The sequence below is a fragment of the Brevundimonas sp. genome (genome assembly GCF_016742135.1).
Taxonomy (GTDB): Bacteria; Pseudomonadota; Alphaproteobacteria; order Caulobacterales; family Caulobacteraceae; genus Brevundimonas.
The window spans coordinates 162,086-218,161 of sequence record NZ_JACVCG010000005.1 but is presented as its reverse complement, the minus strand read 5'-3'; the positions used below and the strand labels follow the sequence as shown (position 1 = coordinate 218,161).

The 56,076-nt window shown below is 69.0% G+C and carries 54 protein-coding genes (2 of these 54 only partly in view); 34 read left to right on the top strand and 20 right to left on the bottom strand.

Annotated elements, in window-relative coordinates:
• The 3 genes from IBJ06_RS12070 to gyrB all read left to right on the top strand — a co-directional run.
• A protein-coding gene (locus tag IBJ06_RS12070) for a hypothetical protein (RefSeq protein ID WP_292160656.1) crosses the window boundary here: on the top strand, positions 1–201 show its final stretch. The gene continues 267 nt to the left of window position 1, outside the view; 201 of the gene's 468 nt are visible here — the last part of the coding sequence; its start codon lies beyond the left edge, outside the window; the stop codon is at positions 199–201.
• 46 nt (positions 202–247) lie between these two features.
• Positions 248–1,381 carry a DNA replication/repair protein RecF gene (gene recF / locus IBJ06_RS12065; protein WP_292160654.1) on the top strand — a complete coding sequence of 378 codons (1,134 nt, stop codon included), beginning with the start codon at positions 248–250 and terminating at the stop codon, positions 1,379–1,381.
• A gap of 156 nt (positions 1,382–1,537) precedes the next feature.
• Positions 1,538–3,967 carry a DNA topoisomerase (ATP-hydrolyzing) subunit B gene (gene gyrB, locus IBJ06_RS12060; protein ID WP_292160652.1) on the top strand — a complete coding sequence of 810 codons (2,430 nt, stop codon included), beginning with the start codon at positions 1,538–1,540 and terminating at the stop codon, positions 3,965–3,967.
• On the opposite strand, the gene IBJ06_RS13325 is transcribed toward gyrB, so the two are convergent.
• On the bottom strand, positions 3,964–4,158 hold the full coding sequence (locus IBJ06_RS13325; protein WP_365812665.1) for a hypothetical protein: 195 nt from the start codon (positions 4,156–4,158) through the stop codon (positions 3,964–3,966). The genes gyrB and IBJ06_RS13325 overlap by 4 nt on opposite strands.
• Before the next feature lie 99 nt (positions 4,159–4,257).
• On the opposite strand from IBJ06_RS13325, the gene IBJ06_RS12055 reads away from it, so the two are divergent.
• Entirely contained in the window at positions 4,258–4,728 is a 471-nt protein-coding gene (locus IBJ06_RS12055) for a hypothetical protein (RefSeq protein WP_292160650.1), read from the top strand.
• Positions 4,729–4,731: 3 nt separating this feature from the next.
• Here IBJ06_RS12055 and IBJ06_RS12050 read toward each other — a convergent pair whose 3' ends face one another.
• Complete coding sequence (locus IBJ06_RS12050; protein ID WP_292160648.1) at positions 4,732–5,181, bottom strand: surface-adhesin E family protein; 450 nt, start codon at positions 5,179–5,181, stop codon at positions 4,732–4,734.
• Between the two features lie 110 nt (positions 5,182–5,291).
• On the opposite strand from IBJ06_RS12050, the gene IBJ06_RS12045 reads away from it, so the two are divergent.
• On the top strand, positions 5,292–6,278 hold the full coding sequence (locus tag IBJ06_RS12045) for an alpha/beta hydrolase (protein WP_292160645.1): 987 nt from the start codon (positions 5,292–5,294) through the stop codon (positions 6,276–6,278).
• Between the two features lie 24 nt (positions 6,279–6,302).
• Here IBJ06_RS12045 and recQ read toward each other — a convergent pair whose 3' ends face one another.
• Positions 6,303–8,168, bottom strand: a complete 1,866-nt coding sequence (recQ, locus tag IBJ06_RS12040) for a DNA helicase RecQ (protein ID WP_292160643.1) — start codon at positions 8,166–8,168, stop codon at positions 6,303–6,305.
• Positions 8,169–8,240: 72 nt separating this feature from the next.
• Between recQ and IBJ06_RS12035 the strand changes: the two genes are divergently transcribed.
• From IBJ06_RS12035 to IBJ06_RS12000, 8 genes are all read left to right on the top strand, one after another.
• Positions 8,241–9,140, top strand: a complete 900-nt coding sequence (locus IBJ06_RS12035; protein WP_292160641.1) for a class I SAM-dependent methyltransferase — start codon at positions 8,241–8,243, stop codon at positions 9,138–9,140.
• Positions 9,137–9,868 carry a 16S rRNA pseudouridine(516) synthase gene (locus IBJ06_RS12030; protein WP_292160639.1) on the top strand — a complete coding sequence of 244 codons (732 nt, stop codon included), beginning with the start codon at positions 9,137–9,139 and terminating at the stop codon, positions 9,866–9,868. Before IBJ06_RS12035 ends, IBJ06_RS12030 begins: the two co-directional genes overlap by 4 nt.
• A 57-nt stretch (positions 9,869–9,925) precedes the next feature.
• The gene (locus IBJ06_RS12025; protein ID WP_292160637.1) at positions 9,926–11,140 is read left to right on the top strand and encodes an FAD-dependent oxidoreductase; all 1,215 of its coding nucleotides are present in this window, start codon (positions 9,926–9,928) and stop codon (positions 11,138–11,140) included.
• Between the two features lie 31 nt (positions 11,141–11,171).
• Entirely contained in the window at positions 11,172–11,840 is a 669-nt protein-coding gene (locus IBJ06_RS12020) for a phosphoribosylanthranilate isomerase (protein WP_292160636.1), read from the top strand.
• Positions 11,837–13,051 carry a tryptophan synthase subunit beta gene (gene trpB / locus IBJ06_RS12015; RefSeq protein WP_292160634.1) on the top strand — a complete coding sequence of 405 codons (1,215 nt, stop codon included), beginning with the start codon at positions 11,837–11,839 and terminating at the stop codon, positions 13,049–13,051. The genes IBJ06_RS12020 and trpB overlap by 4 nt, the downstream gene beginning before the upstream one ends.
• Before the next feature lie 157 nt (positions 13,052–13,208).
• Positions 13,209–14,039: a tryptophan synthase subunit alpha gene (gene trpA, locus IBJ06_RS12010; protein ID WP_292160632.1), complete on the top strand. Its 831-nt coding sequence runs from the start codon at positions 13,209–13,211 to the stop codon at positions 14,037–14,039.
• A gap of 10 nt (positions 14,040–14,049) precedes the next feature.
• Positions 14,050–14,949, top strand: coding sequence for an acetyl-CoA carboxylase carboxyltransferase subunit beta (locus tag IBJ06_RS12005; protein ID WP_292160630.1), 900 nt, complete (start codon positions 14,050–14,052; stop codon positions 14,947–14,949).
• A 5-nt stretch (positions 14,950–14,954) separates the two neighbouring features.
• Complete coding sequence (locus IBJ06_RS12000; protein WP_292160628.1) at positions 14,955–16,229, top strand: folylpolyglutamate synthase/dihydrofolate synthase family protein; 1,275 nt, start codon at positions 14,955–14,957, stop codon at positions 16,227–16,229.
• 3 nt (positions 16,230–16,232) lie between these two features.
• Here the strand turns inward: IBJ06_RS12000 and trxA are convergent, their stop codons facing one another.
• From trxA to IBJ06_RS11965, 7 genes are all read right to left on the bottom strand, one after another.
• Entirely contained in the window at positions 16,233–16,571 is a 339-nt protein-coding gene (gene trxA, locus IBJ06_RS11995) for a thioredoxin TrxA (protein ID WP_292160626.1), read from the bottom strand.
• A gap of 82 nt (positions 16,572–16,653) precedes the next feature.
• The gene (gene addA / locus IBJ06_RS11990; RefSeq protein ID WP_292160624.1) at positions 16,654–20,109 is read right to left on the bottom strand and encodes a double-strand break repair helicase AddA; all 3,456 of its coding nucleotides are present in this window, start codon (positions 20,107–20,109) and stop codon (positions 16,654–16,656) included.
• On the bottom strand, positions 20,106–23,180 hold the full coding sequence (gene addB / locus IBJ06_RS11985) for a double-strand break repair protein AddB (protein ID WP_292160622.1): 3,075 nt from the start codon (positions 23,178–23,180) through the stop codon (positions 20,106–20,108). Before addB ends, addA begins: the two co-directional genes overlap by 4 nt.
• Complete coding sequence (murU, locus tag IBJ06_RS11980) at positions 23,177–23,896, bottom strand: N-acetylmuramate alpha-1-phosphate uridylyltransferase MurU (RefSeq protein WP_292160620.1); 720 nt, start codon at positions 23,894–23,896, stop codon at positions 23,177–23,179. The genes addB and murU overlap by 4 nt, the downstream gene beginning before the upstream one ends.
• Complete coding sequence (amgK, locus tag IBJ06_RS11975) at positions 23,893–24,981, bottom strand: N-acetylmuramate/N-acetylglucosamine kinase AmgK (RefSeq protein ID WP_292160617.1); 1,089 nt, start codon at positions 24,979–24,981, stop codon at positions 23,893–23,895. The genes murU and amgK overlap by 4 nt, the downstream gene beginning before the upstream one ends.
• Positions 24,974–25,453 carry a tRNA (adenosine(37)-N6)-threonylcarbamoyltransferase complex ATPase subunit type 1 TsaE gene (tsaE, locus tag IBJ06_RS11970; protein ID WP_292160615.1) on the bottom strand — a complete coding sequence of 160 codons (480 nt, stop codon included), beginning with the start codon at positions 25,451–25,453 and terminating at the stop codon, positions 24,974–24,976. Before tsaE ends, amgK begins: the two co-directional genes overlap by 8 nt.
• On the bottom strand, positions 25,437–26,282 hold the full coding sequence (locus IBJ06_RS11965; protein WP_292160613.1) for a 1-acyl-sn-glycerol-3-phosphate acyltransferase: 846 nt from the start codon (positions 26,280–26,282) through the stop codon (positions 25,437–25,439). The genes tsaE and IBJ06_RS11965 overlap by 17 nt, the downstream gene beginning before the upstream one ends.
• 121 nt (positions 26,283–26,403) lie before the next feature.
• Between IBJ06_RS11965 and IBJ06_RS11960 the strand changes: the two genes are divergently transcribed.
• Positions 26,404–28,509 (top strand): S9 family peptidase, encoded by a 2,106-nt coding sequence (locus tag IBJ06_RS11960; protein WP_292160611.1) that lies wholly within the window; start codon positions 26,404–26,406, stop codon positions 28,507–28,509.
• A 149-nt stretch (positions 28,510–28,658) separates the two neighbouring features.
• Here the strand turns inward: IBJ06_RS11960 and IBJ06_RS11955 are convergent, their stop codons facing one another.
• Positions 28,659–28,970 (bottom strand): hypothetical protein, encoded by a 312-nt coding sequence (locus IBJ06_RS11955; RefSeq protein ID WP_292160610.1) that lies wholly within the window; start codon positions 28,968–28,970, stop codon positions 28,659–28,661.
• A gap of 797 nt (positions 28,971–29,767) precedes the next feature.
• Between IBJ06_RS11955 and IBJ06_RS11950 the strand changes: the two genes are divergently transcribed.
• Together IBJ06_RS11950 and IBJ06_RS11945 are read left to right on the top strand one after the other, a co-directional pair.
• Positions 29,768–30,628, top strand: a complete 861-nt coding sequence (locus IBJ06_RS11950; protein WP_292160608.1) for an alpha/beta hydrolase — start codon at positions 29,768–29,770, stop codon at positions 30,626–30,628.
• A 57-nt stretch (positions 30,629–30,685) separates the two neighbouring features.
• Positions 30,686–32,131: an AMP nucleosidase gene (locus IBJ06_RS11945; protein ID WP_292160606.1), complete on the top strand. Its 1,446-nt coding sequence runs from the start codon at positions 30,686–30,688 to the stop codon at positions 32,129–32,131.
• A gap of 6 nt (positions 32,132–32,137) precedes the next feature.
• Here the strand turns inward: IBJ06_RS11945 and IBJ06_RS11940 are convergent, their stop codons facing one another.
• Positions 32,138–32,890 (bottom strand): class I SAM-dependent methyltransferase, encoded by a 753-nt coding sequence (locus IBJ06_RS11940; RefSeq protein WP_292160604.1) that lies wholly within the window; start codon positions 32,888–32,890, stop codon positions 32,138–32,140.
• A gap of 122 nt (positions 32,891–33,012) precedes the next feature.
• On the opposite strand from IBJ06_RS11940, the gene IBJ06_RS11935 reads away from it, so the two are divergent.
• Genes IBJ06_RS11935 through IBJ06_RS11920 form a run of 4 tightly spaced genes read left to right on the top strand, consistent with a single transcriptional unit; the run spans position 33,013 to position 36,087 of the window.
• Entirely contained in the window at positions 33,013–33,639 is a 627-nt protein-coding gene (locus IBJ06_RS11935; protein ID WP_292160602.1) for a hypothetical protein, read from the top strand.
• A 2-nt stretch (positions 33,640–33,641) separates the two neighbouring features.
• Positions 33,642–33,956: a transcriptional regulator gene (locus tag IBJ06_RS11930; protein WP_292160600.1), complete on the top strand. Its 315-nt coding sequence runs from the start codon at positions 33,642–33,644 to the stop codon at positions 33,954–33,956.
• A gap of 56 nt (positions 33,957–34,012) precedes the next feature.
• Entirely contained in the window at positions 34,013–34,792 is a 780-nt protein-coding gene (locus tag IBJ06_RS11925) for a tyrosine-protein phosphatase (protein WP_292160598.1), read from the top strand.
• Positions 34,789–36,087 carry an anthranilate synthase component I family protein gene (locus IBJ06_RS11920; RefSeq protein WP_292160595.1) on the top strand — a complete coding sequence of 433 codons (1,299 nt, stop codon included), beginning with the start codon at positions 34,789–34,791 and terminating at the stop codon, positions 36,085–36,087. The genes IBJ06_RS11925 and IBJ06_RS11920 overlap by 4 nt, the downstream gene beginning before the upstream one ends.
• On the opposite strand, the gene IBJ06_RS11915 is transcribed toward IBJ06_RS11920, so the two are convergent.
• Genes IBJ06_RS11915 through IBJ06_RS11905 form a run of 3 tightly spaced genes read right to left on the bottom strand, consistent with a single transcriptional unit; the run spans position 36,084 to position 37,568 of the window.
• Entirely contained in the window at positions 36,084–36,632 is a 549-nt protein-coding gene (locus IBJ06_RS11915; protein WP_292160592.1) for a TadE/TadG family type IV pilus assembly protein, read from the bottom strand. The genes IBJ06_RS11920 and IBJ06_RS11915 overlap by 4 nt on opposite strands.
• Positions 36,629–37,168 carry a TadE/TadG family type IV pilus assembly protein gene (locus IBJ06_RS11910; protein ID WP_292160590.1) on the bottom strand — a complete coding sequence of 180 codons (540 nt, stop codon included), beginning with the start codon at positions 37,166–37,168 and terminating at the stop codon, positions 36,629–36,631. Before IBJ06_RS11910 ends, IBJ06_RS11915 begins: the two co-directional genes overlap by 4 nt.
• Position 37,169: 1 nt before the next feature.
• Positions 37,170–37,568, bottom strand: a complete 399-nt coding sequence (locus IBJ06_RS11905) for a pilus assembly protein N-terminal domain-containing protein (protein WP_292160588.1) — start codon at positions 37,566–37,568, stop codon at positions 37,170–37,172.
• A gap of 272 nt (positions 37,569–37,840) precedes the next feature.
• Between IBJ06_RS11905 and IBJ06_RS11900 the strand changes: the two genes are divergently transcribed.
• The 10 genes from IBJ06_RS11900 (at position 37,841) to IBJ06_RS11855 (ending at position 48,054) form a co-directional block, all read left to right on the top strand.
• Positions 37,841–38,020, top strand: a complete 180-nt coding sequence (locus IBJ06_RS11900) for a Flp family type IVb pilin (RefSeq protein WP_292160586.1) — start codon at positions 37,841–37,843, stop codon at positions 38,018–38,020.
• Between the two features lie 886 nt (positions 38,021–38,906).
• A complete protein-coding gene (locus IBJ06_RS11895) occupies positions 38,907–39,086 on the top strand; it encodes a Flp family type IVb pilin (RefSeq protein WP_292160586.1) in 180 nt (59 codons plus the stop codon).
• 125 nt (positions 39,087–39,211) lie between these two features.
• Positions 39,212–39,727: a prepilin peptidase gene (locus IBJ06_RS11890; protein WP_292160584.1), complete on the top strand. Its 516-nt coding sequence runs from the start codon at positions 39,212–39,214 to the stop codon at positions 39,725–39,727.
• Between the two features lie 119 nt (positions 39,728–39,846).
• A complete protein-coding gene (gene cpaB, locus IBJ06_RS11885) occupies positions 39,847–40,767 on the top strand; it encodes a Flp pilus assembly protein CpaB (protein WP_292160582.1) in 921 nt (306 codons plus the stop codon).
• Positions 40,764–42,197, top strand: coding sequence for a type II and III secretion system protein family protein (locus tag IBJ06_RS11880; RefSeq protein ID WP_292160580.1), 1,434 nt, complete (start codon positions 40,764–40,766; stop codon positions 42,195–42,197). Before cpaB ends, IBJ06_RS11880 begins: the two co-directional genes overlap by 4 nt.
• 8 nt (positions 42,198–42,205) lie before the next feature.
• Complete coding sequence (locus IBJ06_RS11875) at positions 42,206–42,886, top strand: CpaD family pilus assembly protein (RefSeq protein ID WP_292160578.1); 681 nt, start codon at positions 42,206–42,208, stop codon at positions 42,884–42,886.
• A gap of 6 nt (positions 42,887–42,892) precedes the next feature.
• Positions 42,893–44,422, top strand: coding sequence for a CpaE family protein (locus tag IBJ06_RS11870; protein ID WP_292160576.1), 1,530 nt, complete (start codon positions 42,893–42,895; stop codon positions 44,420–44,422).
• 164 nt (positions 44,423–44,586) lie between these two features.
• Positions 44,587–46,071: a CpaF family protein gene (locus tag IBJ06_RS11865; protein WP_292160770.1), complete on the top strand. Its 1,485-nt coding sequence runs from the start codon at positions 44,587–44,589 to the stop codon at positions 46,069–46,071.
• 5 nt (positions 46,072–46,076) lie between these two features.
• Positions 46,077–47,054, top strand: coding sequence for a type II secretion system F family protein (locus tag IBJ06_RS11860; RefSeq protein WP_292160574.1), 978 nt, complete (start codon positions 46,077–46,079; stop codon positions 47,052–47,054).
• A gap of 28 nt (positions 47,055–47,082) precedes the next feature.
• Positions 47,083–48,054, top strand: a complete 972-nt coding sequence (locus IBJ06_RS11855) for a type II secretion system F family protein (protein WP_292160573.1) — start codon at positions 47,083–47,085, stop codon at positions 48,052–48,054.
• A 3-nt stretch (positions 48,055–48,057) separates the two neighbouring features.
• Here IBJ06_RS11855 and IBJ06_RS11850 read toward each other — a convergent pair whose 3' ends face one another.
• The 3 genes from IBJ06_RS11850 to dapE form a co-directional block, all read right to left on the bottom strand.
• Entirely contained in the window at positions 48,058–48,489 is a 432-nt protein-coding gene (locus IBJ06_RS11850) for an SRPBCC domain-containing protein (RefSeq protein WP_292160572.1), read from the bottom strand.
• Positions 48,490–48,541: 52 nt separating this feature from the next.
• A complete protein-coding gene (locus tag IBJ06_RS11845) occupies positions 48,542–49,837 on the bottom strand; it encodes an MFS transporter (RefSeq protein WP_292160571.1) in 1,296 nt (431 codons plus the stop codon).
• A 90-nt stretch (positions 49,838–49,927) separates the two neighbouring features.
• On the bottom strand, positions 49,928–51,088 hold the full coding sequence (gene dapE, locus IBJ06_RS11840; protein WP_292160570.1) for a succinyl-diaminopimelate desuccinylase: 1,161 nt from the start codon (positions 51,086–51,088) through the stop codon (positions 49,928–49,930).
• Positions 51,089–51,131: 43 nt separating this feature from the next.
• On the opposite strand from dapE, the gene IBJ06_RS11835 reads away from it, so the two are divergent.
• Together IBJ06_RS11835 and IBJ06_RS11830 are read left to right on the top strand one after the other, a co-directional pair.
• Entirely contained in the window at positions 51,132–51,602 is a 471-nt protein-coding gene (locus IBJ06_RS11835; protein ID WP_292160568.1) for a cupin domain-containing protein, read from the top strand.
• On the top strand, positions 51,599–52,867 hold the full coding sequence (locus IBJ06_RS11830) for an MFS transporter (RefSeq protein ID WP_292160566.1): 1,269 nt from the start codon (positions 51,599–51,601) through the stop codon (positions 52,865–52,867). The genes IBJ06_RS11835 and IBJ06_RS11830 overlap by 4 nt, the downstream gene beginning before the upstream one ends.
• A 135-nt stretch (positions 52,868–53,002) precedes the next feature.
• Here IBJ06_RS11830 and IBJ06_RS11825 read toward each other — a convergent pair whose 3' ends face one another.
• Entirely contained in the window at positions 53,003–54,028 is a 1,026-nt protein-coding gene (locus IBJ06_RS11825) for a 2'-deoxycytidine 5'-triphosphate deaminase (protein ID WP_292160564.1), read from the bottom strand.
• A gap of 84 nt (positions 54,029–54,112) precedes the next feature.
• On the opposite strand from IBJ06_RS11825, the gene apaG reads away from it, so the two are divergent.
• Positions 54,113–54,517, top strand: a complete 405-nt coding sequence (apaG, locus tag IBJ06_RS11820) for a Co2+/Mg2+ efflux protein ApaG (protein WP_292160562.1) — start codon at positions 54,113–54,115, stop codon at positions 54,515–54,517.
• A 199-nt stretch (positions 54,518–54,716) separates the two neighbouring features.
• Here apaG and IBJ06_RS11815 read toward each other — a convergent pair whose 3' ends face one another.
• Positions 54,717–55,235: a GcrA family cell cycle regulator gene (locus IBJ06_RS11815; protein WP_292160560.1), complete on the bottom strand. Its 519-nt coding sequence runs from the start codon at positions 55,233–55,235 to the stop codon at positions 54,717–54,719.
• A 210-nt stretch (positions 55,236–55,445) separates the two neighbouring features.
• On the opposite strand from IBJ06_RS11815, the gene IBJ06_RS11810 reads away from it, so the two are divergent.
• Positions 55,446–56,076, top strand: partial view of an ABC transporter permease gene (locus tag IBJ06_RS11810; RefSeq protein WP_292160558.1) — the 5' portion only. It continues 218 nt past the right edge of the window; only the first 631 of its 849 coding nucleotides appear in the window; its start codon is at positions 55,446–55,448; the stop codon falls past the right edge of the window.

Genomic DNA, 56,076 nt, shown 5'->3' with positions numbered 1-56,076 from the left:
GTACCTGGCGGCCCCGACTATCTGTTGGTCGACCGGGTCATCCTCACGCGCCCGGGCCACCCGCCGGTCGTTTGGCGCGGCGAGGGCAGCTGCGGGCGCTCGGGCGGCCCGGGACCGCAGACGGTCCGATGCGTCATTCTCGGCGGCGGAACGGCCGAGTTCACCACAGCCGGAACCGCCCCGCGCCGGATGCCATCCTGACCCTGTCGCGATGGCGTCGGGGTCCGCGGCTCGCTAAACTGCGCCCTTGATCACCACCCTCACCCTCACTGATTTCCGTTCGTACGGGACCGCGCGGCTGGAGCCGGGGGCGGGGCCTGTGGTGCTGTATGGGCCGAACGGGGCGGGCAAGACCAATCTGCTGGAGGCGCTGAGCCTGCTGACGCCCGGCAAGGGCCTTCGCGGGGCGACGGCGGCCGAGATGGGGCGGCGAGAGCCGGGCGAGGCCTCGGGGCGGCCCTGGGCCGTGGCGGTCGAGCTGGACGACGAAACCCGGCTGGGCACCGGCGTGCCGGGGGCGGGTGCTGTGCGGCGCATCGTGCGGATCAATGGCGAGACGGCCCAGCCCGGGCGGCTGCTGGAGTATCTCAGGCCCGTGTGGGCGACGCCGGAGCAGGACCGGCTGTTTTCCGACGCGCGGGCCGACCGGCTGCGGTTTTTTGACCGGCTGGTGTTTGCCGCCGTGCCCGACCATGCAGCTGCGGTCGCCGCCTATGACAAGGCCCTGCGCGAGCGGCTGCGCCTGTTGCTGCAGGCCGCCGAGGGGGGTGAGGCCGACCCCCTGTGGCTGGACGCGCTGGAGGCCCGGCTGGCCGAGGCGGGCGCGCGTATGGCCGGGGCCCGGGTGGCGGCCCTGTCGGAGCTGCAGGAGGCGATCGACGCCCGGGCGGGAAGGCCCTTCCCGCAAGCCGATCTGGGTCTGGCCGGCGAGGCCGAGCGGCGCAGTGGGGCTGGCGAGGCGGCTGAGGCAGTCGAGGGCTTCCTGCGCGACGGTTTCCGCGCCGCCCGGTCGCGGGATGGCGCCGCGGGACGCTCGCTGTTCGGCCCCCACCGGACCGACCTGACGGCGCTGCACCGCGAGAAGAACCGCCCGGCCGCCGAGGGCTCTTCGGGCGAGCAGAAGGCGCTGGTGCTGAACCTGATCCTCGCCCAGATCACCCGGCTGGCGGATCAGACGGCGCGGCCTCTATTGCTGCTGGACGAGGCCCCGGCCCACCTCGACGCCGACCGGCGCGCCGCCCTGTTCGACGAGATCGAGGCCCTGGGGCGGGAGCGGGGCCTGCAGGCCTTCCTGACCGGCACGGAACGCGTCCTGTTCGAGGGTCTGGAGGGGCGTGGCCTGTTCGTACGCGTGTCCGGAGGCGCCTTGGTCGCAGAGTGAATTCAGGGGTGGGCTCCAGCCCCCTTTTCCTCGCAATTCCCGCCGAATTTCCTATATATTTAGCCGGTTCGATACGGGGCAGATTCGTCTGGCCGACCGTCCGTGTCCGCTCCTGTTTTCCAGGCCCGCCAGACGGGCGTCTTACCGACTGACTTCATGACCGACCCGACTGCCGACATGCCCGAATACGGCGCCGATTCCATCAAGGTTCTCAAAGGGCTGGACGCTGTTCGCAAGCGCCCCGGCATGTATATCGGTGACACCGATGACGGCTCGGGCCTGCACCACATGGTCTATGAAGTAGTGGACAATGCCATCGACGAGGCCCTGGCCGGGCACGCCGATCTGGTCCAGGTCATCCTGAACGCCGACGGATCGGTCACGGTGACCGACAACGGTCGGGGCATTCCGACCGACATCCACGAGGGCGAGGGCGTTTCGGCGGCCGAGGTCATCATGACCCAGCTGCACGCCGGCGGTAAGTTCGACCAGAACTCCTACAAGGTCTCGGGCGGCCTTCACGGCGTGGGCGTGTCGGTGGTCAACGCCCTGTCAGACTGGCTGCAGCTCAAAATCTATCGCAACGGCAAGGCGCATGAGATGCGCTTCGAGCGCGGCGATACGGTCAGGCCGCTGGTGGTCACCGGTGACGCCCCGATCCGCGAGGATACGGGCAAACCCCTGACCGGCACCGAGGTGACCTTCTATCCGTCGGTCACGACCTTTTCGCACATCGATTTCGACCTGAAGACGCTGGAGCATCGGCTGCGCGAGCTGGCCTTCCTCAACTCGGGCGTGGTCATCAAGCTGGCCGACCGACGCCACGCCGAGCCGATCGAGATCCTGCTGCACTATGAGGGCGGGGTCGAGGCCTTCGTCCGCCATCTGGACAAGTCGAAATCGCCCCTGCTCAACGATGTGATCGTCATCCGGGGCCGGAAGGAGGGCATCGAGCTGGACCTCGCCCTGTGGTGGAACGACAGCTACCACGAGACCATGCTGTGCTTCACCAACAACATCCCCCAGCGGGATGGAGGTACCCACCTGTCGGCCTTCCGCGCCAGCCTGACCCGCGTCATGGGCGCCTATATCGAAAGCTCGGGCCTGGCGAAGAAGGAAAAGGTCTCGGTCTCGGGTGAGGATGCCCGCGAGGGCCTGACCTGCGTCTTGTCGGTCAAGGTGCCCGATCCGAAATTCTCGAGCCAGACCAAGGACAAGCTGGTCTCGTCCGAGGTGCGTCCGGCCGTCGAGGGGCTTTGTTCCGAAGGGCTTTCGACCTGGTTCGAGGAACACCCGGTCGAGGCCAGGCTGATCGTCGCCAAGATCGTCGAGGCGGCGGCGGCCCGTGAAGCGGCGCGGAAGGCCCGCGACCTGACCCGGCGCAAGTCGGCGCTGGAAATCTCCAGCCTGCCCGGCAAGCTGGCCGACTGTCAGGAACGCGACCCGGCCAAGTCCGAACTGTTCATCGTCGAGGGGGATTCCGCCGGCGGCTCGGCCAAACAGGCGCGCAACCGCGAGAACCAGGCCGTCCTGCCCCTGCGCGGCAAGATCCTGAACGTCGAGCGCGCCCGCTTTGACCGCATGCTGTCGTCGGACCTGATCGGCACGCTGATCCTGGCGCTGGGCACGGGCATCGGGCGCGACGACTTCAACGCCGACAAGCTGCGCTATCACAAGATCATCCTGATGGCCGACGCCGACGTGGACGGCGCCCACATCCGGACCCTGCTGCTGACCTTCTTCTATCGCCAGATGCCCGAGTTGATCGAGCGCGGCCACGTCTTCATCGCCCAGCCGCCGCTATACAAGGTGACCAAGGGCAAGCAGAGCCGCTATCTGAAGGATCAGTCCGAAATGGACGCCTATCTGATCGAGGAGGGCGTCAGCGAGGCCACGCTCGATCTGGCCGACGGCGAACGTCGCGCCGGCATGGATCTGCAGGGGCTGACGCGCGAGGCCAAGGCCTTCAAGGCGGGGGTCGATCGGCTCGCGCAACGCGCCCCCGCCTTCGCCATCGAACAGGCGGCGCTGGCCGGACTGTTCGATGAGAATGCGACGGTGGATCAGGCTCTGCTGGACCGGGTTTCGGCCGGGCTGGACCGCTATGCCGAGGAAGGCGACGGACCCTGGAGCGGTACGCCGGGGGATCAGGGGGCCGTGGTCTTCAACCGCGTGCGTCGCGCCGTGGCCGAGACCATTGTGCTGGAGGAGGCGCTGATCCGCTCGCTGGACGCGCGCCGTCTGGGCGACCGCACCCATGCCTTTGACGGGGTCTTCGACGTGCCCGCCACCTTCCGCAGGAAGGAGCGCTCGGCGACCGTCCGGGGCCCGCTGGACCTGCTGTCGATCGTGCTGGAATCGGGCCGCAAGGGTCTGGCGATCCAACGCTACAAGGGCCTCGGCGAAATGAACCCGGACCAGCTGTGGGAGACCACTCTGGACGCCAATGCCCGCACCTTGCTGAAGGTTCAGGTCAACCAGGCCGACGAGGCCGATGATCTGTTCGCCAAGCTGATGGGCGATGTGGTCGAACCGCGCCGCGAGTTCATCCAGGAAAACGCCCTGGACGCCGCCGTCGACGTCTAGATCGGCGCTGCTCCGGCGTCCGAGGCTGCCACCGCCCTGATCTGGTCCGCGAGGGCTTCGATCAGGGGTTGCAAGGTGCCAGGCCCAACCCCGGCCCGGGCCGTTTCAGCGAGATGGGCGGCGGCCTCGGATACGCCGGTGAAGCCGAGGCTGCCTGCGGTGCCGGCTATCCGGTGCGTCAGGGCCGCCAATGACGGCGCGCTCGGCCGCGTCCGATCCGGCCGAACCGCGGACCTTAATCAGGACCAGATCAACAGCGTCCTGAAACCCCAGAAAGTAGCCCTGTGAGTATGACCAAGTTTCGAATCGTCGAAACCCGCTTCGAGCAAGAGGCGCGTCGACCGGGTGGGAAGAAGGCGTCGGAGGCGCTGCTGGAGGCCCATGCCAACCTGACGACCCTGGCTTCGAAGACCCTGCCCCGCTTTCACGAAGGGCTTCAGACCCTTCGGAGCCTTGCCGGTAACGGGGCGGACCGTCCGTCCGACGACGCCCTGCGCCAGATCTATGACGTCGCGGACCGGCTCATCGGGTATTGCCTGAAGGTGAACCGGCCCGGTCTGGACCAGGTGCTCCTCCGCACGGCCGGCCTCAGCGACGCCGTGCGGCAGAGCGATCTGTGGCTACCCGGCACCTTCGCGCCGCTGATCGAGACCTTTCAGCTGACGCTGGACGGCTCGCTGGACCTGGCCCAGGTGTCGACCCTGATCGCCAATATCGATCTGTGCATCGAGCGCTATCAACGGGCCGCAGTCCCGGCTTGAGCCTTAACGAGTCTGGCCGATGAAGGCGGTTACGCTCGGATAGGACCCCTGGGCGGAGCGCTTCTCGTTGCAGACGACTTCGTAGAGGAAGCCATAGTTGGTGCCCTCATTGACCGTGTCCCACTCCTCGACGGTTTCCTCATAGCGGTCGGTCAGCTGGCCGGTGCCGTCATAGGTGTCGGTGGACAGGAAGCGGATTTCGCGGCTGCCACAGCGGAAGGTGAAGGTGTCGATCTCGTGACTGAAATCGCTGCCGGTCAGCGGCACGCGGGCCACCCGGACCCGGGTGCCTGCCTCGGTCGGCACGATCTGGGCGGCGTCGGCCAGATAGGCCGTGGTGGCGCTGCGCGAAAAAGGGTGCCAGTCGCTGACCGGCGCCGTTGAAATCGGAGGGTCCTGGTCGAAAGCGGGTATCAGGCCCATGGCCAGGGCAGTCAGGATCGAAGTCAGCATCGGTGTCTCCCCCAAGAAGATCCGGTGACAGAAGAGGCCGATCACGCAAATTTGGCAAGAGCCGCCCGATCCGCCTCATCCGGGCCGCGTTCCTGATGAGGATGACCCTCATGATCTCCCTGCTTGCCCTGACTGGTCTGATGTTCGCGCTGGCGACGCCTTCGTCGTCCGAGCCCGCTCCACCCTCGACACCCGCATCGGTGCCCGCGCGGGTCGGACCTGCCGCCGAGACGCCCGGTCGGTCGGCGGCGATGCCCGCCCCCCAGGCGCGCTTCACCTCGAACCGCATCGTGGTCGAGGTTCGGGATCCGCCGGGTGCAGCCGGACGGTCCGCCCCCGATGTCATCCTGATTCCGGGCCTGGCTTCGACCGCCCTTGTCTGGGAGCCCGTGGCCGAGCAGCTCAGCCGGACCCACCGCGTGCATCTGGTGTCGGTGCGCGGCTTTGGCGAGCTGGCGGCGGGCGGTAATGGACAGGGTCTGGTCGCGGGTCCGGTGGCGGAAGAGGTCGGCCGCTACATCCGTACCCGGGGCCTGCGCGATCCTGCCGTCATCGGCCACTCCATGGGAGGCCAGATCGCGCTTCGGCTGGCCTCGACGCCCGGCGTCACCCTCGGTAGGGTGATGATCGTCGACGCGGCCCCCTTCTTTCCGTCGTTGCTCGATGATCGGGCCACGGGGCGGGATCTGGAGCCGATCGCCGCCGTCGCCTATCAGGCCGTGCTGTTCCTCGGAGACGAAGCCCTCGCCCGCCAGCCCTGGGCACAGGGTATGGGATCGACGGCCGGCGCGCTCGACTCCTGGGTTGGCTGGCAGGGCGGTGACTCCCGCGTGCTGGCGCAGAGCCTCTATGAGGTCATGACCGTCGACCTGCGCCCCAATCTGGCGCGCATCGATGTGCCGGTGACCGTGGTCTATGGCTGGAGCCGCCGCGAGGACTCCCCCCGCTACAGGCTGCAGTCTTCCTGGCAACAGGCGTATCGCGGCGCGCGGAACCCCGTGCGTCTGGTGCCGATCGAGGGTGCCGAGCATATGGTGATGATGGATCAGCCCGCGCGCTTCATGGCGGCGGTCGATGAGTTTCTGGGCAACCGCTAGGGGTCCAACACGGGTCAGCCGGGCTCAGGCCGCCTCGGCATCCCGCGTCCGGGCCAGAACCTCCAGCACGGCCCGGCCATAGGTAGTGAGCTTCGACTTGCCGATCCCCGGCACGGCCGACAGGGCGGCCAGACTGGCGGGGTGCGCCTCGGCCAGGACCAGCAGGGTGCGGTCCTGAAAGATGACATAGGGCGGCACGCCCTGGGCATGGGCCACCTCGCGTCGCCAGGCACGCAGGGCTTCGAACCGCTCGCGCGCCCCGGCGGGCAGGCGCGCCAGAAGGTCGGTAGCCGGGGCCCGCTTGCCGGCGGATCGCGCCGCCTGGGGGGCTTCCCGCCGCAGCCGCACCTCATGCGCACCGCGATAGACGGCCCGCACAGCCTCCAGGTCGCCCAGCCCGATCAGGGGGCGCCCGTCGTTCGGGTCCTCGATCAGCAGGCCCTCGAACACCAGATGATCCAGCACGCGTCGCCATTCGCTGACGGGCAGGTCGCGCCCGATGCCCCAGGTCGACAGGCCCTGACCCGGTCCCTCGCCATCCTTCTGGCGTCCGGTCAGGTGGTCGATCACCCGGCCCCGACCATAGCGGCCTTCCAGCCGGTGCACGGCGGCCAGCGCCTTCTGCGCCTCGGTGGTCATGGCCACCTGCTCGGGCGGGCTGCGGCACAGGTCGCAGACACCGCAGGGCTCTGCGCCCTCTTCCCCGAAATAGTGGCGCACCGCCTGCGGCCGACAGGTCGCGCCGTCCAGCATGGCATACAGCTGCCAGACCTTGCGGCGCTGGGCGGCCATGACCTCGGGGTCCAGCACGCCGCCGTCCAGCCGCTTCAGCGACCAGGCCACATCGGCCGAGCCGTAAAGGGTGATGCCCTCGGCCGGATCGCCGTCGCGGCCCGCGCGTCCGACCTTCTGCCAATAGGCCTCGAGCGAGCCGGGCGGGTCGGCGAGCAGGACATAGCGGACGTCCGGCTTGTCGACCCCCATGCCGAAGGCGATGGTCGCCACCATCACCCCCTGATCGGCCTCGAGGAAGCGGGTCAGCCGCTCGTGGCGCTCGCGCGTCTCAAGGCCGGCGTGGTAGGCAACCGCATCATGGCCTGCCGCCGAAAGCGCTTCGGCCAGCCGCTCGCAGCCCTTCCTCGACCCGCAATAGACGACGCCCGAAACGCCCCGCCGGGCCTCGACCAGTTCGACCACCTGGACCTCGGTCTTCGCCTGCCCGCCTGCCTTGGGCAGGGCCGACAGGCGCAGGTTCGGCCGGGCGAAGCTGTCGACGAACACCTCGGCCGCGCCGATGTTCAGGGACTGCAGGATGTCGGCGCGGGTCCGGGCATCGGCGGTGGCCGTCAGGGCCACGGTCGGCACACGGGGAAAGCGCGCCTTCAGCCGCCCCAGATTGCGATAATCGGGGCGGAAGTCATGGCCCCATTGCGAGACGCAGTGCGCCTCGTCGACGGCGATCAGCGAGAGGTCCAGCTCGGCCAGCCGGTCCAGCAGCCAGGCCGAGGCCAGGCCCTCCGGTGAGACGTAGAGCAGCTTGATCTCGCCCGCCCGGATGCGCGTCCAGAGGGCGGCACGCGCCTCGGAATCGAGCGAGGAATCCAGTCGCGCGGCGGGCACGCCCAGCTGGTCCAGTGCGGCGACCTGATCGCTCATCAGGGCGATGAGGGGCGAGACCACCAGCGTCAGGCCGGGCCGCATCAGGGCGGGGATCTGGTAGCACAGGCTCTTGCCGCCGCCGGTCGGCAGCACCGCCAGAACGTCACGCCCCTCCAGCACGGCCGTGATCACTGGCGCCTGAAGACCGCGAAAGTCGTCATGGCCCCAGATACGCTGCAGCAGGGCGCGGGCGTCCGGAAGGCTCCGGCTGGCGGACGAATCACAGGCCATGCCCGCTTCTGCCGGATGGGGCCGGATGTGTCACCCGTGCCCGCCGCGACAATTGTCGCTATAGGCCGCCTTATGAACAGCCTGATCTATGGTCGCCCGCCCCTCATCTTTGATCCGCCCACCGATGCCGTACAGGTCTCGCCGCGCCATCCGGGCGCCGAGGTGCTGGAAGACCTGACACCCGAGAGTTTCGATCACGCCGTGGTCCATGCGCCGGCCGGGGCCGTCGAGCGGCGCTATACGTTGGCCCTGGTTCTGCGCGCGCTGAAGCCGGGCGGCCGGATCGATGCCATGGCGCTCAAGACCCGGGGCGGCACCCGCCTGGCGAAGGAGCTGGAGGGCTTCGGCATCGCCAGCGAGGTCGTATCCAAGGCCCATTTCAAACGCTGTCTTGGCGTCCGCCCCGCCACCCTGACCGGCTTCGAGGCCGCGATCGCCGAGGGCGCCCTGCGTCAGGACCCGGAGTCCGGCATCTGGACCCAGCCAGGCCTGTTCGCCTGGGACCGGGTCGATCCGGGCACGGCCCTGCTGATCCGTCATCTGGGCACGCTGAAGGGCCGGGGGGCCGACTTCGGCTGTGGCTTTGGCGCGCTGGGGCAGGCCGTGCTGGCGCAGGAAGCGGTCACCGACCTCGCCCTGATCGATCTGGACCGCCGCGCGGTCGAGGCGGCACGGCGCAACCTCACCGACCCGCGCGCCCGGCATATGTGGGCGGATGTGCGCACGCTCGACAGCCTGACCGATCTGGACTTTGTCGTCGCCAACCCGCCCTTCCACGACGGCGGGGCCGAGGACCGGGCGCTGGGTCAGGCCTTCATCGACCGGGCCGCGAAGTCGCTGCGGACCGGCGGCACCCTGTGGATGGTCGCCAACCGGCACCTGCCCTATGAGGCCGGGCTGAAGTCGGCCTTCAAGGCCGTCCGCGCGGTCGTCGAGGGCGACGGCTACAAGATCATCGAGGCGAAGAAGTGAAAACCCCGACCGCCCGCGTCGACCGCCTGCTGTCCTCGCTGGGCTATGGCTCGCGCACCGAAATGGCGCGGATGGCCAGGGCAGGCGGCATTGTGCTGGACGGTGCGGACGTGACCGATGTGTCGAAACGCATTGCCCTCGCGCCCGACCTGCCGTCGCGGATGGAGATCGACGGCGAACCGCTCGACCCCCTGCCGGGGCTGGTGATGATGATGCACAAGCCGCTGGGCATGACCTGTTCGCACAAGGAGGACGGCGCCCTGGTGTTCGACCTGCTGCCCGGACGCTGGCGCAGGCGCGACCCGGCCATCTCGACCGTCGGCCGGCTGGACAAGGCGACCACCGGCCTGCTGCTGCTCACTGACGACGGGGTCCTGCTGCACCGGATCATCAGCCCCAAACGCCATGTGGCCAAGGTTTACCGCGCCACCCTGGCCCGGCCTCTGGAGGGAGGTGAGGCTGCCCTGTTCGCTTCGGGCGAACTGGTGCTGGAGGGCGAGGACAAGCCCCTGTCGCCCGCCATCCTCGAGGTCATCACCCCGACCGAGGCGACCCTGACGGTCACCGAAGGCCGCTATCATCAGGTGCGGCGCATGTTCGCCGCCGTCGGCAATCACGTTGAGGCCCTGCATCGCGAGCGGGTCGGGGCCCTGACCCTGCCCGACGACCTGCCACCCGGCGAATGGCGGCTTCTGTCGCCGGAAGAGGTCGATCTGATATTTCGGTGACGCCGCCGGAACCGCGAGGCCTCTGGGGCTCTATCGCTCCGCCACGGGGGACAGTCGATGAGCGGTGCCACACAGAAGCGGGATCTCAGGACCGGCCGATCGGTCTGGGCCGACAGCCATGGCCTCGGCGTGCCGGTACGCCCGCTGACCGAGGCGATCTCGGTCGATATCGCCATCATCGGCGCGGGCATCAGCGGTGCCTTCATGGCCCGCGAGTTCGGCCGCGATCATTCGGTGGCCGTGCTGGATCGACGCCCTCCGCTGATGGGATCGACCATCGCCTCGACGGCCTTGCTGCAATGGGAGATCGACCTGCCGCTGACGGCGCTGGCGGACCGGATCGGCATGCCGGATGCGCGACGGGCCTGGCTGCGGTCCCGCGCGGCGGTCGACGCCCTGAAACAGATCGTGGCGGACGAGGGCATCCGCTGCGGCCTCGAGGACAGGGACACCCTCTATCTGGCGGGCGATGAATACGGCCGCCGGGCGCTGGAGGCCGAGGCCGAGGCCCGGGCGGCCATCGGGCTGGACAGCACCTTCCTCGGCCCGGCCGACCTGCGCGAGCGGTTCGGCATCGAGCGGACGGGCGCCATCCTGTCGACCGGTTCGGCCAGCGCCGATCCTGCGCAACTGGCGGCCAGCCTGTTGCGGCGCGCGCAGGCGGACGGGGCGGTCGTGTATTCTCCGGTCGAAGTTCTGCAGGTCGCCTCCGACCCCGATGGCGTGACCCTGCTGACCGAAGGGGGCCACGCCGTGCGCGCCCGCCATGTCGTGTTCTGCTGTGGCTATGAGTTTCCGGACGGAGTGCCGACCCCGGGGGCCAAGGTCATCTCGACCTGGGCGCTGGCAACGAAGGAGCGCACGCCCTGTCCCGTCTGGCTGCGCGACATGCTGGTCTGGGAAGCGTCCGACCCCTACCTCTATTTCCGCATGGCCAGCGACGGGCGGCTGATCGTCGGCGGTGAGGACGAGGACGCGCCCGGCGCGCATGAGGACCCGGACAAGCTGAAGCGCAAATGCGAAATGATCCGCGAGAAGCTTTTGCGCCTGCTGCCCGATCTGGAATTCGAGGTCGACTACAGCTGGGCCGGGGCGTTCGGCGAGAGCGCCACCGGCCTGCCCTCCATCGGCCCCGTGCCCGACATGGCGCACGCCTGGGCCGTCATGGGCTTTGGCGGCAATGGCATCACCTATTCGGTGATCGCCAGCCAGGTGGTGTCGGCCGCGATCCGGGGCCGTGCCGATCCCGACGCCGACCTCTATCAGGCTTGACCGTCCGCTCCGGCGGGTTCACCTGACCGCCATGACCCTGGCCAAGATCTGCGGGCTGACGACGCCTGAAACCCTGATCGTCGCTGTCGAGGCCGGCGCGGCCTTCGTCGGTCTGGTGGCGTTTGAGAAGAGCCCGCGCCACCTCGCGCCCGAGGCCGCCCGCGGCCTGCTGGAGCAGACCGAAATGGTCGAGACCCGCCGGGCGAAGGTGGTGGTGGTGACGGTCGATCCGGACGACGCCCTGCTGGACGCTCTGACCCGCCATGTGGCGCCCGATTTCATCCAGCTGCACGGCCATGAGACGCGCGAGCGAGCCGCGGCGGTCCGGGCGCGAACCGGGGCGGGGATCATCAAATGCCTGCCGGTTTCCGGTCCGGATGACCTGACGTCCGTGGCCGACTGGGCCGGGGTGGCCGATCATCTGATGTTCGACGCCCGCACCCCGGCCGACGCCACCCTGCCCGGCGGCATGGGGCTGAGCTTTGACTGGGCCCTGCTGCAGGGGCTGGACCTGCCACGCCCGTGGTTCCTCGCGGGGGGGCTCAACCCCGCCAATGTGGCCCAGGCGGTGCGGCTGTCGGGCGCACACATGGTCGATGTGTCCTCTGGCGTCGAGCGCGCGCCGGGTGTTAAGGAACCGGCCCTCATGCGCGCCTTCCTTGAGGCCGTAGGTACCCTCCCCGGGAAACAGTCATCGTGAACGCTTCGCTTTCCAACGCCTATGCCTGGCCCGACGCCGAGGGCCGGTTCGGTCCGTTCGGCGGCCGGTTCGTCGCCGAGACCCTGATGCCCGCCATCCACGAGCTGGAGGCGGCCTGGGATGCCGCGCGCGCCGACCCGTCGTTCCAGGCCGAGCTGGATGACTTCCTGACCCACTATGTCGGGCGACCCAGCCCCCTCTATTTCGCCGAGCGGCTGACCGAGCACCACGGCGGCGCCAACATCTGGTTCAAGCGCGACGAGCTGAATCACACCGGCGCGCACAAGATCAACAACTGCATGGGCCAGATCCTGCTGGCCCGCCGCATGGGCAAGACCCGCATCATCGCCGAGACCGGCGCCGGCCAGCATGGCGTGGCGACCGCCACCGTCTGTGCCCGCTTCGGCCTGCCCTGCGTCGTCTATATGGGGGCTGCCGACATCGAGCGTCAGGCGCCGAACGTCTTCCGCATGAAGCTGCTGGGGGCCGAGGTGCGGCCCGTCACCAATGGCCGCGCGACGCTGAAGGAGGCCATGAACGAGGCCATGCGCGACTGGGTCTCGAACGTCGGTGACACCTTCTACATCATCGGCACGGCGGCGGGTCCGCACCCCTATCCGGCCATGGTTCGCGACTTCCAGAGCGTGATCGGCCGCGAGGCGAGGGAACAGATGCTGGCCCGCACCGGTCGCCTGCCCGACGCCTGTGTGGCGGCCATCGGCGGCGGCTCCAATGCGATTGGCCTGTTCCACCCCTTCATCGACGACGAGGGCGTGCGTTTGATCGGGATCGAGGCCGCCGGTCTGGGGCTGGAGGGGAATTCCCACGCCGCCAGTCTGCAGGGCGGCCGCCCGGGCGTGCTGCACGGCAACCGCACCTATCTGTTGCAGGACGACGACGGCCAGATCCTCGAGGGCCACTCCATCTCGGCGGGCCTCGACTATCCGGGCATCGGGCCCGAGCACGCCTGGTTGCATCAGACCGGCCGCGCCGAATACCGCGCCACCACCGACGCCGAGGCACTGGACGCCTTCCAGCTGTGCTCGAAGCTGGAGGGCATCATCCCGGCCTTGGAGCCCAGCCACGCGCTCGCCCGCGTCGGCGAGATCGCGAACGAGGTCGGCAAGGGCGGCAATGTCGTGCTCAACCTGTGCGGTCGCGGCGACAAGGACATCTTCTCGGTCGCGAAGCATCTGGGGGTGGAGCTGTGACCGGCCTTCGATCCTCCCCTGCGCAGCGGGGGAGGGGGACCACGGAGTGGTGGAGGGGGCAAGCCCCGAACGCCGCGCTTGAAGTCGCCCCCTCCACCATGCTGCGCATGGTCCCCCTCCCCCATTCCGCTGCGCTCCTCAGGGGAGGATCTGACGCATGACCACCGCCCGTATTGACGCCCGCTTTGCTGTGCTGAAGGCCGAAGGCCGGGCCGGTTTCGTCGCCTATGTGATGGCGGGCGATCCGTCGCCGGAGGCCACGCTCGACATCCTGAGCGGTCTGGTCGAGGCCGGGGCCGATGTGCTGGAGCTGGGCTTTCCCTTTTCCGATCCCATGGCCGAAGGGCCGACCATCCAGCGCGCCGCCCTGCGCGGGCTGAAGTCGGGCCTGACGCTGAAGGGCACGCTGGAGCTGGCGCGGCGTTTCCGGGCCGGGAATGCCGACACCCCCCTGATCCTGATGGGGTATCTGAACCCGGTCGAACAGATGGGCTACCGGGCCTTCGCCGAGGCTGCCGATGCGGCGGGCGTGGATGGCGTCATCATCGTCGACTGCCCGCCCGAGGAATCCGCCGATCTGGTCGAAGCGCTGGATGCAGCCCGCCTGTCGCTGATCCGGCTGGCCACGCCGACCTCGGACGATGAGCGACTGAAGGTCATTGCGCGCGGCACCTCGGGCTTTGTCTATTATGTCTCGGTCGCCGGCGTGACCGGGGTCAAGGAAGCCGTGGCCGGCGATGTCGCCCCTGCGGTAGCGCTGGTGCGCAACGCCACCGGCCTGCCCGTGGCGGTCGGCTTTGGCGTCAAGACGCCCGAACGGGCCGCCGAGATCGCCCGCGTCGCCGATGCGGTGGTGGTCGGCTCGGCCCTGGTCGACCGGATCGAGGCGGCCGTGACCGAGAACCGCGACCCGGTGGCCGACGTTCTCTCCCTTGCGCGGGACCTGTCGCACGCCGTGCGTAGCGCCCGCGCCGCCGAAACTGTGTAGAAGACGACCCATGGCTGACCGCAAGACCCCCGATCGTCCGCAACCGCCCGCAAGAGGGGGCTGGCTCAGCCGCTTTGCGCCGGGCGTCCGCAAGATCGTCGGCCGCCGCGACACGCCCGACAATCTGTGGGTCAAGGACCCCGACACCGGCGAGATGCTGTATCGCTCGGACCTCGAGGCCAGCCTGTGGGTGACCCCGTCGGGCCGCCATATGCGCATCGATGCCCCGACCCGGCTGCGCTACACCTTTGACGACGGTGACTATGAGCCGATCGAGACCCCCGAGGTGCCCGAGGACCCGCTGAACTTCTCGGACGGCAAGCCCTACCGCGACCGTCTGGCTGCGGCGCGGAAGGCCGCGGGCCGCAAGGACACCATGGCCATCGGCTATGGGGATGTCGGCGGCAGTCCCGCCGTGGTGATCGTGCAGGACTTTACCTTCATGGGCGGCTCGCTGGGCATGGCTGCGGGTGAGGCCTTCATTGCCGCCGCCGAGGCCGCCATCGAACGCAAGGTGCCGCTGGTCTGCTACACCGCCGCCGGCGGGGCCCGCATGCAGGAGGGCGCCCTGTCCCTCATGCAGATGGCGCGCACCACCCTGGCCATCCAGGACCTGAAGGCGCATCGTCTGCCCTTCGTCGTGGTGCTGACTGACCCGACCACCGGCGGGGTGACCGCCAGCTACGCCATGCTGGGCGATGTCCATCTGGCCGAGCCGGGTGCCCTGATCGGCTTTGCCGGTCCGCGCGTGATCGAGGCCACCATCCGCGAGAAACTGCCCCCCGGCTTCCAGCGCGCCGAATATCTGCAGGAAAAAGGCATGGTCGACCGCGTCGTCCCCCGCGCCGACCTGCCCCGCGTTCTGGGCCAGATCCTGTCCATGCTGATGGACGGCCGAAAGGCGGCCTGACCGCCGTGGACCCGATCTCCGCGCGACTGCGGGCCCGGCATCCTCAACGGATCGATCTGTCGCTGGAGCGGATGACCGCCCTGTGCGCGGCGCTGGGCGATCCGCAATTGAACCTGCCACCCGTGGTCCATGTGGCGGGGACCAATGGCAAGGGCTCGACCGTCGCCTTCCTGCGGGCCATGGCCGAGGCGGCGGGGCTCCGGGTCCATGTCTATTCCTCGCCGCATCTGGTGCGGTTCAATGAGCGGATCCGGCTGGCCGGCAGCCTGATCAGCGATGCGGCGCTGTCGGCCATTCTCGACCGGATCGAGGCCATTCCGGGCGAGGCGACCGTGTTCGAGAGCACCACGGCGGCGGCCTTTGTCGCCATGAGCGAGGTCGAGGCCGACCTGGCCCTGATCGAGGTCGGGCTGGGCGGATCGCTGGATGCCACCAATGTCCTGCCGGTGCCGCAGCTGGCGGTCATCACGCCGGTGGACCACGACCATGCGGAGTTCCTCGGTACCGATCTGGCCGGGATCGCGGGCGAAAAGGCCGGCATTCTCAAACGCGGCGGCCGGGCGGTGATCGCGCGCCAACCCGAGGTCGCCCGCGATGTCATCGGCCACGCGGCTGCCCGCCATGGCGTCGCCCTGTCGGTCATGGGCGAGGATATGGACGCTTTCACCGAGCACGGGCGGCTGGTGTTTCAGGGTGCGGACCGGCTGCTGGACCTGCCCCTGCCGAACCTCAGCGGCCCGCACCAGATCGACAATGCCGGGCTGGCCATGGCGGCGGCGCTGGATCTGGGCCTGACCGTGGACGCCATCGAGGCCGGCTTGACCTCGGCCGTCTGGCCCGCCCGCATGCAGCGGCTGAAGGCCGGACCCTATGGCAGCCGCGCCGAGGCGGCCGGGGCCGAGCTGTGGCTGGACGGGGGGCACAATCCCCACGCGGGCCGCGCCCTGTCCGAGGCCCTGCTGGAGCGCCAGCGCCGCGACCCCCGGCCCATGGCCCTGATCGTCGGCCTCTTGGCCTCAAAGGACGCGGGCGGCTTTTTCCAGACCCTGCGTCTGCTCGAGGCGCCGGTCCTCACCGTCGACTTTGAGGGCGCGGCTGTCCCCGCCGAGGCGCTGGCGGCCGTGGCACGCGGTCAGGGGCTGGGCGCCATGCCCGCAGACAGCGTGGACGAAGCCGTCCGCCGCGCCCTCGACCTCGGCGCCGGCCGCATCGTCATCTGCGGTTCGCTGTATCTGGCAGGGGAAGTGCTGGGCGCGTCCGAAGACACCTGGCCGGTCTAGGCGTCAGGCCGCGGCGCTGCCGATGCCCTGTTCGGCCAGCCATTCGGCGATCTTGCCCTTGGGAATGGCGCCGACCTTCATCGAGGTCATCTGGCCGTCCTTGAACAGCATCAGGGTCGGGATACCCTTCACGCCCAGTTTCGACGGGGTCATGGGGCTGTCGTCGATGTTCAGCTTGGCGACGGTGACCTGACCGACCATTTCGTCGGCGATCTGTTCGAGGGCCGGGCCGATCTGTTTGCAGGGGCCGCACCATTCCGCCCAGAAGTCGACCAGCACAGGGATGGAGGCCTTCAGCACATCGGTCTCGAAGCTGTCGTCGGTGACCTTGATCGTCGTCATGGGGAGGCTCTCTGCAGGCGGGGCGGCGGGCGCCCCTCGGCTATCGGATGTGGGACGAATCCCGTCCCGTTCAAGGCGAAGACTACAGGGTGGGCACAAGCGCGTGAAGCGCCTCGTCGATCAGGGCGTCCGGCACGGGCATCAGGCGCGGCCCGTCGGTCCAGACCAGCGCGGCCTCGACCGTCCGGTCCGGATAGAGCCGCCGCAACAGGGCGACATAGGCCGCCATCTGCATCAGATGGGCGGGATCGGTGCGGTCGATATGGTCGGGCGCGGGCCGCTGGGTCTTGTAGTCGATCACCAATACCCGGTCGGGCAACACCACCAGCCGGTCCATCCGCCCCGACCAGGCGATCCCCTGAACCGCGCCGGTCAGGGCCACTTCGGCGCGCGACCCGGGGCCAAAGACGGCGGCGAACCGGTCGTCCTCCAGCACACCGAAGGCCGCGCCGGTCATCTCGGCGATCTGGCCGGGTGTCAGGCCGGGCTCGCGCGCCAGCAGGCGGTCGGCGGCGGCCCTGCGATCTCCGGGGGCAAGCTCCGGCAGTCGCTCCAGCAGCCGGTGGATCAGCGTGCCGCGCCTCAGCCGCGACAGCCCCCCGTCCCGGCCCCGATCGAGCGGGGAGGGCGAGGGCGGTCCGGCCTCCTCGCCGACCTCGGCCAGCCGCGAGGGCGCCCAGGCGCGCAGGGCGGCATCCGGCGGCGGCGCGGTATGCGTCCAGTCGGGCAGGGCCTCACGGGCGGTCGCCGTCGGCACGGCGCGCAACATCGTCACCGGCGCCGGGCCATAGCGTCGCCGTCCGTCGTCCAGATCGTGCACCCCCTCCAGCCCGTCGAAGGTCTGGCGGATCAGGTCCCACCAGCTGCCGTCAGTAAAGCCGTCCTTCCGTCCGGCCATGCCCCGGCCCATGATCACCAGCCTGTCGCGTGCCCGCGTCAGCCCAACATAGAGCAGGCGCAGGCTTTCATCGGCCGAGGCCTGTTCGCGGGCCGCGCGCGCGGCCGCAAGCACGGGGCAGTCCTCGTCCTTCTTGCCCCCCATCAGCCAGGCAGCGGCCGGTGGGGTCAGGCCCTCCTCGACCTCGGCCGCCACCTCGAACAGGGCCGCGCCGCGCGCCCCGGCCTTCGCCGTCGTGTCGGGCAGGAAGACGATGGGCGCCTCCAGCCCCTTGGCCCCGTGCACCGTCATGATCCGCACCTCGCCGCGCGGGCCCTCCAGATCGCGCTTGACCTCGACCTCGGCGGCTTCCAGCCGGTCCAGTACGGTCTCAAGGTCCGACACCCCCTGCCGGTCCAGCGACAGGACCAGCGACAGGGTCTCGTCCAGCGCCTCTTCGGCCTCGCGGCCCAGCCGCTCCAGCATCCGCACCCGGCCAGTCACCCCCTCGCCATCCGTCCGGTTCAGCAGGCCGGAGACAAAGCCAAAGGCGTCGCGGTCACGCTGTGCCAGCGCCCACTCGGCCAGCGCCCGGGCCCGCGCCCACAGCGGCTGTTCATACGCCCGCGCCTGCAGTTCGTCCCATAGCGGCCCGCGCCCCTCGCGCCCCGCCAGGGCATACAGACTGTCCGGCCCGTCGAAGTCCGGCAGGTCGCACAGGGGCCCGCGCAGCATTTCGGCGAGACTCAGCTCGTCCCCGGGAAACAGGGCGAACCGCATCACCGCCTTGAGGTCATCAAAAGCGATATGGCTGGACAGTTTCAGCCGGTCGGCACCCGCCACCGGCACACCCTCGGCCTTCAGCGCGCGGATGATCTCCTCGAACGTCGGGTCGCGCCGCCGCACCAGGATCAGGAAATCGTCATAGCCACAGGCCCGCCAGGTCTTCAGGCCTGGATCATAGACGGCATCGCCATGATCGACCGCGCGGCGGATCTCGCGGGCCAGCGCCCGGGCCAGCTTCTTGCGGCCATGGGTGGCGGGCTCGTGATCGACCGGAACCCATGGGTCCTGCTCGACTGCCTCATCATCGAAGAACAGTGGCCACATCTCGACCGAGCCGGCATGATCGGTGCGGGCAGGTTCATGCGTCGGGGGCTGCTGCAGGCTTTGACCGGTCAGGGCGCGGGCGCGGTCCCCCGCCGCAAACACCGCATCGACGAATTTCAGCACCTCGGGCGTCGAGCGGTAGGAGGTGGTCAGCTTGATCCCCTCAAACTCGCCGCCCGCTGCCTTGATCCGCAGGTCATAGGCCTGGGACTCGCGCCGCAGCCGCTCGGGCCGTGCCCCCTGGAAGGAATAGATCGACTGCTTCTCGTCGCCGACGGCAAACACCGTCCGCCCCCGCGTCTCTCCGGCAAAGAATTCGCCGGTCAGGGCGGTGACGATCTCCCACTGGTCGGGGGCGGTGTCCTGGGCCTCGTCGACCAGCACATGATCGATGCCGCCGTCCATCTTGTAGAGCACCCAGGCGGCGGCTTCGGACCGGGTCAACAGCGCCCGCGTCCGGTCGACCAGATCGGCAAAGTCGAGCGCCCCGGTGGCCGCCTTGGCCCGGTCGTAAAGGGCGGCATAGGCGGTCGCCAGCGTCACCGCATGCCGCGAGCGCTCGGCCGTCCGCGCCGAGCAACAGGCCGACAGGGTCTGGCAATAGCTGTCCTGCAGTGCGGTCAGCCGCTCCAGCACACCGGGAGGAACGGACCTGGTCGCCATCTTCGCATGCGGCGCCCCGTCGGTCTTCAGGAATACCCGGCGCAGACCGGCAAAGGTCAGTCCGTCGGCCACGGCCTGCGCCAGCTGGGCGGCCTTCTTCTGGTCGTTGGTCGATCCTGCCGCCAGCTCCGCCGCCAGTGCACGCAGTTCGGCCGGGTCCAGCGCCGCCAGCCACTCAGCCTCGATCCCTTCGGCGGTGACGCCCGGCTCGGTCCCGGTCAGGGTGTGAATGTCGGGGGCGTCGCCCGCCTCGACGGCCTTGACCCAGGCGGTGATCTTCAGCCGCTCGGCCTCAAGCGTCGACAGGAAGCCCTCAAAGGCCTGAAAATCCATCGTCACCGCGAAATAGCGATAGGCCTGACCCAGCGGGCCCTCCGGATCGGCCAGGGCCGCGCGGGCCAGATCATCGCGCGCCTCGCGCGACAGCCGCCGCGCCGCCTCATCTTCCAGCACCGTGAACCCCGGCGAGACCCCGGCCTCCATCGGAAACCGCCGCAGCAGCTTTTCGCAAAAGGCGTGCAGGGTCTGGATCTTCAGCCCGCCCGGCGTCTCCAGCGCGCGCGCAAACAGCCGCCGGGCCCGCGACAGGGCCTCATCGGCATAGGCACCGGGCGAGCCTCCTTCGAGGTCGGCCAGTTCGCGGGACAGCCTGGCGTCGTCCATCACCGCCCAGCTGCCCAGCCGCTGGAACAGCCGGCTCTGCATTTCGGACGCCGCCGCCTTGGTGAAGGTCACGCACAGGATGGCCCCGGGCGCCGTCCCGCCCAGCAGCAGGCGCGCCACCCGGCTGACCAGGGTGGTGGTCTTGCCCGAGCCGGCATTGGCCGAGACGAACACCGACCGTTTCGGGTCGGCGGCCTTGATCTGGGGGTGCAGGGGGTCGCTCATCCGCCCTCTCCCTCGTCGGCGGCACCCATGACATGCCACTCCCAGACCCGCGCCAGATGGTCATAGTTGCCGCCGCGCAGGCTCATGAATTTCGGCACCGCCCACGACACATAGGGCGTCTCGACCCGGTCAAAGGCGGCGATACGGCGGGTCAGCCCCTCCATCGCATCGCCGGTCGCCGTGGAGGTATCCTCCAGCCCTGCCGCCACCGTCTTCCACTCCCCGCCCTCACCCCGGCCGGTCGGGCGCACATAGGCCAGTTCCGCCACGGGGCCCCGGCCGATATCCGGTCCAAAACCTCCGGCTTCCAGGATGGCGGCGGTCAGGGTCAGCTGCGGCGCAAGGCCGGCCTCGACCTCCTTCTTCGACGGCGCCGCCCCGGTCTTGAAATCCAGCACCGCCGCCCCGCCCGGCCAGGTCTCAATCCGGTCGGCATAGGCCTGAAGCGTGAAGTCGCCGCCCGGCAAGGTCAGGGTCATCCGCCCGCGCCGTTCGGCGTGGATCGCCACAGGCCCCTCGGCCCGGGCGCGGCGCCCGCGCTCCTGCTCGGACAGCCAGCGGGCGGCGGCTTCGGCCAGCGGTTGCTCACGCGCCAGCGCCGCCTCGTCAAAGCCCGCCTTGACCAGTTCGGACACGATCCGCGCGGCCAGCATCTCGGCAAAGTCGTCGCCGATGTCGTCGGGGCGCTCGACGGTCAGGGCCTCGATGGCCGCGTGGATGGCGTTGCCGCGCTCCATGGCGGTCGCCGGCTGGCCGGGCCGGTCCAGCGAGTCCAGCCCCAGAATCCACTGGGCATAGAGGGCATAGGGGTCGCGGATCCAGCGCTCGACCCGGGTCACATACAGGCTGCGCGGCCGCTGTTCGACCGGCGGTCGGGGCGCGGGCCGGGTCGCCGGGCGGGGCACCAGATCGGGCGGCGCATCCAGCATCCGGCTCCAGTCTCGGACCGGGCCATCCGTTGTCAGGGCCACCGGATGGTGGTCGGTACTGGCCCCGCTGGCCAGCATCTGCAGCCGCCACAGCCAGCGCGAGCGCACGGTCGGCTGGCCGCCCCGCCTCTGGCAATGGACCAGCAGGGCCTCGGGTGCCGAGGCCGCCTGCACGAAATCCTGCGCCGACTGGCCGATGCGCTTCTCGGGCGAGGGCAGGCCCAAGGTCTTGCGCATGGGCCGCGACAGGAAGGGGTCGACCGGGGCCGAGGGCGGCCAGATGGTCTCTTCCAGCCCGGCCAGAATCATCCGGTCAGACCGGACCAGCCGCCCCTCGATGGCGCCCAGAATCCGCAGGCGCGGATGGGTGGCCCCGCCCTGCCGCACCGTCGTCTCGCCCAGCAGATCGCCGACCAGCAGGCGGAACTCGGCCCGGGTGGCCGCGCCCAGCGCCGCCCCCGCTTCGATCAGCTCGGCCAGCAGGGCGGAGGCCGCATCGCCGTCCGGCCCCGCCCAGACGCGCGGCTCGCCCAGCGCCTCGACGGTCGCCACCAGCCGCAGGGCCGCCTGATCGAGGGGCGCGGTTGGGCTAAAGGGCTGAAGCATTTGCGCGGCCAGCGTCTCCAGCCGATCCACCAGCGCCAGCGCTTCGGCCAGACCTTCGGGCGGCGCATCGTCGGGCCTCGACCGGCCCCGCCCCTTCGGCGTCATCAGCCGGTGGCGCAGCACGGACCAGTCGCGAGGGGCCGCCCCCCGAAACCCGTGCCGCTCGACATAGCCAACCGCATCCTCTGACAGATCGGGCCGGACGCGCGGGTGCTTCAGCAGCGACAGCAGGGTCGGCGCGTCCATCGGCCGTTCCATCCAGCGCGCCACCAGATCGACCAGCCGCCCGGCGGCCAGCGTCCGCAGATCCACCCCCGCCGAATTGTCGGGCCGGATACCCCACCGCTCCAGCCGTGCGGCGACGCGGCGGCCCAGATCCAGATCGGGTGTTACCAGCGCACAGGTGCGGCCCGGCACTTCCAGCGCCTCGCGCATGGCCAGCGCAATCGTTCCCGCCGTGGTCTCCTCGTCCGGCAGATCAAGCAGGGTCAGGCCTTCGAGCCCGCGCACTACCGGGTCGACCGGATCGTTCGGGGCGGCCTCGGCCCGCAGGTCGGAAATGGCTGTGCGCCAGTCGCCTGTAGTCTCTGCGGGGCGCAGGGCCTCGTTCAGCACTCGCTCGCGCGCCTGCCCCGACGCCGGCGACACCGCATCAGCCACCGGCCACGGCCGCACTTCGGCGCGCGCAACCGCGCTCCGCTCCAGCAGAATCTTGAGCGCCGCCTGCGGATGCAGGTCATCGACCTTGTCCCAGACATCGTCGGGCAGGGCCCGGTCGAGGCCCGGCACGATCACCGCCCCCTGCGGCGCCCCGGCCACGGCGCTCAGCACGGCGGCGGCCGCCGGCACCGTCCCGGTCGACCCGGCAGCCAGAACGGGTGTCGTGGGCGGATGGTCGGTCCAGTGCTCGGCCAGCAGGCGCAGCAGCTTGACCCTCCGCCAGGCCGGATCGACCAGACCCAGCGCCGCCAGCCGCTTGGGCCAGGCCTCGACCGCCAGCCCCAGGAACCGGGCCTGTTCACGCCAGTGGTCGGCCAGATCGCCCTCGACCAGACCGGCGACCCGGCCCGGGTCCTCGATCTCCTCGATCTGGCAGGACTCCAGAAACGCCCCCAGCGTCCGCGCCAGATCCAGCGCCCGGCGCACCGACAGGCCGCTGTCGAACTCCTCGACGATCATCCGGGCCATTTCGAACCGGCGGTGCAGGGGCGAGATGGCGGGCGGCAGGTCCAGCCCCAGCGCCCCGGGGGTGAAGGGGGCCTCGTCCTCTTCCAGATCGCCCAGCGCCCGCACCTGCGGCATCAGCACGGGCCTTCCGTCCCCGACCGCCAGCAGCGCCTGTTCGAACGACCGCACCGCCCGCCGGTTGGGCAGCAGCAGCATGGCGTCGCTCAGGATCTCAGGGGATTGCCTCCCGGACCAGTCCAGCAGGGCCGCCGCCAGATCGCTCAGGAACGGCCTGTGCGCATCGATGGAGAACCAGCGCGGTGCCTCGTCGCCCGGCGCGCGGCCAAAGGGATCAAAGGCGCCAGTCACCGGGCCTCTCGCTCAAGCCTCGCCTCGGCCTCGTCGCGCGCGCCGGGGTCGCCGACGTGCATCCAGTCCCCGTCCAGCACACAGCCGAACAGCCGCCCCTCGGCCGCCGACCGCCGCCACAGTCCGCTGAGCGAAAAGGGCCCGTCCGGCCCGTCGGTCACATAGTTGGGCCGACAGATGTGCACGCCCATATAGGCATAGGGCGCCTCGGCTGCCTCGCCCCGGAAGGTCAGCCGCCCGTCCTGGGCGAGGAAGAAGTCGCCGCCACCCTCGAACCCGATCGCCCCCTCGCGCCGGGCCAGCAGCAGGGCCGCGTCCATCCGCTCCGGGTCCCACAGGGCCGCCAGTTCGGCCAAGGCATCGCCCCGGTCGGTCCAGACGCTGTCGATATTGGCGACGAACACCGGCTCATCGCCCAGCAGGGGCATGGCCTTCTTCAGCCCTCCGCCGGTCTCCAGCAGTTCAGCCCGCTCGTCCGAAATCGTGATCCCGGGCCCGCGCCCGCGCGCCGCCAGATGGGCCTCCAGCCGGTCGGCGAACCAATGGACATTGACCACCGCCCGCGTGACCCCGGCGTCGGCCAGCCGGTCCAGCACATGGTCGATCAGGGCCCGTCCGCCGACCTCCACCAGCGCCTTGGGCCGGTCATCGGTCAGGGGCCGCATCCGCGTGCCCAGCCCTGCGGCCAGCACCATCGCTGTGGTCGGAACCGTCATCCGCGCATCTCCTTCGGAACATGACGGTCGAACCAAACCCGGACCTGCGACAGTTCCGGACGTTTCAGGTTTTGTTCCAGATGGCCCCACATGCGCGGCATGAACTGGCGATAGCGCGGCTTGCCGTCCCGCGCGATCAGCCGTGCGAAGACGCCGAGAATCCGCGCCTCATTGAGCGCCGCCAGAGCGGCATAGTCGGCGCGGTATTCCTCGCCGTCGACCATCATCACATCGACATAGTGGTCCAGCGCCGCCCGCTCGACCTCGGGCGAAACGTCGCGTCGCGCATCCTGCAACAGGGAGTGCAGGTCCCAGACGGGGTGGGCCAGCACCGCGTCCTGAAAATCGATCAGGCCGACCCGCCGGAATCCCTCGCGCCCGGGCAGCCACAGCAGGTTCTCGGCATGATAGTCGCGGTGCGCCATGACCCAGGCCTTCGCCTCGCCCATGGCCGCGACCGGCGCCCAGGCCGCCCGCCACTCCGCCACCGCGTCCGGGCTGAAATCGAGATCCGGGATCAGCTTCGGCATCCACTCGATGAACAGATCCGCCCCGGCCTGCAGCGCGGTCGCGTCATAGGTCAGCAGCGGCCAGTCCCCGCCAGGGCCCGACAGGCGATCCGGCAGGGTCGCGGTCAGGTGCAGCCGGGCCAGCGCCTCGACCGCCTTGAGATAGAGGGGCCGCTCCTCCGCCCCCTGTTCGATCACCCGGGCATAGAGGTCGTCGCCCAGATCCTCGAGGATCGCCAGACCGTTCCCGGCATCCAGCGCCACCACCTCGGGCGCCGACAGGCCGACCGACCGCAGATGGTCCGCCACGGCGGCGAAGGCCTCGATCCGGCCGGCGGACAGGCGGGCGGTGGCATTCCAGCCGTGGGCGCGACGTTCCTCGGGGGTCCAAGCCGGGTCGCACGGCGGGCTTTCCAGCGCCGGGGCCTGATCCATCAGCATCAGGGTCGAGCCTGCGGGCGTCGTCAGCCGCTCGTAGCGCCGGGTTGAGGCATCGCCGGGCAGGGGGTCGCGCCGCGCCCCGGCCAGTCCCGCCCCGGCGAGGAAATCGGCGATCAGGGCTTGCCGCTCAGACATGCAGTTCCTTCAGTTTTTCCGCCCAGACCCCATGGCCGGTCAGCCGCGCCCGGCGGCCCGTTCCGGCGGTCTCCAGCCTGACCGACAGCCGGTCCGGGCTCAAGGCCTCAGCCCCGCCTGTCCCCAGACGTTCGGGCCATTCGATCAGGGCCACCCCCTCGTCGATCGCTTCCTGAAGGCCGATCTCATCGACCTCGCGGGGGTCCTCCAGCCGATAGAGGTCGAAGTGGGCGACCGGCGTCGGGCCCTCATAGAACTGCACCAGCGTAAAGGTCGGGCTGGGCACATCCTCGTCCGGCCGGGTCAGGGCCCGGATCAGGCCGCGCGCCAGGGTCGACTTGCCCATGCCCAGATCGCCGCTCAGCAGCACCACCTCGCCCGCCGCCACATGCTGCGCCAGCGCCGCGCCCAGCCGGGTGGTCGCCGCTTCGTCGGCCAGGGTGATGTCGCGCGCGTCAGGCAAAGGGTGCATCCGGCTGTCCGGGGAGCACCCGCTCAACATAGGCCTTCAGCGCATAGGTCGCGCGCGCGGCATCCGTGTCCAGCCGCTCCGGCGGAATGGTCGGCCCGACCGTCAGGCGAAAGGTGCCGCCCGCCTTGTTCAGCATCTCGTGAAACAGGGTGATGTCGCGCAGTTCGGGCGAGATGCGGGCAAACAGGTGGAACAGTCGCGAATACGGCCCGGCCATGTGGATCGGCACCACCGGCGCCGCATATTTCCGCGCCAGGCTTGCGGCGGTCGGTGACCATTCCGGATCGGTCAGCTGGCCGTCACCGGCGACCCGCGCCAGCCGCCCGGCCGGAAACAGCACCACCGCCCGATCCTCCTCAAAGGCCCTCCGCGCGGCGTCGAGCGTGGCGCGCGTCTTCTCCCGCGTGCGTTTGGCGGCAACCCATTCGACCGGAATGACCACCTCGCCCAGTCGCGGCGACACGCGCAGGGCATCGGCATTGGCAAAGAAAATGGCGTCGGGCCGGCGCGCCCGGATGGCCTCATAGGCGGCGATCCCGTCGGCGATCCCGGTCGGGTGGTTGCTGACGATCACGCAGCGGCCGCTCTGCGGAATGCGGTCGGCGTTCAATATCCGGACATCGAGGGCCAGCAGCTTCGAGACATAATCCAGCGCCTCGGCCCCGGCCATGGGCGCCACGGCATCGGCCATCCGCCTCGCCTTGCCATAGCCCAGCAGGGCATAGAGGAACGGCCGGATCGCCGGCCAGCCGACCGAGCCGGTCAGCCGGGGCGCGCGCTCGGCGATCAGCACATCGCAGATATGTCGGGAATCGGGAGCCACCGTCATGATCCGCTTGTCGCCGCTCCCGCGCAGTCGGGCAAGCGCGGCGTGCGCGGGCTTTGCCGGAGCCGCCCTGCGGTGCTACGCCTTCGATATGCAGTTCTGCGAAGCTCAAGAGGTCCGGCGCATGCGATCCCTTCCGACATCCCTGATCCGCTCCACGGCGGCAGCGGTCGTTCTGGCCGTCAGCCTCATCGCCGCCCCGGCGGCAGCACAGGCCCAGACCCGGGACGCGGGGGCCGAGCCCTTCACCTACGAGGTCATGCTGGGCCTGAACCGGCTGTCGGACCCCCAGGTTTCGCCCGACGGTCACTGGGTGACCTATCAGGTGCGGGCGGTCGATCCGGTCAACGGCGGGGGCGGAACCACGCTGTGGCTCCAGGATCTGACCGGATCGGATGAGGCCCGCCCCCTGTTCCCGAGCGGCGGACAGGGCAATACCGCCCGCTGGGCGCCCGACGGCGGCACCCTCTACTTCCTGTCGTCACGCTCCGGCTCTAACCAGGTCTGGGCCACCGACACCGAGGGCACCGAACAGGTCCAGGTCACCGACCTGCCGTTTGATGTTCAGGGCTACAAGATCTCGCCCGACGGCGAGCGACTGGTCGTGGCGCTGGCGGTCTATCCGGACTGCGAGACGCTCGCCTGTTCGGTCGAACGGGCCGAGGCCGAGGCGGCGCGCCGCAGCACCGGCCGCGTATACGACCGCATGTTCGTTCGCCACTGGGACACCTGGAAGGACGGCACCCAGAACCATCTGTTCGTCGTGTCGCTGGGCGCCGATGGCCGGGCCGAGGGCGATCCCGTCTGGGTCACGCGCGGCTTTGACGGTGACACCCCCTCCAAACCCTTCGGCGGCGAAGAGGACTTTACCTTCACGCCCGACGGCCAGGCCGTGGTCTTTTCGGCGCGTGAGGCCGGCTCGAGCGAGCCGTGGAGCACCAATTTCGACCTGTGGCTGACCGACGGCCTCGGCGACAGCGGCGCCTTCACCAATCTGACCGACAGCAATCCGGCCTGGGATGCCGGTCCGGTCTTCTCCCCCGACGGTCGCACCCTGGCCTATCGCGCCATGGCCCGGCCCGGCTTCGAGGCCGACAAGTTCAGCATCATGCTGCGCGACATGGAAACCGGTCAGGTCCGCCAGATCGCCGCCAACTGGGACCGCTCCGCCAGTAGCCTGTCCTGGGGCCCGGACGGCAACACCCTCTATGTCACCGCCCAGGACACCGGCCACTACCGGATGTTTGCGATCGATACCCGTAACGGCGTGGTCATCCCCTTCACCGGCGAGGGCTCGGTCGCCTCCAGCAGCCTGACCCCCTCGGGCATCGTCTATTCGCTGGCCGCCCTCGATCAGCCGGGCGACCTCTGGTTCAAGACCTACCGGGGCCGCGAAATGCCGCGCCGCCTGACCGAGATCAATCCGGTCCTCGGAGAGCTGGCGTTCGGCGAGGCCGAGCAGTTTACCTTCAAGGGCTGGAACGATGAAACCGTCCACGCCTGGGTGATCAAGCCCGCCAACTATGTCGAGGGCCGGAAATACCCCGTCGCCTTCCTGATCCACGGCGGGCCGCAGGGCACCTTCAGCAACAACTGGTCGTGGCGCTGGAACCCCCAGACCTATGCCGGGGCCGGCTATGCGGTGGTGATGATCGATTTCCACGGCTCGGTCGGTTACGGCCAGGCCTTCACCGACTCGATCAGCCAGCACTGGGGCGATCGCCCGCTGGAAGACCTGCAGAAGGGCTGGGCCCACGCCCTGCGGACCTATCGCTTCCTCGACGGTGACCGTGCCTGCGCGCTCGGGGCCTCCTACGGCGGCTATATGGTCAACTGGATCGCCGGCAACTGGCCGAATGCCTTCAAATGCATGGTCAACCACGACGGGGTGTTCGACACCTTCGCCATGGGCTTTTCGACCGAGGAGCTCTGGTTCACCGAATGGGAGAACGGCGGCACCCCGTGGGAAAATCCGCGCGGTTACCAGGAATTCAACCCCGCCAACCATGTCCACAAGTGGAACACGCCCATGCTGGTCATCCAGGGCGATCTGGATTTCCGCGTCCCCACGACCCAGAGCCTGTCGACCTTCACCGCCCTGCAGCGTCAGGGCATCGAAAGCCGCCTGCTGGTCTTCCCGGACGAGAACCACTGGGTGCTCAAGCCCCAGAACAGCCTGCAATGGCACAATGAGGTGTTCGGCTGGCTGGACAAACACATCGGCGAGTAGGTCACTCATCTCCTCCCCGCTCGCGGGGAGGGGGACCCTGCGAAGCCTTGGCGGAGCAGGGTGGAGGGGGCGACACCGCCGTATCGCCACGAAAAAGGGACGCGGAGGTCACGCCTCCGCGTCCCTGATTGTTTGCGCTGGACCGATGCCTAGCGGCGCAGGTCGGCGCGCTGCTCGCTGATCCGCTCATAGCGGGCGTATTCGCGCTCCGTCATGCAGCGGGGGGTGGCCCAGCGCTCACCGGCATCGCGTGCCGCCAGCAGATCCCGGGCCGACACGAACACCGGCCGCTCGCCGTACTCCCGCTCAAAGCTGGCCCGTGTGGCGGCGTCCTCGCCGCAGATCATCACGGCCTGTGAGGGCGCGCGCTGCGTTTTCGGATCGACCGAGGCCGAGGCGGGGACCGCCGCCGCGAGGGCCAGACCGGCGGCAAGGGACAGCGACAGGGCAGTACGGATCATGGGCGTAGGCCTCCAGCAAAAGGGGGACGCTCCCGGGCGTCTTCCCGCCCACAATGCGCTGATCGGCCCGAATGTAAATATTATATGACAGTTTGTGACAGGAAAAATGACATCTGCTTGGTATACGGCCTGTTTTTATGCGGAGGGTCGAGCGCTTGTCTCCTCCCTGACGAAGTCGGGGAGGGGGACCGCGGAGCGGTGGAGGGGCTCTTTGCCCCACCCGCGCCTTCAAGAGCCCCTCCGTCTCGGCTGCTCCGCATCCGATCCACCTCCCCATCTTCGATAGGGAGGAGACAACAGCCATCACAGTCGCCCCCGAAAACCCCAGTTCCTTCAACGCCCCTTCCGCTTCCCGGACCGTTCTTCCCGCCCTCGTCACCGCTTCCCCCATACTGTCCGGTTGCCACAACCCCGGCTGACGGAGACGCGCATTTCAGACGGTTCAGACGGTTCAGACGGTATTCTTCACCCCCTCTCCGTTGGGACCCGAAGGGCAGCGCGTAGCCTGAGAGGGGGCAGGGGGTGAGGGGTTCACCCTGTCCTTCGGCGTGTGCCGTCGCACCGGCCCTGCCACGGCTGTCGCCGACGCCCACCGCCGACCCTCATCCGGCGCTCACGCGCCACCTTCTCCCATCGGGAGAAGGATACACTTCACCGTTGGGTCCGATTTCAGACCCTTCAGACTATTCAGACGGTATTTTCCCCACCCCGTCCCACCACCCAGCTCCCTCCCCGGCAGCCAAATCCCGCGCTCGCGCGTATCTAGGGTCCCCATGACGCCGATCCCGAGTTCCTCCATGACCCGCCGTGCCACCCTGGCGACCCTGCTGGCCGGGCTCACCGCGGCCTGTTCGCCGCTGGGCCTGCTCAACAGTCTGGGCCCGCGCGATTCCGGCGCCCGGCGGGTGGCCCGCGACCTGCCCTATGGCGATGACCCGCGCCAGAAGTTGGATATCTACGCGCCCGATGCTGCCTCAATCGCAGCGCCGGTCCCGACCCTGGTGTTCTTCTATGGGGGTGGCTGGGATTCGGGCTCGCGCGACGTCTATGGCTGGGCGGCCCAGGCCCTGGCGGCCAGGGGGTTTGTCGTGGTCCTTCCCGACTACCGGCTGGTGCCGGAGGTCCATTTCCCCGGTTTCATCGAGGATGCGGCCATGGCCACGGCGGCCGCGGCCGAACGGGTACGCGACCTTGGAGGGGATCCCGACCGCCTCGGCGTGCTCGGCCATTCGGCCGGCGCCCATCTGGCCATGATGATCGCCCTGGACCGGCGCTATATGGCCGCCGTCGACCGGCCCGGACTGATCCGGGCAGCGGCGGGACTGGCCGGGCCCTACGAATTCCTGCCGTTCGATGTGAAGGCCTCGATCAATGCCTTCGGTCGCGCCCCCGACCCGACCCTGACCCAGCCGATCACCTTCGCCCGCGCCGACGCCCCGCCCCTGTGGCTGGGCCACGGCACCGACGATACCGTGGTCCATGCCGAGGACACCCGCCTCTTGTGCGAACGCATGGACGCGACCGGCGGCACCTGCACTGCCCGCTTCTATGAGGGGCTGAACCACGCCGACCTGATTGCGACCTTCTCGCCCCTGTTCCGCAAGAAGGCGCCCGTGCTCGCCGAGGTGTCGGACTTCTTCCAGCGTGAGCTGGTCTGACCGGCCCTTGTGCTCTTGCCGTCTCGCCAAGGTCATACTGTTCCGCTAGAGGAGGCCATGACAGAGCAAATGACCCCCGACGCGGTACTCGACCGCCTTGAAACCCTCTACGCCAAATCCGTCGACACCCTGCGCCAGGCGGTGCGGGACTTCGTTGACCACGGCACCCGCCCCGACCCGGCCGCTCGGGCCGACGGCCTGTTCGCCTATCCCGAACTGCGCATCCGCTGGCACGGCGACCGGCCCCAAGACCTTCAGCCGCGTGCCTATGCCCGGCTGTCCAAGCAGGGCACCTACGCGACCACCATCACCCGGCCCGACCTGTTCCGCAGCTATCTGAAGGAACAGCTGACCCTTCTGGCCGACGAATACGACGCCACCTTCGAGGTCGGCCTGTCGCGACAGGAAATCCCCTTCCCCTATGTGCTGGACGGGGCCGAGGTCGCGCTGGATCGGTCGATGACCGCAACCCTCGCGCGCTGGTTCCCGACCACCGAGCTGGCCCATATCGGCGACGAGATCGCCGATGGCCTGTTCGACGCATCGGGCGATTTCCCCCTGTCGCATTTCGACGGCCTTCGGACCGACTTCTCCCTGGCGCGGCTCCGTCACTACACGGGCACTTCGGTCGATGACGTCCAGTCCTATGTGCTGTTCACCAACTACAATCGCTATGTGGACGAGTTCGTCAGCTGGGCCATCGCCGAGCTGAAGCGCCCCGGCAGCCCTTACCTGACCCTGTCCTGCGCCGGCGGGATCGTGATCACCCGCGACACGGCCGATCCCGAGGCGGCGATCAGCGACACGGCCTGGAAGAAGCACCAGATGCCCGCCTACCACCTGACGGCGCCGGGCGCGAAAGGCATCACCCTGGTCAATATCGGCGTCGGTCCTTCCAACGCCAAGACCATCACCGACCATCTGGCGGTGACCCGGCCGCACGTCTGGCTGATGATCGGTCACTGCGGCGGCCTGCGCGCCAGCCAGTCCATCGGCGACTATGTGCTGGCCCACGCCTATCTGCGCGACGACCATGTGCTGGATGCGGTGCTGCCGCCGGACATTCCCATCCCGTCCATCGCCGAGGTCCAGCGCGCCCTCTATGACGCGACCAAGTCGGTCAGCGGCATGCCGGGCGATCAGGTCAAGCTGCGCCTGCGGACCGGCACGGTGGTGACCACCGACGACCGGAACTGGGAGCTGCGCTACACCCGCTCGGCCCTGCGCTTCAACCAGAGCCGCGCCGTCGCCATCGACATGGAATCGGCCACCATCGCCGCCCAGGGCTATCGCTTCCGTGTGCCCTACGGGACCCTGCTGTGCGTGTCCGACAAGCCCCTGCACGGGGAGATCAAACTGCCGGGCCAGGCCAACCGCTTCTACGAAGGCTCGATTTCGGAGCATCTGCAGATCGGCATCCAGACCGTCGACCTGCTGCGCGAGGAGGGCGAGCGCCTGCACTCCCGCAAGCTGCGCGCCTTCGACGAGCCGCCGTTCCGCTAGGCCAGATCAGGCCTCGGGCTTGCGCATCAGCTGCAGGGCAAAGCCGGTATAGGGCCGGGCAAAGGTCAGGAAGGACCGGACCCGGTCGGCCGTCGCCTCGATGTGCGGGCGCTCGATCCGGTCGGGGTGGGCGGCGATCCAGTCACGCGCCGCCCGGTCCATGGTTTCGATATAGGTCTGCCAGGTCGCATCATCGGCCAGGTGAATGTCCAGCACCTCCAGCCCGGCGGCCCGGGCGGCGGCTGCCCAGTCCTCCAGCGGGGTACAGGCATTGGTCAGGGCCATGACCCGCGCCAGCGGCTCGGGCGGGATTTCGGTCCAGTACAGGTCGCCCCAGACCAGCAGCCCCCCGGGCGCCAGATGGTTGGCCAGCTCTCGGAAGGCGTCGGTCGGGTGGCGGTGCTCCTCACCCACCGGATCGGTGGCCCCCACGCACAGGATCAGGTCCTGCGCCGGCAAATCCTCCAGCAGGGTCAGCGACCGCATGCGGCTGAGCGTGACCCGGTCCGCGACGTCGGCGGCATTGATCCGCGACTGGGCCAGCGCCGCCACGGCCATGTCGACCTCGACCGCCTCGACCACCATGTCGAAGTCGCGCGCGAGACTGATCGCGAGGGTGGCATTGCCCGCCCCGATTTCCAGCGCCCGACCTCCTGCCTTCGGCTGCGCGGGTGCGAGGAAGGCCCGGAAGGTCTCCAGCGTCAGGGCGTTGCAGACCTCGATCTCTTCATAGGCGAGGCGGTGGAAATTCATGCGCATGGGCCAGCCGTAACGCCATGGCCTCGCATGGCCACAAGAAAGCACTTTACATTGCAAAGTATATGGGGCAATCAAGGGTCACGCACGGGGCGCAGTGCCCCGCCAGACGGAGGGAAGGGCCCATGCCCGGTCACGACACCGCGTCCCCGCAGGACGACATCGCCTATATCCGCACCCTTGCCGAAGAGGGGCGCCATACACCCCTGCTGAATGGCCCGATCATGGTCGCCGCGGCCCTGATCTTCGGCCTCGCCAGTGTGGCTCAGTGGGCCATCCAGGCGGGGGTGGTGGACGTCAGCCCCTGGGCCCAGCTGTGGATCTGGGTCGCCGCCGGCGGTCTGTTCGCCGTGGCGCTGTCCCTCCTGATCCGGCGCGCCAGCGCCAGGCCGGGCTACAGCTCGACCAGCAATCAGGCCGTCGGGGCCGCCTGGTCCGCCGTGGGCTTTGGCATCTTTGCCAGCTGGGTCGCCTTCCTGGCGGTCGGGCTGGCCAATGGCGACTGGAGCCTGATGCGGGCCATGCCGATCATCGTCTTTGCCGCCTATGGCTCGGCCTGGACGGTCGCGGGCACCATGGCGCGCAAGGGATGGATGAAGCTGACGGCGCTGGCCGCCTATGCGGGCGCGGCCCTGCTGGGTGTCTTCATGGATACGCCGGTCGGCTATCTGGTCTTTGCGGCCCTGCTGGTGTTCGTCGCCCTGCTGCCCGGACTGGCGCTGATGCGCCAGGAACCCCGCGAGGTCGTCTGACCATGGCGGACCTTCCTTCGGATGCGTTCGACATCAATGAGATCGACGACGTCATTCATGGCCGCGTCCGGCTGGGTATCATGGCCTATCTGTCCAGCGCGGGCATGGCGGACTTCAGCGACCTCAAGGCCCGCCTTAAGACCACGGACGGCAATCTGTCGGTGCATCTTCGCAAGCTGGAGGAGGCGGGTTTCGTCGAAATCAGCAAGCGATTCGTGGGGCGAAAGCCCCTGACGGAGGCGCAGCTGACCGAGGCCGGACGCACCGCCTTCATGGCCTATCTGGATGCCCTGTCCGCCCTTATGCCGCCCCGCTGACCGACACGGCGAACCGTCACGGTGGCACCTCCGCCCGACTGCGCTATGAGGAGGGCATGAGCGAGCGGCTGAAACGGTTTGAGGCGATCGACAACTTCCGCGACTTCGGCGACTACGCCGGGGTCGCGGGTCGCCATGTGCGGCCCGGGCGGCTGTTCCGCAGCGCCCATCAGGCGCGGGCGACCGAGGCGGATCTTGTGGCGCTCGCGGCGCTCGATCTCGGGGTGGTGGTCGACCTGCGCCGGCCCAGCGAGCGACGCGGCCAGCCCAGCCGCCGGCCCGCGGGCTTTGCGGCCCGGCTGATCGAGAGCGCCCACGACGACGGGGGCGAGGCCCCCCACATGACCTTCCTGAAGACAGCTGACCTGACGGAAGAGTCGGGCCGGGCCTTTATGACGGACACCTATCGCCGCCTGCCGTTCGAGGCGTCGCACATCGACCTGTTTCGCCGCTATTTCGAGGCCCTGGCCGACAGCGACCGGCCGGTGCTGATCCACTGCGCGGCGGGCAAGGACCGGACGGGCCTGCTGGCGGCCCTGACCCATCATTTGCTGGGGGTCGGCCACGACGACCTGATGGCCGACTATCTGCTGACCAACACGGCGGTCGATCTGGAGGGACAGGCAGCCTTTGTCGCCGAACGGCTGAAGGCCCTGACGGGGCGTACGGCCTCGCATGCGGCGGTCGTCGCCTTTCTGGGGGTGGCACCGGAGTTTCTGGATGCGGCCCTGGCCGAGATGACGACGACCCACGGCTCGGTCGACGGCTATCTGGCCGGGGTGCTGGGCATCGATACGGTCCGTCGTGACCGGATCCTTGAGCGGCTGTCGGCATGATCCGCCCTTGGGCGGCGCGGCGGGAGCGCGCCCTGCCGTGGCGTGATCCGCTTGAGGTGCTGCAGGCCCTTGGGGCGCGCGACGGCACGCTCGGCCTGTTCAGCGGAACGGGCGGCCGGGTGCTGATCGCCACTGCCCCGGATGCCGTCCGCCAGCTCGACGACGACGCGGCAGAGGTCGCGGCCCTGCTGGATGACCCCGCTTGGAGCGAGGGTGCGGTGCAGTTGCTGGCCTATGACGGGGGCGCCCGTCCGGCGACGGGGCCGAGGCCGTCGATCTGGCCGGACCTGATGGCGGCGCGCTATCCGGCCTGGCTGGTGTTCGAGACGGCCACCCGCACCCTGACCGCGATCGGCCGGGGCGTGAACGCGGCCGGTGCAGAACAGGCCCTGGACGAGGCCGTCAGTTGGCTGCAGGCAGTGCCACCCAGGGCCGTCACTGGTGGCCCGCTGTCCACGACCTTCGACGCGGAGAGCGATGAGGCGGCCTATCGGGCTGCCGTGGCCGATGTCGTGGCGCGCATCGCGGCGGGGGAGCTGTTTCAGGCCAATATCGCCCGGGCCTGGATCGGCGCGCTGAAGCCGGAGGCCGATCCGCTGGACGTCTTCCTGCGGCTGGTCCGGGACAGTCCGGCCCCCTATGCAGCCTTCTGGCGGGTGGGAGACAGGGCGCTGGTCTCCAATTCGCCCGAGCTGTTTCTGACGCTTGAGCCGGGTGGCCGGATCGAGACCCGGCCGATCAAGGGCACACGCCCCCGGCACGCGGACCCCGCCGCGGACCGGGCGGAGGTTGAGGCCCTTCTGGCATCCGCCAAGGACCAGGCCGAGAATCTGATGATCGTCGACCTGATGCGCAATGACCTGTCGCGGGTCTGCGTGCCGGCGTCGGTCCGGGTGGAGCGGCTGTTTCATCCGGAGTCCTATGCCAATGTCCACCACCTGGTCTCGACCGTCAGCGGCAGGCTGTCGCCGGGTCAGGGTGTGGGCCAGGTGATGGCCGCGACCTTTCCGCCGGGGTCGATCACGGGCGCGCCGAAGCATCAGGCCATGAAGGTCATCGCCGGGCATGAGCCCCCGCGAGGACCGTGGTGTGGCAGCCTGTTGCTGCGGGAGGGGCCGGGCCAGCTGACCGCTTCGGTGCTGATCCGCACCCTGGCGTTTGAGCACCGGCAGGGGTGCTGGCACTGGCGGACCCAGGCCGGAGCCGGGATCGTCGCCGACAGCGATCCGGTCGCGGAATCCGCCGAGGTCCTGTCCAAGATTTCGGCGATCAAACGCGCGCTGACCGAGGCCTAGGGCACCAGCGCCACGCGCTCGACCGTGCGCGGCCGCAGATAGAAGGTGTGAGAAAAGGTGGTGATGCCGGGCATCATATAGTCGACCGGCGAATTGTAGTCATAGAGCGACTCGGACACGACCACGCTCTCTCCGACGCCGATCAGGCCGGCGGGCACGGCGATGGTGCTGCCGGTCGCGCGAGCGGTCATGCCGCTGCCCCGGCTCCAGTCGATGCGGACGGTGTTGGCGTCGATCCGCCGGGCGCTCGAGACCCTGAGGCTCAGCCCATTGGCCGTGAAGGGTGTCATGATCAGTTCGCCGATCTCGAAGATGTCGTTGATCTCGCCGTTGCTGATCCGCTCGCGCTGGGCGATCAGGTCGGCGACCATGGCGGCCGAATGGCCGGCGCGCTTCTGGGCCATATAGCCCTGACAGAATTCGGCCAGGCCGAAGTAGAAGAAGATCATCACCGGGGCCAGCATGGCGAACTCGACCGCCGACACCCCGCGCCGGTCAGACCCGAGCCTGCGCCAGGGACGACGGATGAGGCCGCGCCTGCTCATCGCCACGGCTCGTTGCGAAAGGCGGTGGTGGCCGTCAGGATCGCCTTGCCGTCCCCCATCCGGGCCAGACCCTGTTGGAGGAACGGGGTGACCAGCCGGTGGCGATACCAGGCCCGCACCAGCATCAGGCTGCCGGGGTCGCCGCCGTCATAGCCGAGGCCGGCCTCGCTGAAGGTCTGCCCGCCGGTCGGATCGGGAGGATCGGGATTGGTGAACTGGGGGATTTCGCGCACATCGACCGTGACCCTGGAGGCGCAGTCGCCGGCGAAGATGCTCATCCGGGCGCACAGGGTCGTCTTGAACTGATCGGCATTGAAGCCCTGGCTTTCGGCCTGACCGGTGCGTACCAGACGACCGGTCTCGATGACGGCATTTTCAAGCACCGAGTCGAGCACGAAGACAAAGGCCAGTTCGAGAACGGCGAACATCATGAAGAAAAAGGGTGCGGCGACCATGGCGAACTCGACCGCGGTCGAGCCCCGGCGGGCCGCCAGAAAGCGGTCGAGTGCGGTTCGCGCGCGGGCCACCCGGCGCATGTTACGGCGTGCCGGTTGAACGCAGGCTGGGCGAGCAGGTGTTGCCGCAGGCCATTTCGGTCACCTGGCCCCCGCGCCAGACGCGCACCTGGCCCGAGTCCCCGGCGCTGACCACCACCTGACTCTGGAAGACGGTGCGACCGATGCTGTCGACCGCGACGATCTCGGTGACGCCATAGCCCTTGCCGGTGACGAACAGGGTGCTGGCATCGACGACGGTGATGTCGGCGATCTGCGGATTGCCGACGATCACCGAGCCGGCGGGTGCGCGCAGCTGGATGCGGGCGGTCTGGTCGATATCGACCCGCAGCGGGTCCTGGGCCAGGGCCGGCGCGGCAAGGGCCGAGACCACGAGAGCCGCGGCGGCGACCATCAGGGAGCGGGGCATGGTACGGGCCATGGGGCGATCTGCCTTCCAATACATCAGCGCGCCCGCGTCAGGCGCGCGCGAGGCCAAAGGGACCACGGAATCCTCAAGAAACATTAAAGGACCCCGCAGAGGCGGAAATCTAAAGTAAATTCTCCGGTAACCATGAATATTCCAAGCAAAGGTGTTCACTTTACCTGTCCTTAAGCGGTGACGTGCAGGATGAGCGTGTAGGGGGTCAAGCGGGCAAAACCGACGACCCTGATGGTGCAATCGTTAGCTCGCTCAAGAAAAAGGACTATCCAATGACCAAGTTCATCGCTCGCTTTGCCAAGGACGAATCCGGCGCCACGGCCATCGAATACGGCCTGATCGCGGCCCTGATCGCCGTTGTCATCATCTCGGCCGTGACCGCCCTCGGCACGACCATCAAGACCAAGTTCAACGAAGTCGTCACCGGCATGGGTGGCGAAGCCGGCGCCTAAACCGCCGACACGTCTTGAAACCACGGTTGGGGGGCCGGAGCGGCGACGCTTCGGCCCCCTTTCCGTGTTCCGGCACGCGAACGTCCCTCTCGCCCGGGGGCAGAGGTTGGAGGGCAGGCGGAGCGCCGGGCCTTCGCCCGGAGTGAATGAATAAATACCGTTTCGACGAAGACAGACGCTCCGCGCGGGTGGTTTTCCGGGAGCTTGCGTCGGGTGGCCGTGTTCGGGCCTTACCGCAGCGCCCCCGACGGGCGGGGGTGTCCTGCGACACCTCCCGGAACGACTGAGTATCCCCCTCAGCCCAATGTTGAAGGCGGGCCTTGCGCCCGGCGCCCGAAGCCTCCCTGAGACCCGGAAGCCGGACAGCGCCGCCTTCAACCCCGCTCCATCCGCTCCCGCCGCCGCAAGGTCGCAGGCCTTACGAGCCCTCCGCGCGACGGGACGCTGTGAGGATTGCACAGCTCGCGACCTGGTCGGGAAGAACGGTGCGAGACACGGAGGGGGTGTTGAAACGGTTGGGGAATTGCGGGGCGGCCATCGCAACACATGTCTCCTCCCCAAGCAAAGCTGGGGAGGTGGCGCGGCGGCGCAGCCGACGTGACGGAGGGGTTCTTGAGGGTGTGCATGCGGTGAAGAACCCCTCCACCCTCCTTCGCCCTTCGGGCTACGGACGGTCCCCCTCCCCATCAGGGATGGGGAGGAGACGGGGGCATGCGGCGATCGCGTCCGCCGCGTCGCAAAGTAAAAATCAGAGTAAACGACAAATAACCATTACTCTCGACGGCTCCTTAACTGCCCCCGGCTAGGGTGAGCGTGCAATCCGGGGGCTCAGCGGGCGACCGTCTCCCCCACCAAGCCCGCACAAGAACCGACCAAGAGGATACCCATGACCAAGTTCATCGCTCGCTTTGCCAAGGACGAATCCGGCGCCACGGCCATCGAATACGGCCTGATCGCGGCCCTGATCGCCGTTGTCATCATCTCGGCCGTGACCGCCCTCGGCACGACCATCAAGACCAAGTTCAACGAAGTCGTCACCGGCATGGGTGGCGAAGCCGGCGCCTAAACCGCCGACACGTCTTGAAACCACGGTTGGGGGGCCGGAGCGGCGACGCTTCGGCCCCCTTTCCTTTGGCACGAGACCGGACCGGGGAAACCCCGCCTTAACGCGTGTCGTGCGAGGGTTCCGCCATGGACACACTGACCCTGATATTGCTGGCAGCCCTGCCCGCCCTGGTGATCATCGCCGGGCTCAAGGACCTGACGTCGATGACCATTCCGAACTGGATCTCGCTGATCCTGATCGGGGCGTTCTTTCCGACGGCGCTTGCGGTCGGCCTGCCCCTGTCGACTGTGGCCGCCCACGTCGGGGTGGCGATTCTGGCGCTGTTCGTGGGCGCCGGCATGTTCGCCCTGCGCTGGATCGGCGGCGGGGACGCCAAGCTGATGGCGGCCTCCTGCCTGTGGCTGGGCGTGTCGGGGTCCGGCTATTTCCTGCTGTGGACGGGTATCGCCGGCGGAGCCTTCTGTCTGATCCTGATCTTTGCCCGGTTCCATGCCCGTCCCTTCGTGATCGGGGCACCTGGCTGGATCGCGCAGCTGATGGAGCCCAAGGGCGATATTCCCTATGGCGTGGCCATCGCGGCCGGGGCCCTGCTGGCCTATCCGGCCAGCGCGCTGGTCGAGCGATTCGCCGCCGGCTTCTGACGCGGAAGCACTTGTGAATCCGGGCTTAGGGGAGCGTTAACTCGCGCCCTTCATGGTCGTTAACGGTCAGGTTGCCCGAGGCATGATTCGGGTCGACCGCTCGCCGTCGGAGACCCTGGATGAAGCCCGCCCGTATCATCGTGATCTGTGTCGCGGCCATCTCCGCCATCGGCCTGGCCCTGGTGGTGCGCACCATGGGCTCGTCCTCGGGCCAGCCGACCACGCCCGCTGCCGCCGAAGCCCCGGCCGGACCGACCGAGCCCATGGCCAAGGTGCTGGTGGCCGCCAAGGACCTGCAGGCCGGCAGCCGCCTGACCGCCGCGGACATGATCTGGAAGGACTGGGCCGTCAGCGCGGTCGACGCCAGCTATGTCACGGACGGCACGGTGCCGATCCCCGCCCGGGGCCAGACGGCGGCTGAAACCCGGAAGCCCGACGGCGCGGTGGCCCGCGTGACCCGGGCCGCGACCGAGGCGGTCACCCAGGCGTCCAAATCCGATTTCGTCGGCGCCGTCGTGCGCGAAACCATTCTGGCCGGAGAGCCGATCGTGGCGCGCAAGGTCGTGCCGGCCGGAGACAGCGGCTATATGGCCGCCTATCTGGAACCCGGCATGCGGGCCATGGCCATCCGCGTGACCGTCGAGACCGCCGCCGGCGGATTCATCCTGCCCGGGGACCGGGTCGATGTGCTGCTGACGCGCGCAACCAATCTGGCGAACATGGGTGCCCAGGAAGGCGACCGGCCACGCTTTGCCTCCTCCACCGTCCTTCAGAACGTCAAGGTGCTCGCCATCGACCAGGCCACCCGCGTCTCGGACAGCGAGCAGGCGGTCGTGGGCGCCACGGCCACCCTCGAGGTCCGGCCCGGCGACGCCGAGGCCCTGGCGCTGGCCAAGTCCGAGGGGGAGCTGAGCCTGGTGCTGCGCTCCTATGCCGATACCGGGGGTCCGTCCGGCCGGGTCGGGGCCATGCCCAATGCCCAGGGGGGCACGGTGCGTGTCTATCGCGGCGGCGAAACCGAAGTGGTGGTGGTCCCATGAGCCCGATGTCGCGTCTGTTCAGAAGCGGAGGCACGGCGCTCGCGGCGCTGGCGACGCTGGTGCTGGGCATGCCCCTGTCGGCCGCGCCGGTTCAGGCCCAGAGCCGGGAAGTGGTGACCATGGGCACCGGCACGCGTCTGGTCAGCCTGCCGCGCGGCACGTCCATGGCGGTCGATCTGCCGAGCGCCGCCCGGGACGTCATCGTCTCGAACCCCACCGTGGCCGAGGCGGTTCTTCATACGCCGCGCCGTATCACCATCATCGGCCTGGCCCCCGGCGAAACCGATGCCGTGTTTCTGGATGCCGCCGGTCGCTCGATCCTGACGCTGCGGATCCGGGTCGATGCCGGGGTCAGCGCCCTTCAGGACACGCTGGGCCGCATCCTTCCCGGCACCGATGTGCGGGCCGAGGCGGTCAATGACCGGATCCTGCTGACCGGGACGGTGTCCAGCCCGGGCGAGGCGGATCGCGTGACCCAGATCGCCCGGGCCTTCGTCGATTCCCCCGAAAAGATCATCAATATGATGACCATCACGGGCTCGGACCAGGTGATGGTCCGCGCGCGCGTGATCGAGGTGCAGCGCTCGGCCGTCAAGCAGCTGGGATTCGACGTCACCGCCATCCTGGACACGGTTGGTGACGGCCTGCAGCTGACCAATTCGGCGACCTTCGCCGTGTCGGGCAGCCAGCTGGGGGGCGGTGTCCTGCGCTATACGGACGCCAACAATGACGGCGAGGGCCTGACCGGCACCCTGCGCGCCTTCGAGCGGGCGGGCCTGGTGCGGGTGCTGGCCGAGCCCAATGCCACCTCGGTCTCGGGCGAGAATGCCGAATTCCTGGCGGGCGGGGAGTTCCCGGTCCCCGTCGGTCGCGACGACCGCGGCAATATCCTGATCGAGTTCAAGCCGTACGGGGTGCGACTGGCCTTCCGCCCGATCGTGCTGTCCGGTGGGCGGATTTCGCTGCAGCTGTCGACCGAGGTGTCGGAACTGACCACCACCGGGGCCTTTACCCTGGGCGGCACGGCCGACAATGCGCTGGTCATACCGGCCTTGAACGTGCGCCGCGCCTCCTCGACCGTGGAACTGCCGTCCGGCGGGTCGCTGATGATCGCGGGCCTGCTGCGCGAGGATACCCGCCAGAATATCGACCAGCTGCCGCTGCTGGGCGACATTCCGGTGGCCGGGGGACTGTTCCGCTCGCGCGATTATCTGTCGAACGAGACGGAGCTGGTGATCATTCTCGAGGCCTATATCGTCTCGCCGACCAGCCCGGACCGGCTGCAGACCCCGGCGGACGGCCTGAGCATCGCGGGCGATGCCTCGACCCTGCTGTTCGGCCAGTTGACCCAGACCTATGGCCCGGCCCGCCAGACCGGTGACGCCGCGCCGCCCCGCTGGGTCGGCCCGGTCGGCTATGTGATCGAATGAGGCCGGACATGACCCTCCGCACCCCCCGCACCCTTGCTGTCCTGGGCGTCGCCGCCGCGGCGCTGGCCCTGTCGGCCTGTGGGGCCGGCACGGGCACCGGCATGACGCCGCTGACGCCGATTTCGCAGTACTATATGCAGGTCGAGCCGGGCCTCGACCGGATCGCGCTGGCGGTTCACGACCGGGGGATGTCCGCGAACCAGACGGCGGCCATCGACGCCCTGGTCCAGCGCTACTGGGCCTCCGGGACCGGCGGTGTGCTGATCCAGGCCCCGGGCGGCGGCGATGCCGCGGCCTCCGACATGGCCTGGTCGGTCAAGGCGGCCCTGACTGCGCGCGGCGTGCCCGAAGAGCGCATTCGCGTCGAAGGCTATGCCGCCCCTGATCCGCGCGCGCCGGTGCTGGTCGGCTTCGACACCGTCCAGGCGGTGATCCCGAACTGTGCCGCCGTGAACAGCGCCGCCCGCCCCCGCTACAGCAATGCGCCCTCGCGGGGGCTGGGCTGCGCGGTGACGGCCAATATGGCCGCCCAGATCGACGATCCGCGCGACATCGTGCGCCCGCGCGCCATGACGCCCGCGGACTCGGGCCGTGCCGCCGTGGTGTTCCAGAACTATCGCGCGGGTGAGCGGACGTCCGCGCCCCAGGAAGACCTGGTCAATGGTCGCATCGCACGGGCGGTGGAATAGGGCCCGATGAACGCCTCAGCCTTCCCCCGACCCGAAGACGCCTATGACGCGGATCTGGACGAGTCCTTCGATCTGGACATGAGCTATGCCCGGACGGCGGCGCCGGCGCGTGCTCCGGCCCATGAGCCGCTGCAGTTCACCGCCCCGATCGGCAGCGAGCCGTCGGTCTTTCCGGCCGCATCGGCGCCGACCGCCTTTCCGTCAGGGGCCGAGCCCTTCAATCCGGTCGGCGAGCTGGTGGCCGGAGCCTCGGCCGCGCTGGCCCCGATCGGAACCGGCCTGCCCGAGGTCGCCTCCGGCCCCGGCTACGGCCAGCAGGACACCGCCGGCGTCTCGATCCCGCGCATCGCCATCCACGTCTTCGCCGAGCGTCAGGACACGCTGGCGGCCGCCGACCGGGCGGGCAAGGACCGGCGCATGGCGCGCGCCACCACCCACATCCGCGTGGGTGGCATCCCGGCAGCCATCGAAACCTATGCCCATGAGCCGACCCCGCCCCTGATCGTGGTCGAGTGCCTGAAGGACCCGCACACCCTGCTGGCCGAGATCGACAGCCTCGCCGAGGTCTGCGACGCAGGCACCAAGGTGGTGGTAATCGGGGCCACCAACGACATCCTGCTGTTCCGTGAGCTGATGCGGCGTGGGGTCAGCGAATATCTGGTCGCGCCGCTGCAGCCGTTGCAGCTGATCGCGGCCATCGGGGGCCTGTTCTCGGACCCCGCCCAGCCGTTCGTCGGCCGGTCGATCGCCTTCGTCGGGGCGCGGGGCGGAACGGGGGCGTCCTCGGTCGCCCACAACACCGCCTATGCGATGAGCGAGCGGATCGGCGCCAATACGGTGATCGTGGACTATGATCTGCCGTTCGGCACGGCGGGGCTGGACTTCAACCAGGATCCGCTGAATGGCGTGGCCGACGCGCTCAGCCAGCCGGATCGTCTGGACGCCACCCTGCTGGACCGGATGATGGTGCGCTGCACCGACAAGCTCAGCCTGTTTGCCGCTCCCGCGACGCTGGAAACGGACTGGGACATCTCGGTGGAGGCGTTCGAGGAGGTCACCAGCCGCATCCGGGCGACGGCCCCCTTCGTGGTACTGGATCTGCCGCACATCTGGAGCGGCTGGATGCGCCGCAGTCTGATTTCGGCGGATGAGGTGGTGGTGGTTGCGACCCCCGACCTGGCGTCGCTGCGCAATGCCAAGAACATGATCGACCTTGTCCGTCAGGGCCGGCCCAATGATGCGCCGCCGCGTCTGGTGCTGAACCAGGTCGGCGTGCCCGGACGTCCCGAGATTCCGGCCAAGGACTTCGGTGCGGCGCTGGGCGTTCATCCCAGCCTGATCATCCCGTTCGAGCCCAAGGTGTTCGGCACCGCCGCCAACAACGGCCAGATGGTGCTGGACCTGAACGACAAGTCGAAGTCGGCGGCCGCCTTCCAGACCCTGGCCCAGATCGTGTCCTGCCGCGAGTTGCCGGCCGTGGCCGGGCCGAAGGGCAAGGGCAAGTCGATGTTCGGCAGCCTGTTCAGGAAAGGCTGAAGGCCCCGGTGTTTGGCAAGCGCACACAGTCAGTGACCCCGGGGAGCGCGGCCCCGCGCCCGGCCCCGGCTGCGCCGGTCCAGCCTGCGCCCCACGCACCAAAGCCCGGCATCCAGACCGAGGCCTTTGCCTTCGGCTTCGACGAGGCCGAGATCCCGCAGGAGATCCAGACCGCCGACGCGCCCGCAGCCCGTCCGCCGTCAGAGCAGGTGGATCGCCTGGACGCCCTGGCACAACGCCCGCAGGCGCGCCCCGCGAGCAAGCCCCAGAGCGCCGCGCCCGACGCCTCCCGCGCCCGGGGGCCCGGCCCCCGCGCGACCCCCGCCTTCGAGCAGATGAAGAAGGTCCAGACGGTCACCGAGATCGTCCGGGAGCAGTCCGACTATTACCACGCGACGAAGACGACCATCTTCAACGCCTTGATGAACACCATCGACCTGTCCCAGCTGGCCCAGCTGGACCAGAAAGCGGCGTCCGAGGAAATCCGCGACATCGTCGCCGAACTGGTGGCGATCAAGAATGTCTCCATGTCGGTGGCCGAGCAGGAGCATCTGGTCCAGGACATCGTCAATGATGTGCTGGGCTACGGTCCGCTGGAGCCGCTGCTGGCGCGCGACGACATCGCCGACATCATGGTCAATGGCGCGGGACGGGTCTTCATCGAGGTCGGCGGCAAGGTCCAGCTGACCAATGTCCGCTTCCGGGACAACACCCAGCTGATGAACATCTGCCAGCGGATCGTGTCCCAGGTCGGCCGCCGCGTCGACGAAAGCAGCCCGATCTGCGACGCCCGCCTGCCCGACGGCTCGCGCGTCAACGTCATCGCCCCCCCGCTGGCCATCGACGGCGCAACCCTGACGATCCGGAAGTTCAAGAAAGACAAGCTGACGATGAAGAATCTGGTGGAGTACAACTCCATCAGTCCCGAGGGTGCCCGGGTACTGGGCGTGATCGGCGCGTCGCGCTGTAACCTCGTCATCTCGGGCGGCACGGGCTCGGGCAAGACGACCCTGCTGAACACCCTGACCGCCTTCATCGACCCGACCGAGCGGGTCATCACCTGCGAGGACGCCGCCGAACTGCAGCTGCAGCAGCCGCATGTGGTGCGTCTCGAAACCCGGCCGCCGAACCTTGAGGGCCAGGGCCAGATCACCATGCGCGATCTGGTCAAGAACTGTCTGCGGATGCGCCCCGAGCGGATCATCGTCGGTGAGGTGCGCGGCCCGGAAGCCTTCGACCTGCTGCAGGCCATGAACACCGGCCACGACGGCTCGATGGGCACGCTGCACGCCAACAGCCCGCGCGAGGCCATCAGCCGGATGGAGTCCATGATCACCATGGGCGGCTATGGACTTCCGTCCAAGACCATCCGCGAGATGATCGTCGGCTCGGTCGACGTCATCATCCAGGCGGCCCGCCTGCGCGATGGCTCGCGCCGCATCACCCACATCACCGAGGTGGTGGGTCTGGAGGGCGATGTGATCGTCACCCAGGACCTGTTCGTCTATGAGATCACCGGCGAGGACGAGAACGGCAAGATCATCGGCCGTCACCGCTCGACCGGCATCGCCCGTCCACGCTTCTGGGATCGCGCACGATATTACGGCCTTGAGCGCGAGCTGGCCGAAGCCCTCGACGCGGCGGAGTAGCGCCGATGCTGGCCCTTCTTGCCGCGGTTCTCGCCTTCATCACCATCGGCTCGGTCGGCTGGGTGCTGGTCGGCGGTGACGACTCCAGCGCCCAGGCGGTCAAGCGCGCCCAGACCTTTGGCGGTCCCAAGGTCGACAACGGGCGTCTGAAGAAGCCGGCCACCGCCAACACCCCTGAGGCCCGCCGCAAGCAGATCGTCGATCAGCTGCAGGAGGCCGACCGCGCCGACCGCAAGGCCCGCATGTCGCTGAAGGCGCGCATCCGCCATGCGGGGCTGAACCTGACCGTCCGGACCTTCTGGCTGATCAGCGGCGGCCTGGGCGTGACGACCCTTCTGATGGCGCTGATGTTCGGCCTGAACATCCTGCTGGCACTGGGTCTGGCGCTGGTCTTCGGGCTGGGCCTGCCGCGCTGGGTGCTGTCCTTCCTGGCCAAGGGACGGATGAAGAAATTCTCCGGCCAGTTCGCCGACGCCGTCGACGTCATTGTGCGCGGTATCAAGTCGGGTCTGCCGGTCCACGACTGCTTCAAGATCATCGCCCGCGAGAGCCCGTCCCCGCTCGGGCCCGAGTTCCAGCGGCTGGTCGAGGGGCTGGGCGTCGGCCTGACGCTGTCTGAGGCGCTCAACAAGATGTATGAGCGCATGCCCACGCCCGAGCTGAAATTCTTTTCGATCGTCATGGCCATCCAGCAGAAGACGGGCGGCAACCTGGCCGAGGCGCTGAGCAATCTGTCGACGGTGCTGCGCGCCCGGCGGATGATGGGCGAGAAGATCAAGGCCCTGTCGTCCGAAGCCACGGCTTCGGCCGGCATCATCGGCTCGTTGCCGCCGGCGGTGATGATCCTCGTGACGCTGACGACCCCGGCCTACATGATGATCCTGTTCACCGACCCGCGGGGTCAGTTCATGCTTCTGGTGGCCGTGGCGATGATGTCCCTGGGCATCTTCGTCATGAAGAAGATGATCTCGTTCAAGTTCTGATGGGCCCGGCTTTCATGGACACGCCCGCATGATCGCGTTTCTGACAGACCCCCAGAATCTGCTCAGTCTCGGCGTCGCTGTGGCCGTGTTCGCCACGGTCTTCACCCTGCTGTCCTCGATGGGCGGCGGGGTCGGGCTGGACAAGCGGATGAAGGCGGTCGCCGCGCGCCGCGAGGACCTGAAGCGGCGGTCGCGACAGGCCCTGGCCAGCCAGGGCGGCAGCCTCCGGCAATCGGACGAAGGGTTCAAGAAGCGGGTCGTCGATCAGCTGAACCTGACCAAGCTGCTGGAAGACCCCAAGGTCGCCGAAAAGATGACCCAGGCGGGCTATCGCGGACCCCGGCCGCTGACGACCTTCTACTTCTTCCGCTTCTCCATGCCGTTCATCTTCATGGCGGTGGTGACCTTCTACCTGTTCGTGTTCAACGATTTCGGCCTGCCGGTCATGACCCGGATCACGGCCGTCATGGCGGCGGCGGTGGCCGGCTTCTATGCGCCGAACCTCTATCTCTCGAACCGCATCTCCAAGCGCCGCACCTCGATCATGCAGGCCTTTCCCGATGCACTGGACCTGCTGCTGATCTGTGTCGAGGCGGGCATGTCGATCGAGGCGGCGGTGCAAAAGGTCAGCCAGGAAATCGGTGCCTCCTCCATCGACCTGGCGGAGGAACTGACCCTGTTGTCGGCCGAGCTCAGCTATCTGCCGGACCGGCGGCTGGCCTATGAGGGTCTGGCCAAACGCACCAACCACCCGGGCATCCGCTCGGTGGCCACGGCCATGACCCAGGCCGAGACCTATGGCACGCCGCTGGGCACGGCCCTCCGCACCATGGCCAAGGAAAACCGCGACCTGCGCCTGTCGGCCGCGGAAAAGAAGGCCGCGGCCCTGCCGGCCAAGCTGACCGTGCCGATGATCCTGTTCTTCCTGCCGGTGCTGTTCATCGTCATCCTGACGCCGGCGATCATCAACATCCAGGACACGATGGCCAGGGGCGGCTGACGCTCAGCCCTGTTCGGCGACGACCTTCAGCCGGTCGCAGATTTCGCCCAGCGCCTCGCGGATGCCCCGGCGGTGCTTGTCCATGAACAGTTCGCCCCGGAGCCCCTGGAACATCATGCCGGTGGCCAGGATGCAGGAGCCCTTGTCCAGTTCCTCGATCTCGAAATAGCGCACGGTCGAGAACAGCCAGCCCCGCTTTTCCACCCAGATCAGCTGGGCCAGCGGCTGCCACTCGTTCAGGCGGCCCTCGACCCGCCGCGCGGGCGGGCCCGGCCAGCTTTCGGTCAGGCGAAAGGGCGCGCCGAAGCCCAGGGTACCCTCAACGTCAGTCTCATAGGGGTTCCAGCGGCTCCAGCCGGGGAAGTCGACCAGCACGTCCCACAGGCGGTCGGGCGTCGCCTGGATGCCCACTCGTTTTTCAATGCGTGTATCCATGGCCGGGGGTGTGCCACGAGACGCCCCCTCTGACCATACTGTCAGACTACCGTCAGCGACTGCCTTCGGGGCCGGGCTGGGACGCGGGTGGGGTGCCGGGCGCGGGCGTCTCGTCCCGGTCCGGCAGGTCCTCCGGCCCGAACCGCAGAACGGGGCTGAGGAAACAGCCGATCAGGGCGGCAAGGCCCAGGATCACATTGAAGATGAAGGGGGCGGGCTCCGCCAGTTCATAGAGGCCGACACCGATCAGGGGCGGGGCCAGAAAGCTGAGGCCGGCCAGCGACATCATCAGGCCCGCGACCGCGCCCTGCTCATGCGGGCCGACCGACAGCGACGATCCGGCGGTAAAGCCCGGCCGGGCAAAGCCGACGCCCATCGACACCACGGCATAGCCGACCACCACGCCGAAAAAACCGGGCGAGGCGATGCTCATGGCATTGCCGACCAGGGCCAGGCCCGCGCCCCAGCGAATCAGGTCGCGCGGCTGCATCTTCAGCATGGGGATCAGGCCCCACTGGACCATCAGGGTGGCGGCGGCCCCGGCCAGCATGGCCACGCCGATGAAGGGCTGGGCCTGGGACGGGGCCAGGCCCTCGACCGCCAGCTCGTCGATGACGTGAAAGCCGAGGACGGAGATGTTGATGGCCTGCACCGCCATCAGGGCCGTGCCGTAAAGCAGATAGTCCTTGATGCGCGGATCGCGCCACAGGCCCCGGCCGGGGTCTCGCAGCCGGTCGGTCGGCTGGCGGACCACATCGCCACTGGGCAGGTAGCGCCACACCGCCCACAGCACGACCGCGCCCATGGCGGCGAAGGCATAGAGAGGCCCCGCCAGCCCGACGAGCGGCAGGACGAAGAAGGGCGCCAGCGCCGGGCCGACGACGGTGCCCAGCCCCTGGGCCGAGGCCAGCCAGCTCATCGCCTGGGTCCGCTCGGCGGCGGTTGTCCGGTCGGCGACATAGGCCTGGGAGGCAATAGGGGCTGCCGAGCCGAACAGGCCATAGACGGTGCGGGCCACCACCATCAGGGAGAAGGCCACGATCGCCAGAAGCCAGCCCTCGAGCCCCGCCGTGGCGGCGAGGCCGAAGCCGCTCATCGACAGGATGAAGCCGCCGAGGCCGATCAGGATGACCCGCTTGCGCCCCAGCCGGTCCGACAGACGCGCCCAGACCGGCGAGGTCAGGGTCCACATCAGCGCCGAGATGGCAAAGGCCCCGGCCACGAGTGTGTCGGACAGCTCGAACGCCCGCCCCAGCGCCGGCAGGACCGACTGCAGCGCCATATTACCCGCCGCCGCGATCAGGCTGACCGCGAACAAAAGCATGAAGGTGGGGCTCTTGAGGTTCACGCTCCCTCGATAGGCCCGGGGGCAGCGCCGTGGCCAGTCTCAGGATGCCGGGGGCGGATCAATTCGTGTGGCGTCGGGTTTCCGGCGGGGTCAGGCTGTCCGCGCGAACCAGGTGCGGATCACGGCGGTGTAGATATCGGTCAGGGACTCCAGCTGGGCGACCGGCACCTGTTCGTCGATCTGGTGCATGGTCTGGCCGACCAGACCCAGCTCCAGAACCGGGCAGAGCGCGCGGATGAAGCGGGCGTCGGAGGTGCCGCCGGTGGTCGAGCTTTCGGGTCGGATGCCCTCGACATCCTCTACGGCGGCCTCGACAGCCTCGACCAGCGGGCCCCGGTCAGTTAGAAAGGCGTCGCCCGAGCACAGATGCTCCAGCGAAATGGCCAGACCGGTCTCGGCTGCGACCGCCTGCGCCTGTTCGTCCAGCCAGGCGATCAGGTCATCGCCGGTGTGGGTCGGATTGAAGCGGATGTTCAGCCGGGCCGTCGCCTCGGCCGGAATGACGTTGGAGGCGGGATTGCCGACGTCGACCGTGGTGATCTCCAGATTGGAGGGCGGGAACTCGGGATAGCCGTCGTCCAGATGCGCCTCGGCCAGCCGGTTCAGCAGGCGGACCAGCACCGGCACCGGATTGGCGGCCCGGTCGGGATAGGCGACGTGGCCCTGACGGCCCTTGACCGTGATCCAGCTGTTCAGCGAGCCGCGCCGCCCGACCTTGATCATGTCGCCGAGCCGTTGGGAGGAGGAGGGCTCGCCCACCACACAGGCGTCGATCCGCTCGCCCTCGGCCATGAGCTGCTCAACGACCAGTTTGGTGCCGTGCAGGGCGGGGCCCTCCTCGTCGCCGGTGATCAGGAAGGACAGCGAGCCGGGCACGCCGCCCGCGGCCAGAATGCGCGAGACGGCAGCGACCCAGCAGGCGATGCCGCCCTTCATGTCCACGGCGCCCCGGCCATACAGCACGCCGTCACGGACCTCGGCGGCAAAGGGATCGTGCGACCAGGCGGCAACCGTGCCGGTCGGCACCACATCGGTGTGGCCGGCGAAGCAGAGGTTGGGGCCATCGCTGCCCCGCCGCGCATAGAGGTTCGGCGTGCCCTCGAACGGCATATCGCGGCAGGTGAAGCCCAGCCCCTCCAGCGCCGCTTTCAGCGTCGCCATCGCCCCGGCATCGACCGGGGTGACGGACGGACTGCGGATCAGGTCGCGGGTCAGGTCGACGGGATCGATCAGGCGGGCTGGTGCGTGCATGGCTCCATGCTTTAGGAGGTGTCAGCACCTGCGAGAAGACCCCATGCCCCGCATCGATCTGAACACCGCCCCCCGGGCCGATGGCACCACCTACCCCGAGGAACACGCCGGACCGTGCAAGGCGCGTCGGCGACTGCGCCTGGGCGATGCCGTGGGGCTGGACCAGTTCGGCGTGAACCATCTGACCCTGCCGCCCGGCGCCTGGTCCAGCCAGCGCCACTGGCATGCGGGCGAGGACGAATTCGTCTGGGTGCTGTCGGGCGAGGTGGTGCTGGTGGAAGACGAGGGCGAGACGATCCTGCGCGCCGGCGACTGCGCCGGGTTCAAGGCGGGGGTCAAAAACGGCCACAAGCTGGAGAACCGCAGCGACGCCGACGCCGTCCTGCTGGAGGTCGGCACGCGGAAGCCGGGCGGGGACCACGGCGAATATCCCGACATAGACATGACCTTCCGCTCGGGCGTGTTCTCGCACCGCGACGGCACGCCCTATCCCAAGGCTGATCGCCGGACGTGACCGACGAGCGACCCGACGCCTCCCCGTTGAGCGAAGGCCCGGCCAGTCCCTGGTCGGTGCCTGATTTCCGCTGGCTGTGGCTGGGGCGGCTGAGTGCTGTGCTGGGCATCCAGATCCAGTCCTCGGCCCTGTTGTGGCAGGTCTATGAGATCGCCCGGCGCGACCATCCGATCGAACAGGCCAGCCTGTATCTGGGGCTGGTGGGGCTGGCGCAATTCCTGCCGCTGCTGGCCCTGACCCTGCCGGCCGGAGCCATGGCCGACCGGCGCGACCGCAAGACGACGGTCATCCTGTCCATTCTGGTCGAGGGCAGCTGTGCGGCCGCCTTCCTCGCGCTGGCGCTCCGGGGCGATCCACCGCTGTGGGGGCTGCTGGCCATTGCCGCCGTCTTTGGTGCGGCACGCGCGTTTCTGGCTCCCGCAACCCAGGCCTTCCTGCCCATGGTGGTTGGACGCCGGGCGCTGGCCCCGGCCATTGCCGCCCAGTCGATCGCCTTTCAGACCGGGGCCATCGCCGGGCCGGCGCTGGGCGGGCTGATCGTCGGCCTGTCGGTGCCGCTGGCCTATGGGGTGTCGGCGGCGATGTTTGCGGTGGCGGTCACCTCGCTCTTGCTGATCCGCACCTCGGGTCGCCCGCCGGTCATCCAGACGGGGCTGACGCGGCTGCAGGCCGTGACCGAGGGCCTGCGCTATGTGTGGAAGACCAAGATTGTGCTGGGCGCCATTTCGCTGGATCTGGTGGTGGTCATGTTTGCGGGGGTGGCCCTGCTGACCCCGGTGTTCGCGCGCGACATTCTGCATGTGGGGGCGCTGGGGTTCGGCCTGCTGCGTGCCTCCTTCGGGGTCGGGGCGCTGTTGATGGCGGTCTGGCTCAGCCGGTTTCCGATCACGCGGAATGGCGGCACCTGGATGCTGGCGGCGGTCGCCGTGTTTGGCCTCTGCACCCTGACCTTCGGCCTGTCGCGGATGGCCTGGCTGTCGGCGCTGGTGCTGCTGATCGGCGGTGCCGCCGATATGATCAGCGTCAACATCCGCCAGACCCTGATCCAGCTGGCCACGCCGGATCATATGCGCGGCCGCGTCAGCTCGGTCTCCATGCTGTTCATCGGCGCCTCCAACGAACTGGGCGAGGCCTATTCCGGCGTGATGGTGCGGATCCTCGGCCCCGTGGGCGCGGCGGTATTCGGCGGGTTCGGCGCGCTGGCCTCGACGGGCATCTGGGCCAGGATGTTCCCGGATTTGCGCAAGGCGGACAGGCTGGAGTGATCCTCCCCTGCGTAGCGGGGGAGGGGGACCACGCAGTGGTGGAGGGGGCGAAATACAAGCGGTCCGGATCGGGCTTGCCCCCTCCACCGCCTTCGGCGGTCCCCCTCCCCCATACGCTTCGCTAGGGGGAGGATATCAAGCCCGGAAATGCTTGCTGAGCTTCAGGCCCTGGCTCTGGTAGTGGCTGCCGCCTTCGCCGTAGAGGCGGTCGGGGCGTTCGGTCAGGGGTTCATAGACCAGGCGGGCGACGATCTGGCCGTGTTCCAGCATGAAGGGGGTGTCGTGGGTGCGGACCTCGAGCACGCCTTTCGAGCCCGCACCGTGCGCCTCGTCGGTGCCGAAGCCGGGGTCGAAGAAGCCGGCATAGTGGACGCGGAACTCGCCGACCGAGGGGTCGATGGGGGTCATTTCGGCGGCCTGGTCGACCGGGATCTCGACGGCTTCGCGCGAGGCCAGAATGTAGAATTCGCCGGGGTCCAGCATCAGCTCGCCGCGTTGGGCGCGCAGCGGCTCCCAGAAGTCGGCGGGGTCGTGGCCGTTGACCTTGTCCAGATCGATCAGTCCGGCGTGGCGACGCCCGCGATAGCCGACGATGCCGCCCTCATTCTCGAAGGCCAGATCGACGCCGACGCTGCGGGTTTCCAGACGCGGCGGCTCGCCCGCCTTGAGCCGCAGCTGGTTCAGCCGGGTGCCGGGCCGCACCAGCACGGAAAAGGTCTGGGGCGCGATCTCCAGATAGAGGGGCCCGTCATAGCCCTCGGCCACATCGTCAAAGGTGGCGCCTCGGTCGGTCATCAGGCGGACGAACACATCGACGCGGCCGGTCGAGCTTTTCGGATTGGCGCGGGCGACGACGCCCTTCGGCAGGCTGAGCCGCTCCTGCAGCTTGACGATATAGACGCAGCCCTTTTCCAGCACCGCCCCGCCGTCGAGGTCGATGGTGTGCATGACCACATCCTGGATGCGGGTCTCGACCGTGCGCTCGCCCGGCAGGAAGGAGGCGCGCACCCGCCAGCCCCGGTCGGACAGGCGCAGGTCGAGGCTGGCGGGCTGGACCTGATCCGCATCAAAGGGCGTGTCCGAGGTCACGGCGCCGGCGGCGATCAGGGTGTCGATGGCCTGGCAGGGCAGGATGCCGGGGCGGGAAGCGGTAAAGGTCATGGCCCCAGTCTTCCACGGATTTCCGGGCGAGTCGTCAAGCTGAAACGGCTTGCGGCGCGCGCGCGGCGGGGCGAGCATGGGGGCATGTATGAGAGTGCCGCCTATACCGCCGAAACCCGGGGCGTCCGCGTCAAGGTCCAGCCCAGCTATCTGGCCGGGCGCTCGAACCCCGATGAGGGCCTGTGGGTCTGGGCCTATCAGATCGAGATCGTCAATCTGACCGGGGTGCCGGTGCAGCTCAAGTCGCGCCACTGGATCATCACCGATGCCACGGGCCGCGAAGAGGTGGTGATCGGCGACGGCGTGGTCGGCGAACAGCCGGTCATCGCGCCCGGCGACAGCCACAGCTATGCCTCGGGCTGTCCGCTGCCGACGCCCTCGGGGTCGATGCGCGGAAGTTATGTGATGGAAACGCCCGACGGCGAACGGTTCGAGGCGGAAATCCCCGCCTTCAGCCTGGATGTGCCGGGCGCCCGAACGCTGAACTAGCGCGCTCAAGCAGCGAGCCGCCGCGCGGCGAGCGTTAGCGCCCCAAATTTTCGAGGCCGGGGCTGCGTCAACCCGGAGAACCGCAGCCCCGCCCCCCGAAGGCTCGCCCGGCGCGAACACGCCAGACGAGGGGGTGGTGGCCCCACAGCCGCTCGCCGCGCTCAAGCAGCGAGCCTCCGCGAGGCGAGCGATAGCGCGCTTAAATGTACCGCCGAAGCGAACGGGCCAGGTCCGTGCTGCCGTCCTTGCCGCCGCGCTTGACCTGGGGCTGGTAGGCGACCCGGGCGTGCTCGACGCAATAGACGCCTTCCGAGGCGCGGCGACCGCAGAAGCTGAACTCGGTCGAGGACGGATCGCCGATCGGCCATTTGCACATATGGGCGCCCAGGGTCATGACCGTGGCGGTACCCGGCAGCTCGGGCGCGGGCTCGGGCCGTGGCGGGGCGACGGGTCGCGGCTGGGCGGCCTCGATCCGGCGCGGGGCCGAGGGCTGGGCCGGGGCGGGGGCCGCCGCGCGCGGGCGGGTCGGGCGATAGGTGGTGCGGGCCGGCTGGCTGGGCGCGGCCCGCCCCGACAGGCCCAGACGGTGCACCTTGCCGATCACGGCATTGCGGGTGACCCCGCCGCCCAGCGCCTTGGCGATCTGGCTGGCCGACTGTCCCTCAAGCCAGAGCTTGGTCAGTGCGCCAACGCGGTCCTCGGTCCAGCCTGCGGTCATGCCATCCTCCCGGTGTGGTCGATCAATATCTTGCGTCGGGTGCCATCTCATGAGCGCCTGACCCACAACCAGTCGTAAACCTCTCGTTAACAGACGCAAGATGTGCGATTCGGAGTGTCCACAGAAACCACATCTTGAATCAGTGTTCGGTGAGGCCGCTGTGCCCCTCGCGCCTTGAACCGGGGCGGTATCGGGCGCATCTGGCCGGACATGACCGAACACGCGCCCTCGACCCTCGTTGACCTTGCCACCGCCGATGCCGCCAAGGGCCCGCCCGTGCCGCGCCGCTATGCCGGGATCAACGGCATCGGGGTCTGGACGCTGTATCTGCGCGAGGTGCGCCGCTTCTGGAAGGTCGGGGCCCAGACGGTCGCCGCCCCGGTGGTGACGACGCTGCTCTATATGCTGGTGTTCGTGGTGGCGTTCGAGGGCGGACGACCGCCGCTGCACGGCACGCCGTTTGCCGAATTCGTGGCGCCGGGCCTGATCATGATGGCCATGCTGAACAACGCCTTTGCCAACTCCTCCTCCAGCCTGATCCAGGCCAAGATCATGGGCACGGCCACCGACTTCCTGACCCCGCCGCTCAGCCCGCTGGAGCTGACCATCGGCTTTACCCTGGGCGCCGCGACGCGGGGGCTGGTGGTCGGACTGGTGACCGCGCTGTGCGTGCTGCCGTTTGCGCAGCTGCAGATCCAGAACCTCGGCCTGATCCTGTGGTTCGGCCTTTGCGCCTGCCTGCTGATGGGGATGGTCGGGGTCCTGGCCGGCCTGTGGAGCGAGAAGTTCGACCAGCTGTCGGCGGTGCAGAATTTCGTGGTCATGCCGCTGACCTTCCTGT

Coding starts and splice junctions, on each gene's coding strand:
- IBJ06_RS11960 (WP_292160611.1), top strand. CDS start 26,404: ATGCGATCCCTTCCGACATCCCTGATCCGCTCCACGGCGGCAGCGGTC.
- IBJ06_RS11910 (WP_292160590.1), bottom strand. CDS start 37,168: ATGCGCCGGGTGGCCCGCGCGCGAACCGCACTCGACCGCTTTCTGGCG.
- IBJ06_RS11920 (WP_292160595.1), top strand. CDS start 34,789: ATGATCCGCCCTTGGGCGGCGCGGCGGGAGCGCGCCCTGCCGTGGCGT.
- IBJ06_RS11860 (WP_292160574.1), top strand. CDS start 46,077: ATGCTGGCCCTTCTTGCCGCGGTTCTCGCCTTCATCACCATCGGCTCG.
- IBJ06_RS11905 (WP_292160588.1), bottom strand. CDS start 37,568: ATGGCCCGTACCATGCCCCGCTCCCTGATGGTCGCCGCCGCGGCTCTC.
- recQ (WP_292160643.1), bottom strand. CDS start 8,168: ATGGCCTGTGATTCGTCCGCCAGCCGGAGCCTTCCGGACGCCCGCGCC.
- IBJ06_RS12045 (WP_292160645.1), top strand. CDS start 5,292: ATGATCTCCCTGCTTGCCCTGACTGGTCTGATGTTCGCGCTGGCGACG.
- IBJ06_RS11890 (WP_292160584.1), top strand. CDS start 39,212: ATGGACACACTGACCCTGATATTGCTGGCAGCCCTGCCCGCCCTGGTG.
- IBJ06_RS11855 (WP_292160573.1), top strand. CDS start 47,083: ATGATCGCGTTTCTGACAGACCCCCAGAATCTGCTCAGTCTCGGCGTC.
- murU (WP_292160620.1), bottom strand. CDS start 23,896: ATGACGGTTCCGACCACAGCGATGGTGCTGGCCGCAGGGCTGGGCACG.
- IBJ06_RS11895 (WP_292160586.1), top strand. CDS start 38,907: ATGACCAAGTTCATCGCTCGCTTTGCCAAGGACGAATCCGGCGCCACG.
- IBJ06_RS11880 (WP_292160580.1), top strand. CDS start 40,764: ATGAGCCCGATGTCGCGTCTGTTCAGAAGCGGAGGCACGGCGCTCGCG.
- cpaB (WP_292160582.1), top strand. CDS start 39,847: ATGAAGCCCGCCCGTATCATCGTGATCTGTGTCGCGGCCATCTCCGCC.
- IBJ06_RS11930 (WP_292160600.1), top strand. CDS start 33,642: ATGGCGGACCTTCCTTCGGATGCGTTCGACATCAATGAGATCGACGAC.
- trpA (WP_292160632.1), top strand. CDS start 13,209: ATGACCACCGCCCGTATTGACGCCCGCTTTGCTGTGCTGAAGGCCGAA.
- gyrB (WP_292160652.1), top strand. CDS start 1,538: ATGACCGACCCGACTGCCGACATGCCCGAATACGGCGCCGATTCCATC.
- IBJ06_RS11835 (WP_292160568.1), top strand. CDS start 51,132: ATGCCCCGCATCGATCTGAACACCGCCCCCCGGGCCGATGGCACCACC.
- IBJ06_RS12025 (WP_292160637.1), top strand. CDS start 9,926: ATGAGCGGTGCCACACAGAAGCGGGATCTCAGGACCGGCCGATCGGTC.
- addA (WP_292160624.1), bottom strand. CDS start 20,109: ATGAGCGACCCCCTGCACCCCCAGATCAAGGCCGCCGACCCGAAACGG.
- IBJ06_RS11915 (WP_292160592.1), bottom strand. CDS start 36,632: ATGAGCAGGCGCGGCCTCATCCGTCGTCCCTGGCGCAGGCTCGGGTCT.
- dapE (WP_292160570.1), bottom strand. CDS start 51,088: ATGCACGCACCAGCCCGCCTGATCGATCCCGTCGACCTGACCCGCGAC.
- apaG (WP_292160562.1), top strand. CDS start 54,113: ATGTATGAGAGTGCCGCCTATACCGCCGAAACCCGGGGCGTCCGCGTC.
- IBJ06_RS11935 (WP_292160602.1), top strand. CDS start 33,013: ATGCCCGGTCACGACACCGCGTCCCCGCAGGACGACATCGCCTATATC.
- IBJ06_RS11815 (WP_292160560.1), bottom strand. CDS start 55,235: ATGACCGCAGGCTGGACCGAGGACCGCGTTGGCGCACTGACCAAGCTC.
- IBJ06_RS12050 (WP_292160648.1), bottom strand. CDS start 5,181: ATGCTGACTTCGATCCTGACTGCCCTGGCCATGGGCCTGATACCCGCT.
- IBJ06_RS11925 (WP_292160598.1), top strand. CDS start 34,013: ATGAGCGAGCGGCTGAAACGGTTTGAGGCGATCGACAACTTCCGCGAC.
- IBJ06_RS12055 (WP_292160650.1), top strand. CDS start 4,258: ATGACCAAGTTTCGAATCGTCGAAACCCGCTTCGAGCAAGAGGCGCGT.
- IBJ06_RS11825 (WP_292160564.1), bottom strand. CDS start 54,028: ATGACCTTTACCGCTTCCCGCCCCGGCATCCTGCCCTGCCAGGCCATC.
- IBJ06_RS11850 (WP_292160572.1), bottom strand. CDS start 48,489: ATGGATACACGCATTGAAAAACGAGTGGGCATCCAGGCGACGCCCGAC.
- IBJ06_RS12005 (WP_292160630.1), top strand. CDS start 14,050: ATGGCTGACCGCAAGACCCCCGATCGTCCGCAACCGCCCGCAAGAGGG.
- trxA (WP_292160626.1), bottom strand. CDS start 16,571: ATGACGACGATCAAGGTCACCGACGACAGCTTCGAGACCGATGTGCTG.
- IBJ06_RS11900 (WP_292160586.1), top strand. CDS start 37,841: ATGACCAAGTTCATCGCTCGCTTTGCCAAGGACGAATCCGGCGCCACG.
- tsaE (WP_292160615.1), bottom strand. CDS start 25,453: ATGCACCCTTTGCCTGACGCGCGCGACATCACCCTGGCCGACGAAGCG.
- IBJ06_RS11940 (WP_292160604.1), bottom strand. CDS start 32,890: ATGCGCATGAATTTCCACCGCCTCGCCTATGAAGAGATCGAGGTCTGC.
- IBJ06_RS11870 (WP_292160576.1), top strand. CDS start 42,893: ATGAACGCCTCAGCCTTCCCCCGACCCGAAGACGCCTATGACGCGGAT.
- IBJ06_RS11950 (WP_292160608.1), top strand. CDS start 29,768: ATGACCCGCCGTGCCACCCTGGCGACCCTGCTGGCCGGGCTCACCGCG.
- IBJ06_RS11945 (WP_292160606.1), top strand. CDS start 30,686: ATGACAGAGCAAATGACCCCCGACGCGGTACTCGACCGCCTTGAAACC.
- IBJ06_RS12020 (WP_292160636.1), top strand. CDS start 11,172: ATGACCCTGGCCAAGATCTGCGGGCTGACGACGCCTGAAACCCTGATC.
- IBJ06_RS11875 (WP_292160578.1), top strand. CDS start 42,206: ATGACCCTCCGCACCCCCCGCACCCTTGCTGTCCTGGGCGTCGCCGCC.
- IBJ06_RS12035 (WP_292160641.1), top strand. CDS start 8,241: ATGAACAGCCTGATCTATGGTCGCCCGCCCCTCATCTTTGATCCGCCC.
- IBJ06_RS11955 (WP_292160610.1), bottom strand. CDS start 28,970: ATGATCCGTACTGCCCTGTCGCTGTCCCTTGCCGCCGGTCTGGCCCTC.
- IBJ06_RS11965 (WP_292160613.1), bottom strand. CDS start 26,282: ATGACGGTGGCTCCCGATTCCCGACATATCTGCGATGTGCTGATCGCC.
- amgK (WP_292160617.1), bottom strand. CDS start 24,981: ATGTCTGAGCGGCAAGCCCTGATCGCCGATTTCCTCGCCGGGGCGGGA.